The organism is Solwaraspora sp. WMMA2101 (assembly GCF_049179175.1).
GTDB lineage: Bacteria > Actinomycetota > Actinomycetes > Mycobacteriales > Micromonosporaceae > Micromonospora_E.
Map to the genome: position 1 here is coordinate 3,778,492 of NZ_JBMHMA010000006.1, position 57,671 is coordinate 3,836,162.

Consider the following 57,671-nt stretch of genomic DNA (forward strand, 5'->3'; position numbering starts at 1 on the left):
CCGACCAGTACCACTCGGAAAGCCCGGCCAAGCCGAGCAGCAGGCAACAGATGACGGCTGCGGTGGCGATCGCGACATCGAGGGCGGGCACCGGTCTGCGTCGTAACCCCACACGTCCAGGCTAGGCAACGCCTGTCGTTCACGGAAACCTGCCGCAAAGATCGATACCTGCGCCTGATACCAAGGTATCGGCTTTTTCCGGCAGACGGATTCCTTGGTGGGATGTGTCGGGATGCGCTGATTCCTACCGTGGGTACGGTGACGACGCATACGACATTTGCCGAGATGGTGAGCTGCCGCGAGGTCCGGAAGACCTACGGCACCGGTGCGGCAGCGGTGGTCGCGGTGGACGGCGTATCTGCGGATTTCCTGGCTGGGGAGTTCACCGCGATCATGGGCCCGTCCGGATCGGGCAAAACCACGTTGATGCACCTGATGGCCGGTCTGGACACCCCGACCCAGGGCACAGTGAGCCTGGCGGGAACGTCGCTGGCCGGCTTGAACGACCGCGCGTTGACTGACCTGCGCCGAGACCGGGTCGGCTTCATCTTCCAGGCGTTCAACCTGCTGCCGACGCTGACCGCCGAGCAGAACATCGTGCTGCCGTTGCGGCTGGCCGGGCGGCGTCCCGACCCGGACGAACTGCGCCGGGTCACAGGGGCGCTGCAGATCGGCGACCGGCTGGCACACCGGCCGGCCGAGCTATCCGGCGGCCAGCAGCAGCGGGTCGCGGTGGCCAGGGCGCTGCTGACCAGGCCCTCGGTTATCTTCGCCGACGAACCGACCGGCGCCCTGGACATCGCCACCGGGCGGGCCCTGCTGGGAACCCTGCGGGAGGCGGCCCGCCGGGAGGGACAGACGATCATCATGGTGACTCACGATCCGGGCGCGGCCACCTACGCCGACCGGGTCCTGGTAATGGCGGACGGTCGGATCCACGCCGAACTACGCAGCCCGACCCGGGAACAGATCCTGGTGGCGATGGCAGCGGTGGCGGTGTGACCATGATCTTCGCGTTTGCCTGGTCGCAGCTGCGGTCGTACCCGGCCCGCCTGCTCGCCATCGTCATGGCGGTGACCCTGGCTACCGGCTTCCTGACGGCGACCGCGACCTTCGCAGCGACCTCCAGCGAGGGACTACGCCGTACCGCCGCCGCACCCTTGACCACCGCCGACATAGTCTTGGAGGCCGACGACACGGTCAAGGACCCGGAGTGGTACCAGGCTGCAGCCTCCGTACCGGGGGTGCGCTCGGCCGACCCGCAGCACGCCCGTACGGTCACCGTCTTTGGTGGCTCCCGTCGCGGCGACGCCAACGTGCAGAGCATCGCTGCTACCGAACGGGTGCGCTGGTTCGCCTTGGACGGGGGGCAGTGGCCTAGCCGTTCCAACCAGGTGGTGGCCGACCAGCGGACCCTCGACGACCTCGGCGTGGAGGTCGGTGCCACCCTGACGTTCCGACAGGGCGACCTGGCACCGGTTCCGGTGACCGTGACCGGCGCGGCCGATCTGGGTTTCCAGCCGCTGACCGGTTCATCCTTCCGGTTTTACGCCCCGGCGTCGTTCTTCTCCGGGGACGTGCCGCCTGCCGCGCTGCTGACCGTCGCCGACCGGGCGCAGTTGGCCGCCACCCTCGACGCGCTCCGCGAAAGACTGGGCGACGGAATCACCGTCTCCGAGGCCTCGGTCGTCGCCGACCAGGCGGCTGCCCGCTTCGCCGGCGGCAACGGACAACTCGTCGTACTGATGCTGGCGTTCGCGGCGGTGGCGCTGCTGGCCGCCATGCTGGTCGTGGCCAACACCTTCCACGTGGTGATCGTCGCGCGGGTTCGGCAGATCGCGCTGCTGCGCCTGGTCGGCGGCCACCGGTCGCAGGCCAGGCGCATGGTACTGGCGGAGGCTGCGATCGTCGGTGGGATCGGCGGTCTGGCTGGTGCCGCTGTCGGGGTGGGTCTCGGCTACCTCGGCGCGACTACCCTGGACATCGCTGGTGGCGGCCTACGGGTCTCACCGACCGCCCTGGCCGGTTGCGTTGCCGTCGGAATGGTGGCCACGGTGGTGGCTGCCTGGACACCAGCCCGGCGGGCCACCCGGATCCCTCCCGTCCGGGCCCTGCAGACAGCTGAAGAGCCACCGGCCGGATCGGTCCGGATCGGTCGTCGTCTGGTCGTCGGCAGCATCATCACCGCCATCGGTGCGGTGGCGCTGGTCGTGGCCGCCGTCGGTGCCGCACTACCCCTGGCCCTGGTGGGCGGGCTGCTTCTGGCGACCGGCCTCCTGACGGGCCTGCCCTCACTGATCGGCCTGCTGCTGGCTCCGGTGGCCCGACTACTCGAACGCTTCGGGGTTGCCGCTGGTCTGGCCGGCACCAGTCTTAGCCAGAACGCCCGCCGCACTGCCTCGGCCGCGATGGTCGTGGTGGTCGGCGCCGCCCTGATCAGCAGCCTGGCGGTGGCCGCCACCACCGGACGTGCCACCGTGGCCGCGGACCTGGAGGCTCGGTACCCGATCGCGGCCAGCCTCCGCACCGACGGCTCGGCGATCAGCATCGACACAGTTGAGGCTCTGGCCCGGGTACCGCAGGTCACGACCACCGCGACGGTCGGCACCATCACCGCACGCTTCCCCGACGGTGGCAGGGCCACACCCCGGCTGCTCGCGGCCACACCCGAGAACCTCGCTCCCCAGGCCCGGCCAGAAGGGACCGTCCTGCTCCCCGCCACCTACCTCACCGCCCTCGGACTGGCCGAGGGTGAGCCCATCACCGTGGCGGTGGGCGAGCGGGAACTCCGGTTGACCGCCCACGCCTCCCGGCTGGCCGACACCACGGGACAACTCCTCGGTGTGGTCAACCCGGCGACCCTGGCCGCGCATCAGATCACGACGACCCCGACCGCAGTGTGGGCAGCGGCGGCGGTGGGCTTCGACCGGGACGCCCTGACCGCCGACGTCAACGCGGTGGCTGCGCGCGACCCCAGAGTCCAGGTCGGCGGCGGCGTCACCGAGGGCGGCGACATCGCCAACGTCCTGTCCATCCTGCTCGGTCTCTCCCTGGCGATGTTGCTGGTGACCGTCGTGATCGCCCTGCTGGGCATCGCGAACCTGCTCGGCCTGTCGGTCATCGAACGGGCCCGGGAGATGGCGCTGCTGCGGGCTCTCGGCACCCGCCGGGGGCGACTGAGGTCGATGCTCACGGCTGAGGCCGTCACCATCACCACCCTGGGCACCCTCATCGGAATCCTGATCGGGGTTCCCGTGGGCCTGGCCGGGGTCGCCGCAGCGGTGGGGCGCACCGCTGAGCCGGTGATCCGGCTGCCCTGGGGGCAACTCGTCCTAGTCCTCGTAGTTGCCATCCTGACCGGGGTGCTGGCGAGTGTGGCGCCGGCCCGCCGAGCGGCCAGGGTGGCACCCGCCGAGGGGCTGACTCGGTAGCAAAATGTGCAACTTCGCATGCTGAAAGTGAACTTATATTGACTTGATCAAATATGTCTATTACTGTCCTTGCTGTCAGGTTGTTCAGACTCGGCTTGGCGGGGGACGGTTCGTGACGGATGTGCTGGTGGTAGGCGACGAGACCCTGATCAGTGTCGGAATCAAGATGATTCTGGAGAGCGGCGGAGGACTCGATGTCGCCACCACTGAGTGGAAGGACGCCCGATCCGCTGTCGAGCAGCGCCGGCCGGCCGTGGTGCTGCTCGCCGGCTTGCGGGAACAAATCACTGTGCTCGACCAACTGCAGGCTCTGGGTGGAGTATCCGCCATCGCCGTCCTGACCACTCGGGCTGTGCCGGACCTTGTGCTCGATGCGTTACGAGGTGGGGCGTGCGGCTTTCTGCTGCGCGACACTCAACCTGAGCAGCTTGTCGCGGCAGTGCGGGCGCTTGCCCGGGGTAGCGTCGTGCTGGCGCCCGAGGCATCCTCGGTGGTGATGCATGCGGCCATCCGGCCTGAGGTCGTTCCCACTTACGGTTCACGAGCGGTCGAGCGGCTCAAACAGCTTTCTGACCGAGACCAGAGCATCCTGCGGTTACTCACTGCAGGACTCACCAACTCCGAGATTAGCAAACAAGTCTTTCTCAGCACGGCGACCGTGAAGGAGCACGTCAGCCTCATACTCGCAAAGTTGCACGTGAGAAACCGCGTACAGGCTGCGGTCCTGGCTTGCTCCGCTGGCCTTTGTGTCGACGAGGAGGTCTATTCACAGGCGATCCTGTAGAAGTGCAGCCCGATGGCACAGGAGATCGTTTCTGTGAAGGTCGCGAGCGGTCTGCGGTAGTCGGTGTGCAGGATTCTCCAGGTCTTCAGATTCGCGATGACCTGTTCGACGACCCAGCGGATCTTGTTGACCTGCCTGTTGTATTCCTTCTGCCACTCTGTGAGCTCGCCGCCCTTGGGCTTCTTGTACGGGGTGATCATGCCGTTGCCGACGTATCCCTTGTCGCCGATCCAGCCTGCAGGATTCAGGCTGACGAGAACACCGGTGTCGTTGATCGCGTACGAGTCGTGGTGGTTGCCGGTGACGGGATCGGAGACCCAGACGAGCGCGCCGTCGAGGGTGCAGGCGACCTGGACGCTCATGCCCGTGGTCTTGTGCTTGCCGGAGTACAGACAGCGGTCCGTGCGCCATGACCAGCAGGGGAACAGGGTGCCGTCGACGATGTACTGGACGGTCGGGTCGAGCTCGTCGGCGGTCGGCACGAACCCCGCCAGCACGCGGTCGAGGACCGGGGTGATGGCGGTGACCGCCCGTGAGATCGTCGACTGGGAGACGCCGTGCGCCTCGGCGATCTCCGCTTGGACGCGGTTGCGCCGCATGTAGGTCAACGTGACCACGAGGGCGCGGTAGAGGCCGAGGATCGGTGGCCACGGTTCCATGCCCAGGTTCCGGCATTCGGCGCGGACCAGCACGCAGAGGTCGCGGATCTGATCGGTCGTGAAGCCGGTGGTATGATACATGTTCGGCGGTCCGCTTTTCTTTGGTTGTTGTGTGGTAACTCCATCCTATGGGAGGGCGGGCCGTCTCATTTATCAGGGGGTCCACTGTGGGCTATCGAGGCCCTGCTGAATAAGCCTCGAGGATGGCCGTCGCTGCTGAACGACCCTGGATCTTGTAGAGAACTTCCCCGCTTGGAAGGATCGAGAGATGGCGGGAACGAAGCAGTAACCGCAGGCGTTGCAGGATCCGGCGGTGCGTCGACTGATGCTGTGGTCTGCGCATGCATTCCGCCATAGAAATATCGGATTACCCAAATGCGAATTACATCCTCTGTGCTCAAATCCAGCTCCGCGAGGTGGTTGGCGCCGGCAGCCGAGGTTTGCAGAACACTGCGGTTCACTGCCTGTTCTGATTATTCCACTGACAGTCGAAATTCCTCCGCAAGCAGCTCGTATGAGCGCTGCCGCGCCCCAAGGCCGGGGCAGTTCGTCGTCAGCATCACCTCATGGACGTCGTAGAGGGTCTGCAGCCTGCGGATCTCCTTCCCCACCACGGCGGGTGTGCCTGCGATCTGCAGGTACGGGCGGGATTCGCGCAGTCTGCGATCCTCGTCCGTGAGCTGGTAACGGCGGGCATCATCGAGATTCGGCGCGCCCCCTCGGTACTCGTCGGTGCGCTGAACTTGCGCCCTCCACCCCGTGGTGCACGACATCCAGAAGCAGGCCGCCAACTCCTCGGCCTCAGCATCCGAATCAGCGCATAGCACCCGTAGAGCCAACATCGCCTGTGGCTGTTCCAGCCACGCCGAGGGGCGGAATTTTTCCCGGTACACCGCGAGGGCCTCCGGGCATTCGGCGGGGGCGATGAACTGGGCGAGGCAGAAGGGTAGCCCGAGCATCCCAGCCATCTGGGCGCTGGATTTTCCAGAGCCGAGCATCCAAGGTATCGGCGGCGTTGGTATCTCGGGCGTCACAGACACCCTGGTGATCGTCCGGCCATCGCCAAGGAATCCGAGCAATCCTCCGATCTGCTGTAGAAAAGCCTCGTCAGTGCGGATCGCGTAGGGATTGAGTAGTTCCGCGAAGGCGGGCGGACCGCCGAGTCCACGCCCGAAACCGAGATCGATGCGTCCCGGGTGCAGAGCCGTGAGAACACGGAACGTTTCGGCCACCTTGAGGGGACTGTAATGAGGTAGCAGCACGCCGCCGCTGCCAACCCGAATCCGGCTGGTGACTGCAGCCGCCGCAGCCGCGACCACCTCGGGCGCGGCGCACGCATGTGCCGCACTGCCGTGGTGTTCGGCAATCCAGTACCGGTGGTAGCCGTGCGACTCGACGCTGTGGGCCAACGTGACGCAGTCGCGGACCGCCTCAGCCGGGCTGCCGTCACGGAACACCGGAACCTGATCCAACACGCTGAGCACGATGTCTCCCAAGGCTTCCTCCTCACGAGTGTTCACTCGATGAACGCTCAGATCAGCAGCTGCCGACCCGCGAACTCCCGGTAGAGCTCGTTGTTGGTGAGCAGGTCATCGTGTTGTCCGACGGCTGTGGCGCGGCCCTCGTCGATAACCACGATCCGGTCGGCGCGTACCACGGTGGCCAGCCGATGCGCGACGATCAGGACGGTGCGTCCGGCGGCGAGCGTTCCGAGACTGTCCTGCAGTAGCTGCTCGTTGCGGGCGTCCAGATGTGCGGTCGGTTCGTCGAAGAGCAGAACTGGCGACTTGGCGAGCAGCGCCCGGGCGACCGCCAACCGCTGCCGCTCCCCGCCGGAAAGCATGCCCCCACCCTCGCCGACCGGAGCTTGCAGGCCAGCTGGGTGCCGCGCGATCAGCAGGTCCAGGTTCACCGCTCGGGCAACTGCATCGATCTCGAGATCGGATGCTTCCTGAGCCGCAAGGGTGAGGTTGTCCCGGACGGAGCCGGCCAGCACCGGCGCCTCCTGCTCCACGTATCCGAGAAGGGCGCGTAACTCGTCCAAGGGGTACTCGCGGATGTCACGACCGTACAACCGGATCTCTCCCTTGGAGACCTCGTACAGGCGAGCGATCAATGCCAGGATGGTGGACTTGCCAGCTCCGGACGGTCCCACCAGGGCGGTGGTACTGCCTTCAGGAATCTGGAAGCTGACGTTACGCAGCACCACGTCGCCGTGATAGCCGAATGACACGTCATCGAACTCGATGGCGGGTACGGGGTGCCAGGTGGGGGAGATGGTCGACGACCGTGCCGGCATGACCTGTTTCTCGTCCGGCAAGGTGAGAATCTCCTGGATTCGGCTCAATGCGCCCCGCCCGCTCTGTATCGTGGTCACGGCGTCGGCGACTTGGGCTAGCGGCAGTGCGAGGACGAACAGGAACAACAGGAACGCCACCAAGTCCCCAAGTTGCATGGCACCCTGTGCAACCCGCAGACCGCCGAATCCGATCACGGCGACGAACGCACCCTGCAGGGCAAGCCGCACGATCGGGCCGATGTACGCGGAGACCTGCGCGAGCCGGACGCCTGCGCGTCGAGCCTGGTCGGCGCACTCGACCACTTTGGCGGTCTCAGAATCGGTGGCGCCTGCGATGCGGATCGTACGGACGGCACCGAGGGCGCGAGCCAACGCGGCGATCAGCCCCCCGACCGTCTCTTGGACGGTCCCACTCACGGCCGCCAGTCTCCGGCTGAGGAAGCGGACGCCCACCGCCCCCAGCAGCACCGGCAACAGGCTGACGCCGAGTAGTAGGGGGTCGATGATCGCCATTGCTATCAATGCTCCGGACACCAGGAGCAGTCCGCTGACCATATCGACCACACCGGAGGCGAACATCGAGCGGAGCAGCGGCGTGTCCGAGCCGACCCTGGCGATCAGGTCGCCGGACTCGCGCCCATCGTAAACACTGACCGGCAGCCGTAGCAGGTGCACGACGAGGGCGCGTCGCGCGGCGAACACCACCGCCTCCCCGGTGCACTGCAAAAGGAACTGCTGTGCGGCACCCACACCCGCTCCAGCGACCATCACGGCCAGCACCAACGTCGCAGCCGTCCCATAGGGCTCGCCCGACTCAAGAGCGGTCAGTACTCGACGTATGAGCAACGGTTGGCAGAGCTGTCCCGCGACCCCGACGAGCGCGAGCACCCCAGCTGCGATCAGCTTGCCCCGATGCGCGGACAGGCTACGCCGCAGCACGCTCGAACGACTCAGCACGTGCGTGGGCTGTCGGGCGTTTCCAGCCAGGCGATCGCAGGAACTTCGGCCGGGTACGCAAGTCGCAGCAGGCCCAGGCAAATGCCGGCGGCGCCCAACATCAGGCCCGGCATGTAGATGTCTCCGACCAGACCGCAACGCATTCCGTTCGTGGCGATGTCACCGACCACCGATGCGGTCAGTCGTTCGTACCTGCCCGGTGCCGGTAGGACCCGCTCTGCGAGATCGAACAGCGACAAGGCACCGAAGTCACCGTGGCAGACGCTGTGATTCAGACCGAAACCCTTGGCAGCCACCAGGCTCAGGGCTGCGTCGGCCTCCGCGATCAACCCGCTGTCACCCTGACGGTGGTCTCGGAGGATGAGAAGCCGAGACAGCCCGATGCCGGCACCACCGTGGCACCACAGGGCAGGGTAGGAGCCAGTACCCGCCATCTCCGGGCGCAGGTCGCGCCAGGCGCCATCGGCAGGCACGTACAGGGCGCGATCGAAATCGACCGCCCGGCTCGCCAGCTCGTGCAGCGACTGATCGTCAAACTCTGCGGCGAGCCGGTACAGCGGCCATGCGATACCGGCCGCGCCGTGTGAGAAGCCCCCCAGCAGCGGACCATCTGGGGTGGCTGGCCAGCCGGCTGCGCCGTTCACGTCGACCACGTTCGCCGCCAAGCGTTCAGCGCACACTGCCGCCACGTCCCGTACGCCGGGCATCTGATGTCGCCGGTGTAGATCCAGAGCGACCACTGCGCACCCGGCCAGTCCGGCGATGAGGTCGGGACACTCCTCGCGCGTGGCGCACTCGCGCCACCACGGGACCGCTTCGGAGATCGCCTCCCAGTACACCGGCTCGCCCGTCGCGTGTGCAACGTGGTCCAGGGCGTAGAGCAAGCCGGCGGTACCGCTGTAGGCACCGACCGTCTCGACGATACGATGCTCGGCGAGGTACCGCAGGTAGCCCACTACAGGGCGGGCGGCACGGTGCGCGATCTCCAGGTACCGGTCGTCACCGAACACTCGGGCCGCATATGCGTACATCACCGCGAGCCCCGCGATACCGTCGTACAGTCCAGTCGCCAACGGCTTGTAGCTGTAGGTTTCCTGCGTGATGCCCTCGATGCTGACGCCGATCCAGGATACGTCGTCGGTGCCGAGGATCGCCTCGTCCGCCAGCCGCCGCGCGATCCGGTTGGCGAGCACAGCGGGATCCGTCTCATGTCCACCAGGGCGGGCGACGGGCTGGCCGACGACCGGCCGCGGCCGCGGCAGGGTGCCCATCGAGTCCTCGATTATCCGGACCTGGGCAGCGCGGTGCGCCGGTCCGAACTCGGCCAGCCGCCCGGTCAACACCGAGATGGCTGAGGCACCGAAGTACCCCGGATGCAGCAGACGGGCTCCAGTGCGGATTTCGCGGCTCCCCGCGATGCTCTGGAAGCAGGGGATGTCACCGGCGAGCAGTTGACGTCGCTCGGATTCGATGATCGGGACAAGTTCCGGACGGGCGTCGGCGGCGGCCCACAGCTTGTCAAGCAGCCTGTCCCGGTCGTTGGCATCGCGCAGATAATCCGGGTGGAAGCTCTCCGTCAGGAAGAGGCTGTACCGCCGGGTCGGACGAGCCAGATGGCGTACCTCGACGTCCCGGAACCCGTGTAGCAGCCGGTCGAAGTCGGAGCGGTGCGCAACCATCAGGTCGTACGCCTCGGTGAAGCCGGCGACCACCTCGGAGGTATGCGTCCAGGGCTGCACCTCCCCGCCGGTGACAACTGGACGGTTCAATGCGCCGGCCATGACTGCCTCGACTGCTTCGATGCGGGCAACGTCGGTGTAGGCGTCCACCACGCGGGGAATCGGGCGCGGAGCGGCCTGCGGTTCCCCGCCTCCGATGGCGCTGACGTCGACACTGTGGCGTTGCCGGCCACCGAAAGCGCGGGCCGGAAGGATACCGACCGCCAGCACACTACGGTTGAGCACGTCCAGCGCGCGCCCGTACGCATCTTCGGCCGAGCGGCCGAGTTCACCGCACTGCAGTACGGTCTCCAGGTCAATGGGCGTGAACGACGAACCGGCAGCGATCACGTTCTCCATGTGCATGTCCACGCCGCCGAGCAGCAGCATCACCGCCAGCACGGAACCTGCTCGCCGGTAGAAGTCGGATAGTTCGTCGGCGTCGACGCAGGGCGCGTGCCGGACGAACTCACACCAGCCATGCCCGCCGCAGTCGAGCACCCGTGGAGCGGTCACCGGCACACTCAGTCCTTGCCGGTCCAGAGCGGCGACTGTCTCGGCGTACGCCTTCTCGGCTGCTACCGACCGCGGCTTGTAGATCAGATCGGTGCCGTCGGAGAAGGTCACCTGCGCCACTGACCGTCCACCATGGTGTGGATCTCCAAGGTCAAGCCGGAAGGCGCTCACGACGGTCGCTGACGGGGGTAACAGTCCAACGCGCCGCAGTTGATGCTCATCCCCGGCTAAGCGCTCGAACAGTTCTGCTGTGTAGTCGACCCAACGCCGGCCGGCTTCGATGAGACACCGACCGAGCACGGGATACTCGCCGAACAACGCACGAAGGTAATCTGGGTCGGTGAGCAGCCGCCTGTCGTAGTCGTCGTACCTCTCCTGCGGGGTGTCGCCCATGAGCTTGCCGTGCAAGCGAGCGACGTTGAGTTCCAACAGCATGGTTCGGGTTGCGATCGACAGTAACCGGTTGGCGAGTGCCTCAAGCAGTGAATTGCGTAAGCCGGCGATGGACGTTCGCTCCGCTAGGCGCTCCCGTAGTCGCGCCTCGTAGAAAGCGAGAAACGGATGAATCAGGCCGCTGAAAAGTAGCCGGTCGAACCCTTGGGACCACAATCTGGTGGGCAGTTTGAGAAAGGCTACCTCGCTGGCGTCCGTGTCGAGCACCACTGCGAGTTCGTTCGCCCAGTCGAGCAGATGGTCGGGTGGGTCGAAATCCTCCCCCGAGATCATTTTCCCAAATGCAGCACGACTTATCGCCAACTCGCGTAACCGGATGTCGAGAATGCGGTCATCGAGGAAGGCGGAATCTCGCCACGAACAAACAAGATCATCGTGTCCCGGTGTCGGCTGGTCGTTCGTCGATGCCGGACGTTCGTGCAGGTAGGCACTTCGTCGAATATTGAAGGGATCAAGTGCAAGGGCCGGTGACATTGCTGCTCCTGCGGGGAAGGGGAGGCCCGGGAGGGTGCGCTGCACGCTCCCGGGCCCGATGGCCGGTCCTCAGCAGGCGCAGATCAGCGTGCCGCACTCGATGGTCAGGGTGCAGACCCAGCCGCTGCTGGCGGCGTAGATGGTCCGATCCTCGCGGAGGTCCTCGAACGTCAGTTCGCCGAAGCCGCTGCCTGCCGGGTCGACGGTGTCCCCGTCCCGCAGATCAGCGTTCTTCCAGGCCTTTTCGATGGCAAGAGTGGACATCTCTTTCCTTCCTTCCTGTGAATCACCGGGCGATCGCCCAGGATCGACCAAATGCAGCCACGGCGCCATGGCCGCAATTCCGTCCAACCTGAATTGGTAACCCGTCGTCAATTGAAACGACGCCGATCGACGATTCGCTACCCGCCATGTGGGGGGTGGGTGGAGATGATCGGAGATGAAGAAACATCCAGCCGACGGTTGACCGAATCTTGAATCTCAAGATAGAAGGTGTCGGTAGCGCGTGGAAACTGGCTCCGGCAAACGTTCTCTGATTGATCTTGGTGGCGGTTCGCGCGGATCGCGTGGGCTGGTCGGAGCGCGTTCGTGGGGAGGGCCGAGGTTCGCGCGGCCATACATCTGTCGCTTGCTCGCCTTGGTGCGGTTGGTGGCGAACCAGCGCGGTGAACCCGCAGGCGGGGCCAACGACAGTGTCGAAGAGCGGCGGGGGCGCCAGCGAGATCAACGTCGCCAGGTGCTGCACCTGGCGACTCGGCTGGGCTGACGCCGAACGGTCAGGTGAGGCGGACGGACAGGCCCTTGCCGCCGAACTCCTGGCAGATGAACGACGGGGCGTCGGGGGTGCTGGACGCCGGGTCGTACCGGTAGCCGATGTCGTCGAACGCGCGCAGCTCGGCGACCGGGTCGGCGGTGTCGGCGATCCGGCGCGACACCAGCCACCGGGCGAACGCGCCCCGGGCGATCTTGGCGTGGACCACGACGAACTTCGGTTCGCCGGATGCCGGGTCGACGGTGCGGAACCGTGGGGTGACCACCCGGCCGGGGTCGACGTGCGGCAGGACGGCCTTGCTGTACTCGTTGGCGGCGAGGTTGACGATCCAACCGGTCGCCGGCAGCTGCGCGGCGATCGAGTCCGCCCAGTACCGGTACAGGTTGGCGTACGGCTCGGCGGGCAGGCGGTAACCCATTTCGAGGCGGTACGGGCAGACGCCGTCGAAGGGGCGCAGGATTCCGTACAGGCCGGAGAGGATGCGCAGGTGCGCGTCGGCGTGCGACCGGTCGGCCGGGCCGAACGTGTCGATCTGCAGCCCGCTGTAGATGTCACCGACGAACGTCGCCGCCGCGGGGCTCTGGTGCTGCGGCGTGGTGGTCCACTCGGCGTACTGCTGCCGGGTCCGCTGCGCCAGTTCGGTGGAGACGGCCATCATCCGGCGGAGCTGATCGGCCGAGAGGGTCCGCAGGTAGGTGATCAGCTCGGTGGACCGCGCCAGCAGCGCCGGTACGCCGGGCGTCGGGTGACCGTGGTCGCCCGTCGGTGGGCGCATCGTCTTGGAGCTGTGCATCAGGATGATCATGGGTCCGTCTCGCCGGGTCGTGGTGGCGCATCGCCGGCTGTGGCGCTGCCGTCGCCCCGATACAACCGCACGACCCGGACCTGTCGTCGGCCGGGGCCGGCGAGCTGCCCCGGCCCGCCGCCGGTCGCCCGGTCGCTCGTCGCCGGTCGCCCGGTCCGGCTGGTGCCGGCGTACTGTTCGCAAAACTTCCGGAAATGTGGTCGCCCGCAGCTCGCAATCCCGGTCCGTCGAGCCGGCCAGGCCGCAGCGGTACGGCGCCGTCTGGTGACCCACGTCGATGTGTCACCGATCGTGTACGCCAGGTCAGGTGCCATGTGAGGGCGACCGTGGTGAATGCGGGACGAGTCGGATCCCGACGGTTGCCAACCCCGGAACCTTCTGCAACTCTAGATGAATCTACATCGATGTTAGCGCTAACAATCCGTCCCGCTCCAACCAGTGCACATCCGTCCACCGCACCGGAGGATCAGTGAACCCTCACCACCGTCCGGCCCGGCGTCGATTCCGAACGCTCTGGGCCACAGGCGCCGCCATGCTCGTCGCGGTCCTCACCGTGACCCTGCTTCCCAACCTCGCCAACGCCGCCGAGTCCACGCTGGGGGCGGCCGCCGCCCAGTCGGGCCGGTACTTCGGCACCGCCGTCGCGGCGAACAAGCTCGGTGATTCGACGTACGTGAACATCCTGAACCGGGAGTTCAACAGCGTCACCGCCGAGAACGAGATGAAGCTCGACGCGACCGAGCCGCAGCAGAACCAGTTCAACTTCACCAACGGGGACCGGATCGTCAACCACGCGATCTCGCGGGGCATGGCGGTGCGCGGTCACACCCTGGCCTGGCACTCGCAGCAGCCGCCGTGGATGGAGCGGATGGAGGGCACCGCGCTGCGGCAGGCGATGCTCAACCACGTGACCCGGGTCGCGTCCTACTACCGGGGCAAGATCCACTCGTGGGACGTGGTGAACGAGGCGTTCGAGGACGGTAACTCGGGTGCCCGGCGTAACTCGAACCTGCAGCGTACGGGTAACGACTGGATCGAGGCGGCGTTCCGGGCCGCGCGGGCGGCCGACCCGGGGGCGAAGCTGTGTTACAACGACTACAACATCGACAACTGGTCGTGGGCGAAGACCCAGGCGGCGTACAACCTGGTGCGGGACTTCAAGCAGCGGGGTGTGCCGATCGACTGTGTGGGTCCGCAGTCGCACTTCAACTCGCAGTCGCCGTACCCGTCGAACTACCGGACGACGTTGTCGAGCTTCGCCGCGCTGGGTGTGGACGTGCAGATCACCGAGCTGGACATCGAGGGCTCGGGGCAGGCGCAGGCGAACGCGTTCCGGGGTGTGGTCAACGACTGTCTGGCGATCGCCCGGTGCACCGGGATCACGGTGTGGGGTATCCGGGACAGTGACTCGTGGCGGTCCTACGGCACGCCGCTGCTGTTCGACAACAACGGCAACAAGAAGCAGGCGTACGACGCGACTCTCTCCGCGCTGAACAGCGTCACTCCGGGCCCGAGCCCGACCACCCCGGGGCCCAACCCCACCACGCCACCACCGACGAACGGTCCGATCGACCCGAGCGCCTACTACGAGGTGTTGAACCGCAACAGCGGCAAGGCGCTGGACGTCTGCGGCGTGTCCACGGCGGACAACGCCTGTATCCAGCAGTACGCCAGATCGGGTGGGAACAACCAACAGTGGCAGTTCGTCGACTCCGGCGGCGGCTACTACCGGCTACGCGCTCGGCACTCCGGCAAGGTCCTCGACGTCTACAACTGGTCCACCGCCAACGGCGGCGCCGTCGTGCAGTACGACGACTGGGGCGGCACCAACCAGCAGTGGCAGTTGGTCCGGGTCGGTGGCAACCCGAACCCCAACCCGACGACCGCACCGCCGGCGACCACACCGCCGCCGGGTGGCACCTGCAACCTGCCGTCGACGTACCGCTGGTCGTCCACCGGCGCGCTGGCCCAGCCCCGCTCCGGCTGGGTGTCGTTGAAGGACTTCACCCACGCCCCGTACAACGGCCAGCACCTCGTCTACGGCACCACCCACGACTTCGGCACCAGCTGGGGCTCGATGAACTTCGGCCTGTTCTCCAACTGGAACCAGATGGGCTCCGCCAGCCAGAACGCCATGCCCTTCTCCGCTGTCGCACCGTCGCTGTTCTACTTCGCGCCCCGTAACGTCTGGGTGCTCGCCTACCAGTGGGGCGGCCCGGCGTTCTCCTACCGGACGTCGACCGACCCGACGAACGTGAACAGCTGGTCGGCGCACCAGACCCTGTTCACCGGCAGCATCTCCAACTCCGGCACCGGACCCATCGACCAGGCACTCATCGGCGACGACCAGAACATGTACCTCTTCTTCGCCGGCGACAACGGCCGCATCTACCGCGCCAGCATGCCCATCGGCAACTTCCCCGGCAGCTTCGGCTCCAACTACACCACCATCATGACCGACACCACCAACAACCTCTTCGAAGGCGTCCAGGTCTACAAACTCCAGGGCCAACAGCGCTACCTCATGATCGTCGAGGCCATCGGCTCCCAGGGCCGCTACTTCCGCTCCTTCACCGCCACCAACCTCGGCGGCACCTGGACCCCGAACGCCACCAGCGAATCCAACCCCTTCGCCGGAAAGGCCAACAGCGGCGCCACCTGGACCAACGACATCAGCCACGGCGAACTCATCCGCACCAACGCCGACCAGACCATGACCATCGACCCCTGCAACCTCCAGTTCCTCTACCAGGGCCGGGACCCGAACTCCGGCGGCGACTACGGACTCCTGCCGTACCGGCCGGGTGTGCTGACCCTGCAACGCTGAACCACCGGCACGGCCGCAACCACCGCACCACCTGACACCGTCTGCTCCGGCCCGGCACCCGTCCGGGTCGGAGCAGACCCACAGGTCCGCCCCCCACGGTCGGGTTTGCCGTCCCTGTCCGTGGGTACGCGCCGGGGATGCTGCCCCCGCGACCGGGCGGGTCCACCCTCCCGCCCGGGGCGGGCCGTACGGGAGGTGCCGGATGAGTCAACCCCGCGACCAGATGCAGGACCGTGGCTGGGATCCGATCGGCAATCTGCAGTCGCTCTGGTCGGAGCTGAACCGCGCCCTCGGCGGTGACGCGGGCCCGCCCGAGATGGAACTGCAGGACACCCACGACGGCTGGCGGGTGGTCGCCCGACTGGCCGGCGTCGCCCCGGAGGAGGTCGCCGTCGAGGTCGACGGCGCCGACCTGTGTGTGCGGGCGCGATCGGAGCAGGAAGTCAACATCGACAACGGGATGCCGGACACCGGTTCGACCGAGCGCGGCTTCGAGTACCGCCTGCGCCTGCCCAGCGGGGTCGACGTCCGACGGATGGACGCGGTGATGGACCACGGCCTGCTGACCGTCACGATGCCCCGGGCCGAGCCGGGCGGGCGCCGGTCGATCACCGTCGGTCGACCGCAGTACCAGCAGCCGACCGCCGGCTCGGCCGCCGCCCGGGCCAGTGGCGGCGCGAAGCAGGTGCGGATCGCCACCGACGCCGACGCGATCGGCGCCGCTGAAGCCGACGCGATCGCCGCCGACGAGGTCGACCCGGCCGCCGACCGGGAGATGCATCATCCGCACGTCGGCGAGGCGTCCATGCAGCGCCAGCAGGCCAGCACCGCCCGATGACCGACGCCGTGCCGCCCGGTCCGCACGCCGTGCCGCCCGGTCCGTCCGCAGCGCCGCTGCTACTGGAGCATCCCGGGCTGGTGCCCGACGTGCGGCGGATCGCCGTACTGCGGGCCAACGCGCTCGGTGACTTCATTTTCGCCGTACCGGCGTTGACCGCGTTGCGGGCGGCGTACCCGCAGGCGGAGCTGGTGCTGCTCGGTGCCCCGTGGCACGCCCGGTGGCTGGACGCCCGAGCGGTGGCCGACCGGCCCGGCCCGGTCGACCGGGTGCTGGTGGTGCCCGCCGCCGACGGGATCCGGGCCGCCACGACCGACGACGAGCCGACGACGATGGCGCAGTTCGTGCAGCGGGCCCGCCGCGAGCGGTTCGACCTGGCGGTGCAGCTGCACGGCGGCGGACGCAACAGCAACCCGCTGGTCACGGCGTTGGGCGCGCGGCTGACGGCCGGGTTGCGGGCGGTCGACGCCCCGCCGTTGGACCGCTGGATCCGCTACGTCTACTACCAGCCGGAGGTGTTCCGCTACCTGGAGGTGGCGGGGCTGCTCGGGGCCGCGCCGGTGACGATGCTGCCCCGGGTGCCGGTGACCGAGACCGACCGGGAAGAGGCCGACGAGGTTCTCGGGCCGGCCCGGCGGCCCCGGGTGGTGCTGCACCCGGGGGCGAGCGACCCCCGGCGGCGCTGGCCGGCCGAGCGGTTCGCGGCGGTCGCCGACATCTGCGTCGACCGGGGGTTCGAGGTGCTGGTGACCGGTACCGGGCCGGAACGGGCGGTGGTCGAGCAGGTCGCGGCGGCGGCGACCCGACCCGTGCGTACGGTGGTCGACGCGCTGAGCCTGGGCGGGCTGGCCGGGCTGCTCGCCGGCAGCGCCGTCCTGGTCGCCAACGACACCGGCCCGCTGCACCTGGCGGCGGCCGTCGGCACCCCGACGGTCGGCATCTACTGGATCGGCAACCTGCTCAACGGCGCCCCGCCGCTGCGTGGCCGACACCGGCCGCTGGCCGCGTTCACGATCCACTGTCCGGTGTGCGGGCAGGACGTCAGCCGGGTCGGTTTCCCGGCCCGGGGCGGCGGGCCGAGCTGCGGGCATCAGGAGTCGTTCGTCGTCGACGTGCCGGTGGCCGAGGTGCTGGAGGCGGTCGCCGAGTTAACCGGTGCCGACGGCGTGCACCCGGACCGGCTGCGGGAACAGGGCACGGACGTCGTCGGGCAGCGGTAGCTGCACCCGGTAGAGCAGCCCGGCCGGGCAGTGGCCGGCGACGCGGCCCAGCGCGGCGCGGATCTCCTCGCGTACCGCGTCGTCGTCGAGGTCGTAGGTCGCGGTGCGTCGCCGGACCCGGCGGACCAACTCGCCCTGGTCGCTCGGGTCGCTGCCCGGGTCGCCCCGGTCGTCAGGGCCGGCGTGGGCGTCGGGCCGGGCGGCGACCGCCAGCAGCGGCGGCAAGGCGTCGACCAGCAGCGCGGCCTCACCGGCGGGCAGGGTCTCGACGAGGGTACGCAGCACCGCCACGTCCCACTGCCAGATCGTGGTGGTCGGCCGGACCAGCCGTACCGTCATCGCTGTACCTCCTGGTGTCGTCGCTGCTGCCGCTCGTCGGCCTCGCCGGCGTCGCCGGCGTCGTCGAGCAGCAGTTGCCAGCACTCGACCCGCCGTTCGGTGACGGTCGTCGGCGATTCGAGGTGGTAGGCGCCGCTGGGCACGATGCCGGCGCCGCCGTAGCGGCGCAGCACCGCGAGCTGGGCGGCGACGTCCTCGCCCTGGTGGTCGGGGGGCATCTGCCGCCAGAAGTCGAAGCCGCCGGCGGCGACCAGCTTGGCCCGGTCGAACAGCACGCAGCCGCCGATCCAGGAGATCCGGTACGCCCGCCACTCGTCGGCGCGCAGCCGCAGCCGTTCGGTGACGTGCAGCAGGTTGGCGGCGGAGTGCAGCCGGGCCCGCTGCCACTGCGGGGTGCCGGGCAGGATCCGTTCCGGCTCCGGCCGGCCGTCCCACTCGACGTAGGCGTCGTGGTCCTGCGGCCGTACGTCGTCCAGGTACGACAATCCGTGTACGGCGTTGCCGACGAAGCCGCAGCGCAGCTCGCGCAGCGCGGTGACCAGCCGGTCCACGGTGCCGGGGGCCAGCCAGACGTCGTCGTCGAGCAGCAGCGTCAGCCGGGCGGTGGAGAGGCTGAGCAGGTACGCCCGGTGTTCGGCCAGCCCGCGTCGGGGCAGCCGGCGGGTGAGCAGCACCGGGTGACCGGTGTGCCGCAGCGCCCGGACCATGCTCGCGGGGGCGGGTTGCGCCCACGCCGGCCCATCGTCGGACTGGTCGCTGACCACGACGCCGAACTCCGCCGGCAGCTCCTGGGCGGCCAGCCCGGCGAGCGTGGTGGCGAGCTCGGCGGGTCGGTTGCGGGTCGGGATCAGTACGTCGAGCAGCCGGTTGCGGCGGAACTCTGCCGGGTCGCCGGGGGACAGCGGCCGGTTCATGCGCCGCCCCGTACGTCGACGTTCTCGGCTCGGATCTTGTCGATGATCGCCGAGGTGGAGCGGTCGGCGACGTAGCCGAGGATGTGCACCTCGCCGCCGAGCCGGCGGACCAGCGGCGCTTCGGGCACCATCTCCGGCGGGTAGTCGCCGCCCTTGACGTACACGTCGGGCCGGATTCGTTCGATCAGTGCCGCCGGTGAGTCCTCCTCGAAGGTCACGACGTGGTCGACGCAGGTCAGCGCGGTCAGGACGGCGACCCGGTCCTCGACCGGGTTGACCGGCCGGTCGGGCCCCTTCAGCCGGCGGACGCTGTCGTCGGAGTTGACGGCGACGATCAGCAGGTCGCCGAGGGCGGCGGCCTCGGCCAGGTAGGTGACGTGGCCGCGGTGCAGGACGTCGAAGCAGCCGTTGGTGAAGACGATCCGGGCGCCGGCGGCGCGGGCGGTGCGGACCTGGTCGACGAGGTCGGCCGGGGCGGTGCCGGCGTCGGTGAGGGTGGCGAGCAGGGTTTCCCGGTGGCAGACGCAGGTGCCGGTGTCGCGGACGGTGAGCGCGGCGGCGCGTTGGGCCAGTTCGGCGGCGGCCGGGCCGGCGGCACCGACGGCGACGGCGAGGGTGAGGGTGGCCAGGTAGGCGTCGCCGGCGCCGACGGCCCGGCTGGCCGGGACCGGCGTGGTCGGGCTGTGGTGCGCCGCGCCGTGGCCGTCGTCGACGACCGCGCCGTCGACGTCGAGGGTCACCGCGACCACCTCGGCGCCGGTGGCGGCCCGCAGCCGGGCCAGCAGCGACCGGGCCGCGTCGGCGCGGCGGCGGTCCGGTACGGCGTACCCGACGGCCAGGGCTGCCTCGGCGATGCTGGGGGTGATCACGGTGGGCCGCAGTCCGGCCCACTGGCGCAGGTCGTGGGCGTCGAGGGCGACGGTGCCGTACCAGTGCCGGTTGTCGATCAGCCAGCGCCGGACCGGCTCCGCCAGGCCGCCGAGTCCGTAGTCGCAGATGACCAGGTCGGGGCGGTCGGGTCCGGCCGGGCCGGTGGCGGGGCCGAGGCGGATCTGTTCGGTGCTGGCGGCGATCGCGGCGAGCAGCCGTTCGGTGGCGGCGGCGGGCCGCGTACCGCCCAGGTCGCCTTCGTCCTCGCGCAGCAGGATCTGGTCGGCGGCGATCAGCCGGCGTTTCACCGGGGTACGGGCTCCGGGTTGGGCGATCATCCGGTCCTGGACGCCGGCCTGGTGCAGGCAGCGGGCCACCTGGTCGCCGATCGGGTCGACGCCGATCGGGGCGACCAGCAGCGGCCGGGCACCGAGGGCGGCCAGGTTGACGGCGGTGTTGGCGGCGCCGCCGGCGGCGATCTGCCGGTGGTCGAGGGTGAGCACCGGGGCGGGTGCCTCCCGGCACAGCCGGGTGGAGGTGGCGAAGCGCCATTCGTCGAGCATCGCGTCGCCGACGACGAGGACGGGCCGGCCGGCCCAGCGGTCGACGATGCCGGCCAGCTGCCGTGGGTCGGTGGACGAGGGCCCCATGCGCTGCGGGTGCCCCGGTCGGTGCCGGCCAAACCTGCCCGGTGTTGTCCGGGATCACAGGAAATCGGCTCGCCATCCGCTGCCGACGTGACAGAATGCTTGTAGCAAGCAACTATCGGATGGGGTGCAGGTGGCGACGCAGGCCGACCCACTGAGCGGATCCGACGCCGAACTGATCGCCCTGGGCAAGCAGTTCGGCGTCTTCCACCGCGCGGTGCACATGTTCTACCAACGGTTGCGCTTCGACCCGCCGTTGGAGCGGGCGGCGTACACCCTGCTGGTGCGGGTCGCCGGTGACCGGCCGGCGCGACTCAGCGTGCTCGCCGAGGACATGGCGTTGGACCTGTCCACGGTCAGCCGCCAGGTGGCCGCCCTGGAGGCCGCCGGCCTGGCCACCCGTACCCCCGATCCGACCGACCGGCGGGCCAGCGTGATCGCCCCGACGGCGCTCGGCCAGGAGGTCTTCACCCGCAACCGGGCCGTCTGGGTGAACGCGATGCGCGAGTTGCTGGCCGACTGGACCCCGGACGAGATGAGCGAGTTCAAACACCTGCTCACCCGGCTGAACGAGACGATCAACGCCCGCTACGGGGGGACCGATCCGGCGGACCGGTGTCCGCGGGTGGAAGAGGAGAAGCCGTGACAACCACCGAGGACCGGGTCGCGCCCGCCCTCAACAACCGGCAGATCATGCTGCTGATGGGCAGCCTGATGACCGGCATGCTGCTGGCCGCGCTGGACCAGACCATCGTCGGCGTGGCGTTGCCGACGATCGTCGGCGAACTCGGCGGCATCAACCACTACTCGTGGGTGGTGACCGCGTACCTGCTGGCGTCGACGGCCTCCACCCCGCTGTACGGCAAGACCGCCGACCTGCTCGGCCGCCGCCCGGTGTTCCTGTTCTCCATCGGCACGTTCCTGCTGGGCTCGCTGCTGGCCGGCATGTCCCAGGACATGACCCAGCTGATCGTCACCCGGGGTATCCAGGGCATCGGCGCCGGCGGCCTGATGACGCTGGCGTTCACCATCATCTCCGACGTGGTCTCGCCCCGTGAGCGGGGCCGCTACCAGGGGCTGTTCGGTGCGGTGTTCGGCCTGTCGTCGGTGGCCGGCCCACTGGTCGGCGGCTACTTCGCCGAGACCAACTGGCGGTGGATCTTCTACATCAACGTGCCGTTGGCGATCGTCGCGATGGTGATCTGCTGGTACGTGATGCGGCTGATCCCGTTCAAGCGGCGCGACCACGCGATCGACTGGCTCGGCGCGACCCTGCTCGTCGCCGGGGTCAGCTCGATCCTGCTGGCGTTGAGCTGGGGCGGCGGCGAGTACCCGTGGAGCTCCCCGCTGATCATCGGGCTGTTCGTCGCCGGTGCCGTGCTCGCCGTCCTGTTCCTGATGCAGGAGTCCCGGGTCGCCGAGCCGATCCTGCCGCTGGGGCTGTTCCGGGAACGGACCGTCGCGCTGGCCACCGCCGCCGGCTTCGTGCTCGGCCTGGTGATGTTCGGCTCGATCATCTTCATCCCGCTGTACCTGCAGATCGTCAAGGGCGCCTCGCCGACCGCCAGCGGTCTGCTGATGCTGCCGATGATGGCGGGCATCATCGTCACCTCGGTGGTCGCGGGCCGGGCGATGACCCGGTACGGGCGCTACAAGTGGTTCCCGGTGGCCGGCTCGGTCTCGCTGGTCCTCGGCGGACTGCTGTTCACCCGGTTGGAGGTGGACACCTCACTGTGGCTGGCGTTCCTGATGATGGTGATCATCGGTGTCGGGCTGGGACTGTCGATGCAGTCGCTGGTGCTCGCCGTACAGAACGCGATCCCGCTGCGGGACCTGGGGGCCGGTACCTCGGCGGTGACCTTCTTCCGGTCGTTGGGCGGCTCGTTCGGCGTGGCGATCCTGGGCGCGGTGCTCAACGCCCGGTTGACCGGGGAGCTGGCCGACCGGATGCCGGGCGCGGTCGCCCAGCTGCCGCCGGAGCAGGCGGCGTCGGTGGCCGCTGCCGGCGGCACCGAGATCTCGATCGACCAGCCGTCGGCGATCCTGGCGCTGCCCGACCCGGTCCGGGAGGCCATCCAGTACGCCTTCGTCGAGTCGCTGCACACCGTGTTCCTGGTGACCGGGCTGGTCGGGCTGGTCGCGGTGCTGATCACCCTGGTGCTGCCGGACCGGGAGCTGCGCGGCGAGCTGGAGGAGTCGACGACCCCCGCCGACCTGGCCGGCTGACCTACTTGAGGACGAGCTGGCCGGAGTGTTCGAAGGCGGCCAGGTCGGTCAGGGTCTCGCCGACGGTGCCGGCCAGCGGCGTCGGCAGCGCGTCGGGGTCGAAGAAGCCGGCGTCGGTGGTCTCGTCGGTGCTGGTCAACAGCTCGCCGCTGAAACCGTCGACCCGGAAGCAGGTCACGAAGAGCTGGTACGTGTCGCCGAACATGTTGGTGAAGGTGTAGTCGACGCCGGTGTGCATGGCGAACGGGGTCACGCCGGCTGCCCGCAGCCCGGTCTCCTCGAAGACCTCGCGGGCGGCGCAGCCGGCGATCGACTCACCGAGCTCCATCGCACCGGCCGGCAGCGCCCACAGCCCGTTGTCGGAGCGCTGGATCAGCAGGACCCGGTCGTGGGCGTCGCGGACCACGCAGCGGGCGCCGACGAACATCAACGTACGGTCGCCGGCCAACGCCCGCAGCTGACCGAGGTACGACTCGGTCCAGGAGATACTCGTCACCGGTTCACCTTAGGCGGCGCGGGCCCACCTCTGCCGTCGCGCGGCCGAACCTGGCGGACACGTACTGCGGTGGACCGGAACCTGGCGGACACGTACTGCCGTAGACCAGTATTCCTGTGAGGAATAATTATTCCTCACAGGAATATCCGCTGAACGCGTACCTGTCTGCCGGACGGTGACCGTCCGTGACGTCACAGCCCCTGACGTCACAGCCCTGACGTCACCGGGCGGTCCGTCGGCCGCGCGGCCCGCTTCAGCGGCCGGTACGGGACCGGAACAGCCAGCCGGCGGCGAGCATCGACGCGGCGGCGATCCCCGCGCACCAGGCCAGCGCCGGTCCGACGCTGTCCGCGACCGGCTGGTCCAGCAGCAGCCCACGCAGGGTTTCGATGACCGGGGTGGCGGGTTGGTGTTCGGCGAAGCCGTGCAGCCAGCTCGGCATGGTGTCGATCGGGACGAAGGCGCTGCTCGGGTAGGGCAGGAACAGCACGAAGAAGGTGAAGCCGCTGGCTGCCTCGGCGGACCTGGCGAGCAGCCCGACGGCCGCGGACAGCCAGGAGAGGGCGACGATGAAGGCGAGCAGTACGCCGCCGGCGGCGAGCCACTGCACCGGTCCGGCGCTCGGCCGGAAACCGATCAGGTAGGCCACGGCGAGCACCAGGCCGGCGGAGGCGAGGTTGCGGGCGCTGCTGGCGGTGACGTGGCCGGCGAGGATCGCCGCGCCGGCCACGTCCATCGACCGGAACCGGTCGATGACCCCTTCGGCCATGTCGCTGGCCACCGCCACGGCGGTCATCGACGCGCCGTACGCGGCGCAGAGCAGGATCACGCCCGGCACGACGTAGGTGACGTACCGGGTGCCGGTCTGGATCGCGCCGCCGAACAGGTAGACGAACAGCAGCATCAGCATGACCGGCAGCATCAGGGCGGTGATCAGCCCGTCGACGTTGCGCAGGCTGATCCGCAGACTGCGCCGGGACATCACGGCGACGTCAGACATGGGCGGGCTCGCTTCCGGTGAGGGTGAGGAAGACGTCGTCGAGGCTGGCGGCGTGTACGGCGAAGCGGGCGACGACGTCGCGGCCGGGGTCGAGGTCGTCGAGCAGCGCCCGGACGTGTCCGGCGCTGCCATCGGTCGGCACGCTGACCAGCAGCCGGTCCGGGTCCACCGGCCCGGCCCGGTCGCCGGCCCGCAGGACGAGTTGCCCGAACGCGGCCCGGTCGGCGGCGGTCAGGTCGAGCCGCTGGCCGCCGACCCGCCGCTTCAGCTCGTCCGAGGTGCCCTCGGCGACGATCCGGCCGCCGTCCAGGACGCCGATCCGGTCGGCGAGCTGGTCGGCCTCCTCCAGGTACTGGGTGGTGAGCAGTACGGTGGCGCCGGCGGTGGCGAGTTCGCCGATCACCCGCCACAGGTCGGCGCGGCTGCGCGGGTCGAGGCCGGTGGTCGGCTCGTCGAGGAATATCACCGACGGTGACCCGACGAGTCCGGCGGCGAGGTCGAGCCGGCGCAGCATCCCGCCGGAGTAGGTGCCGACCCGGCGGTCGCCGGCGTCGACCAGGTCGAACCGGTCGATGAGTGCGGCGGCCCGGTGGCGGGCGTCGGTGCGGGACAGCCCGGCGAGGCGGCCCAGCATCCGCAGGTTCTCGACACCGGTCTGCAGGGTGTCGATGGCGGCGTGCTGCCCGGTGAGGCTGATCGTCCGCCGTACCGCCCGACGTTGCCGGACCACGTCGTGGCCGGCCACCCGGGCCTGACCGCCGTCCGGGCGCAGCAGGGTGGCCAGGATCCGTACGGTCGTGGTCTTGCCGGCACCGTTCGGCCCGAGCAGGGCGTAGATGCTGCCGGCGGGTACGGCGAGGTCGACGCCGGTCAGCACCGGCTGTCTGCCGTACGCCTTGGTGAGGGCGGTCGTGCGCACCGCCATGTCGTCGGCCATGTCATGCTCCCGAGGTCCGGAGAGGTTCTGCGTATGGCATACGCTAATGCGTACGTTATACGCAGTCAACCGGACGTGTCCTGTGGACAAAGGTGTGGAAAACCTGTGGGTACCTGTGGAAGGTGGCGGACTGATGACGGACACTCCGACCGGCCTGCCGGCGAGCATCGAGGTCGCCTGGGGTCTGCGGGACCGTGCGCAGAAGGGGCCCCGACCGGCGTTGACGTTGGCCCGGGTGGTGGCCGCCGGGGTCGCGGTGGCGCGTGCCGAGGGCATCGGCGCGGTGTCGATGAGCCGGGTCGCCAAGGAGCTCGGCGCGGCCACGATGTCGCTCTACCGCTACGTGTCGGCAAAGCACGAGTTGGTCGACCTGATGGTGGACGCCGTCTACGGTGATCCGCCGCCGATCGCGCCGGACGAGGACTGGCGGTCCGGCCTGGACCGCTGGGCCTGGGCGGTCGTGGAGATCTACCAGCGGGATCCGTGGACCGTGCAGGTCCCGGTGAGTGGCCCGCCGATCACGCCGAACGCGGTGGCCTGGGCGGACAACGCGCTCCAGCGGCTCGCCGGCACCGGCCTGGAGCCGGGAGAGAAACTCGCCGTGGTCCTGCTGGTCGCCAACCTGGTGCGGGGCGAGATGATCCTGGCGTTGCAGCTGGCCGAGGTCTCCCGGGGCCCCGCCGCCGGCAACATGGTCGACTATGGCGGCCGGTTGTCCCGCCTGATCGACGAGCGTCGGTTCCCGGCGATGAGCGAGGTCGTCGCCAGCGGGGTCTTCGACGGGCCGGGCGGCGAACACGACGAACTGCGGTTCGCCCTCGACCGCGTCCTGGACGGCATCGAGGTGCTGATCCACTCCCGTACCAGCTGAGGTCTGCTACTCTTTCACGTGTAAGAATGTTCTGACACGTGAAGGAGAGCGATGACATCGGCAGCGCCCTCCGGCGACGACCTGGTCGAGAAGCTGGCGGCGCTGGCCCACCCGCTACGGCTGCGGATCATCGGTCGGCTCGCCGCCGGCCGTGACTACGTCAGCCATCTCTCCCGGGAGATCGGCATCAGCCGGCCGCTGCTGCACATGCACCTGCAGCGGCTGGAGGCCGCCGGCCTGATCGTCGGCAGCCTCGAGCTCTCCGCCGACGGCAAGGCGATGAAGTACTACGAGGTCGTCGACGTCGACCTGCGGTTGACGCCGACGACCCTGGCCGCAGCCGCGGCGACCCTCACCGAACCGGACCCGTCCGCACCGGGTCCCGCGCGCAAGGAGAAATCCTGATGTACGTCCACGCGGCGCAGGCCGCCGAACCCACCACCTGGCCGGGCACCATTCTCGTCCTCGGGGTGCTCGCCCTCGGGGTCGTGCTGATCATCGCGGTCATGGCCACCCTGCACGAGTTCCGCAAGACCCGGGTCCTGGCCGGACAGGAGGAGACGATGCGCCAACTCGTCCAGCGCTACGAGCAGCTCGCCGCGAACTCCCTCGACGCCCAGCAGCGGGTGGCCGCCGACCTGGCCGAGCTGCGCTCCCGGACCAACACCATCGAGCAGATCCTGCGGACCGTCGAATGAGCACCGGGAGCAGCACCGAGGGCACGGACCAGCTTGCCGCCACGATGCGGGCTCTCACCCAGGACCGCTACGGGTCCGCCGAGGTGCTGTCCGTGCGACAGCTGCCGCGTCCGTCGATCACCGACTCCGAGCTGCTGGTACGGGTCCGGGCCGCCTCGATCAATGATGCCGACCTGCGGCTGATGACCGGTGAGCCGTACATCGGTCGACTGGCTCTGGGCCTGACCCGCCCGAAGTCGGCGGTCCGTGGTCGCGACGTCGCCGGGGAGGTGGTCGCGGTCGGCGCGGCGGTGACCGATTTCCGCCCCGGTGACGCCGTGTACGCCGAGATCGAGACCGGCAGCTTCGCCGAGTACGCCGCCGTACCCGCCGGTCGGGCCTGGCACCGGCCGGCCCACCTCACGGTCACGCAGGCGGCGACGGTGCCGTTGGCCGGGGTCACCGCCTGGCAGGGGTTGCACCGGCACGGCCGGCTCCAGCCCGGTCAACGGGTGCTGGTCAACGGTGCCTCCGGCGGTGTGGGCACGTTCGCCGTACTGTTGGCGACGGCGCTCGGCGCCGAGGTGACAGGCGTCTGCCGGACCCGCAACGTGGAGCTGGTGCGCGGGCTCGGCGCATCCGACGTGATCGACTACACCCGGCAGGACTTCACCCGCTCCGGCCGGCAGTGGGACCTGATCCTCGACGTGGCCGGCCGGCACCGGTTGGCAGACTGTCGTCGGGCGTTGACCCCGCGCGGGACATTGATCCTGTGCAGTGGTGCGGGCGGGCGGTGGCTCGGTCCGCTGCCCCGGCTGGCGCGGGCGCTCGCCTGGTCGCCGTTCGTCGGTCAACGACTGGCGGGCTACCTGGCCGTGGCGGACCAGCGGTCGCTGCGTGAGGTCACCGAGCTGATCGAGGCCCACCGGATCGTGCCGCCGGTGGAGCGGACGTTTCCCCTGGCCGACGCCGCCGAGGCGATGCGGGTCTTCGCTGCCGAGCATCCCCGCTCGAAGTACGTCATCGAGATGTGACTCGCGGCGCGTCGACGTCGGCAGCCACCGCCGACGATGCGGGAGACTGGTCGACGACGACACCCGGCAGGTGGGTCGTCGGCCGAGGTGGAGGTGGTGGCGTGCGGTCACGTCGGATGGTCCCGCTGGCGGTACTCCCCGCGCTGCTGGTCGCCGGGCTGCTGGTCGCCGGATGCGCGGCGACGTCCGACCCAGCGGCGGCACCGGCCGTCCGCGACGCGGCCCCGGAGTCGGTGTCGGAGTCCGTGGAGCCCCTGCGGGTCGAGGTGCTGGAGCGGTATCCGCACGACCCGGCGGCCTTCACCCAGGGGCTGGAGCTGCACGACGGCGACCTCTACGAGGGCACCGGCCAGTACGGCGAGTCCGAGCTGCGGGTCGTCGACCTCGACACCGGTGAGGTACGTCGGTCGGTCGACCTGCCGGTGGGTGACTTCGGTGAGGGCATCACGGTGGCAGGCTCGCGGGTCTGGCAGATCACCTGGCGGGAGGGGGTCGCCTACGAGCGGGATCCGGTGACCCTGGCCGAGCGGCGTCGGGTCGACTACGCCGGTGAGGGGTGGGGTATCTGCCACGACACCGCCGCCGACCGGCTGATCATGAGCGACGGCACCGACAAGCTGACCTTCCGGGATCCGGCGAGCTTCGCCGAGACCGGGTCGGTGTCGGTGACCCGGGCCGGTACGCCGTTGACGCAGATCAACGAGCTGGAGTGCGTCGACGGCGTGGTCTGGGCGAACGTCTGGCAGACCGACGAGATCGTCCGGATCGATCCGGGCTCCGGCGCGGTGACCGGGCAGGTGGATGCCACCGGGCTGCTCAGTGACGCCGAACGGGCCGGTGCGGACGTGCTCAACGGCATCGCCGCCGTGCCCGACTCCGACGAGTTCCTCATCACCGGCAAGTACTGGCCGACGCTGCTGCGGGTCCGGTTCGTCGCCGGTTGACGCACCTGGGCTTCTCGGTGGAGCCGCCGGTCAGCGTGCTGGTGGCCCGGCGACGGCGCGCAGCGCGATGTCGACGGACGCCTGCAGTTGCTCGCGGCTGGCACCGGCCGCCGCCTGCACGGCGTGGCCCTCGCTGAGCGCCATCACGAACCGGGCCAGCGCCCGGGCGTCCACACCCTCGGGCAGGTCGCCGTCCTCGGCCGCGCGGGACAGCCGTTGCGCGACGGCGGCTTCGGTGGCGGCCCGGCCGGCGGCCAGCATCTCGGTGATCCGGGTGTTCTCCGGCGAGCAGCTCAGGCCACCCTGGACGGAGAAACAGCCGGCCGGGTGGCTGTCGGCGGTGAGGCCGTCGGCGCTGGCGCGCAGGAACGCTTCTATCGCGGCGTACGCGGTGGGCTGGTCGAGCGCGGTGCGCACGGTGGCCAGCTGAGCTTCCTGGTAGCGGGCGAGGGTGCGCTGGAACAGCTGCTCCTTGCTGCCGAACGCGGCGTACAGGCTCGGCCGGTTGATGCCCATCGCGGCGGTGAGGGTGCTCAGCGAGGCGCCTTCGTAGCCGTACCGCCAGAACGCCTCCGTGGCCCGGTCGAGGACGGCCTCCTCGTCGAAGGCGCGCGGTCGGCCGGCGGGGTGCGTCCCAGTGCCCATGGCCCCACCCTACCGCTCGGTACAGATCGTGACCTGGCTCACCAACCGATCGGTACAGAATCTGCTACGGTTCCTCCCGACCGATCAGTACAAAAAGGCGGGGGACCGGCCCGCCACCGCTGGGAGGAGACAAATGTCAGTCGCACTGGTCACCGGCGCCAACAAGGGTCTGGGCTTCGAGACCGCCCGGCAGCTTCTCGAGTTGGGCCACACCGTCTACCTGGGCGCCCGCGACGTCGAGCGGGGCGAGCAGGCCGCCGCGACGCTGGGTGCGCGGTTCGTGCAACTCGACGTCACCGACGACGCATCGGTCCGCGAAGCCCTGGCGGTGGTCGCCACGGCCGAGGGCCGCCTCGACATTCTGGTGAACAACGCGGGCGTCCTCGGACTCGACGCCGTCGACGGGCCGGCGGCCCTGCGGGTGTTCGACACCAACGTGGTCGGAATCTACCGCGTCACCGAGGCGGCGCTGCCGCTGCTGCGCAAGTCCGAGAACGCCACGGTGGTCACGGTGTCGAGCAGCATGGGTTCCTTCTGGGCGGTGACCAATCCGCAGCGTCCGGAGTTCGGTATCCCGGCGGCGCTGTACGCGGCGTCCAAGGCGGCGGCCACCATGCTCACCGTTCAGTACGCCAAGGCCGAGCCGGGCGTCAGGTTCAACGCGGTCGAGCCCGGCTTCACCGCCACCGACATGACGGCCGCCATGCCCGGCGGACGGCCGGCGGCGGACAGTGCCCGGGTCATCGTGCACTGGGCCACCCTCGACGCCGACGGTCCCACCGGGACCTTCCACGACGAGTCCGGTCCGTTGAGCTGGTAATGAGCAGGAGAGAGACAGTGGCTGACCGACCGCGGACGCAGACGGTGGGAGCGACGATCGGGATCATCGGTGCCGGGGAGGTCGGCAGCCAGATCGCGCGGGCGGCGGTGTCGGTCGGCTACCGGGTCGTCATCGCCAACTCCCGGGGCCCGCGACGCTGGCGGGCCTCGTCGCCGAACTCGGCCCGATGGCGCGTGCGGCGTCCGCCGCGCAGGCCGCAGCCGCCGGCGACTTCGCCGTCGTGGCGGTGCCGCTCAAGGTCGTCAACGACATGCCGGTCGAGGAACTCGCGGGCAAGATCGTGCTGGACACCAACAACTACATGGTCTGGCGCGACGGCAACATTCCGGTCCTCGACTCCGGCGAGAAGACGGTCCACGAACTCCGTCAGGAGCAGCTCCCGACGTCCAAGGTCGCCAAGGCGTTCACCCACATCCAGGCTCCCCGGCTGCTCGCCGCCGGCCGGCCGTCGGGCGCCCCCGACCGGCTGGCGCTGTCGGTGTCGAGCGATTTCCCGGAGGCCGTGGCGCTGGTGACCCGGCTGTACGACCAGTTCGGGTTCGACACCGTCGACAACAGCCCGCTGGCCGAGTCCTGGCGCAGTGGTCCGGGCCAACCCGCCTGGCTCCGGCACGCGCAGCAGAACCGGGACGAGTTGATCGTCAACCTGCGGAACGCGCGGCGTGTGATCCCCGGCTGACCTGCGTACCCCTGGGTTGACCTGCGGTTCGACCATGCTAGCTTGCCGACATGAAAACCGTTACCGTTTCCGCTGGCCTGGCGGTGGTGCTGGCGGTCGGCCTGGCCGGCTGCGCCACCGACAGCCCCACCGACAGCGCCGGCACCGCCACCACCCCGGCGGCCGACGCCGTCGAGATCACCAACTGCGGCACCACGCTGACCGTCGCCGCACCGCCGCGCCGGGCCCTCGCCATGGAGCAGAACGCCACCGAGATCCTGCTCAGCCTCGGCCTGGCCGACAGCATGATCGGCACCAGCTACCAGACCGACCCGGTGCTGCCCGAACTCGCCGACGACTACGCAGCCGTACCGGTCCTCGCCGACCTCTACCCCAACCGCGAAGCCGTCCTCGACGCCGCACCCGACTTCGTCTACTCCACCTTCACCTCCGCGTACGGCCCGGAGGCCGCCGGCCCGCGCGCCGACCTGGCCGCCCTCGACGTGCCCGCCTACCTGTCCCGCTTCGCCTGCGAGGACCCCGCCACCGGCGAGACCACGGTCGACTTCGACGGCATCTTCGCCGAGATCACCGAGATCGCCACCATCTTCGGCGTCACCGAGCGGGGTGAGGCACTCGTCGCCGACCAGCGCGGCCGGCTCGACGCCGCCATCGCGGAAGCCACCGCACCGGCCGACACCAGCCTGCTCTGGTACTACTCCGGCACCGCCACCCCGTACGTCGCCGGCTCCGGCGGCCTGCCCGACGCGATCAGCACCCAGCTCGGCGTCACCAACGCCTACGGTGACGCCGAACAGACCTGGCCGGCCGGCAGCTGGGAGGAGATCGCCGCCCGCAACCCCGACGTCATCGTCCTGGCCGACCTGACCCGGGGTGGTGACGGCGACAGCGCCCAGGCGAAGATCGACTACCTGCGGAGCAACCCGACCACCGCCGAACTCGACGCCGTCAAGGCCGGCCGGTTCATCACCGTCTCCGGATCGTCGATGGACCCGTCCGTACGCAGCGTCACCGCCGTCGAAGCGGTCGCCGCCGGCCTCGCCCAGCTCACCGACTCCTGAGGAAGCAACCCGATGACCGACCTGATGACCGACCAGCTCACCCCGGCCGACGCCCGTCGACTGCTCGACCTGTGGGACACCCAACAGGAGGCGTACGTCGCCCACCGGGAGAACCGATTCCAGGCGATGCGCGACGTGCTGCGCCTGCACCTCGGCGACCGGCCGGCGACCGTACTCGACCTGGCCTGCGGACCCGGCGCCCTCACCGACCGGGTGCTCACCGAACTGCCCGCCGCCCGCTGCGTCGCCGTCGACTACGACCCGATGCTGCTGCGCATCGCCGCCGCCGCGCTCACCGACCACGGCGACCGCGCCGACGTACGCGACCTCGACCTGGTCGCCGACGACTGGGCCGACCGGCTCGGCGTCGACACCGTCGACGCGGTGGTCAGCTCCACCGCCCTGCACTGGCTCTCCCCGGCGCAACTGCTCGCCGTCTACACCGCCGCCGCCCGGCTGCTGCGCCCCGGCGGAATCCTGCTCAACGCCGACCACCTGCGGTACGGCCCCGACGCCCCGACCCGCCAGGCCGTCGCCCAGCGCCACGACGAGCAGACCCAGCTTGCCGGCTTCGCCGCCGGAGCGCTGCGCTACGACACCTGGCACACCGAGGCGGCGCAGGTCCCCGCACTCGCCGCGCTGACCGCCGAGCGGCAGCGGCGCTTCGCCGACCGGCCGCGGCAGCCCGACGCCCCGCTGGAGTTCCACCTCGCCGCGCTGCGTACCGCCGGATTCGCCGAGGTCGGCACCGTCTGGCAGTACCTCGACGACTACGTGGTCTTCGCCCGCCGATGACCATCGCGCCGCCACGGGTGAGTCGTCCCCGGGTGCTGGCGGCACGGGGTGCCCGCACCCGGTGGCCGGTGCTGGCGCTGGCCCTCATCGCGTTGACGCTCAGTGTCGCCGGTGCCACCACGATCGGCACCGCCGACCTGACCGTCGCCGACGTGTTCCGCACCCACGCCGCCCACCTCGGACTCCCGGTCACCCCGCTGCCGCCGCTGGCCGACAGCATCGTGTGGAACCTGCGTACCCCCAGGGTCCTGCTCGCCGGCCTGGTCGGCGGCGGCCTCGCGGTCTGCGGCGCGGTCCTGCAGGCGTTGACCCGCAACCCGCTGGCCGACCCGTACCTGCTGGGCATCTCCGCCGGGGCGTCGACCGGCGCGGTGTCGGTGCTGGTCTTCGGCCTCGGCGTCGGCACCGCCGCGCTCACCGGCGGCGCGTTCGTCGGCGCCGTCGCCGCGTTCGCCGCCGCCCTGGCCATGGCCGGCCGGCGCTGGACCGAACCGTCCCGGATCCTGCTCGCCGGGGTCGCCGTCGGCCAACTCTTCGCCGCCGTCACCAGCCTGATCGTCGTCTCGGCCGCCTCACCGCAGCAGACCCGGGGCGTCACCTTCTGGCTGCTCGGTTCGCTGACCATGGCCAGCTGGCCGTCGGTGGCGCTGGCCGCCGCGGTCACCGCCGTCGCGGTCGGAATCTGCTGGGCCGCCACCCCGGCGCTCGACGCGTTCACCTACGGCACCGACGTCGCCCAGTCCCTCGGCTTCGCCCCGGCGAAGGTCCGGGCGGCCCTGTTCACCACCACGGCGCTGCTGGCGGCGGTCCTCGTCGCGGCCAGCGGCGCGATCGGCTTCGTCGGGTTGACCGTGCCGCACGCCGCCCGGTTCCTGGTCGGCTCCCGGCACCGGATCCTGCTGCCCACCTGCGCGATCATCGGCGCCACCTTCCTGATCTGGGCCGACACCGCCGCCCGGACCGTCTTCGCGCCGCAGGAGGTGCCCGTCGGGGTGGTCACCGCCCTGCTCGGGGTGCCGGCGTTCGCGCTGCTCATCCGCCGTCGGCAGGCGCCGGCATGAGACTGCGCGCCGAGCAGATCAGCTGGGCGGTACGCGGTACGCCGCTGCTCGCCGACGTCACCCTCGACGCCGCCCCCGGCACCCTCGTCGGGCTGCTCGGCCCGAACGGCTCCGGCAAGTCCAGCCTGCTGCGGGTGCTCGCCGGGCTGCAGCGGCCGGACACCGGGCGGGTGCTGCTCGACGGCGTCGACGCGACGACCGTCCCACGCCGGGCGCTGGCCCGTACGTTGGCCCTGGTCAGTCAGCACACGGCGGCCGACGTGGACATGTCGGTACGCGACGTACTGCTGCTGGCCCGGATCCCGCACCGGCCGCTGCTCGCCGCGACCACGGCCGCCGAGGTCGCCGCCGCCGAGCAGGCCCTGGCCGATGCCGGACTGCCCGGCTTCGCCGACCGCCGCTGGTCGTCGCTGTCCGGCGGGGAACGCCAGCGGGTCGACATCACCCGGGCCCTGCTGCAGCAACCTCGGCTGCTGCTGCTCGACGAACCCACCAACCACCTGGACATCCGCCACCAGCTGGAGCTGCTGCACCGGCTGGCGGCCGAACCGACGACCGTGATAGCGGCCCTGCACGACATCAACCTGGCAGCCCGGTTCTGCGATCAGATCGTGCTGTTGCACGCTGGCCGGGTGGTGGCCGCCGGCCCACCGGCGCAGGTGCTGACACCGGCCCGGATCGCTGAGGTCTACGACGTACACGCCCAGGTCGACGACGACCCGGACGGCCGCCCGTACGTCCACCTGCGACACATCATCCAGGGGTGATGCCGCCGCCCCGGCCGGCCGGGGCGGTCCCGCTACGATGCCGCGAGGTCGGCCCGCGCCGCTGGGCCGTGCTGTCCGCTGGGCCGTGCTTGCGGTGTGACCGTTGTTGCCGGCGTCGCCGTCGATTCTGAAGGAGCCACCTGTGCCCACCCGTCCGCTGATCGTCCGCACCGACGACCTGGAGTTCGAGCCGTGCGTGGTGCGCACCGACTTCTCCGACGAGGCGGCCTGGCAGCAGGTGCTGCGCCGGTGCAACGACAACCCGGACTTCCCCACCGGCATCAACCCGGCGGCCATCGTCGACGACCCTGCCTTCGACGGCGCCACGATCGAGGAGATCCGGGCGGCGGTCGCGGCCGACGAGGGCCTGCCGGTCTTCTTTGTCGCCGACGCCGTGACCATGCGTGGTGAGCAGCCGCTGCTCGCCGTCCAGGTCGACGACGATGACGACGAGCTCGATGATGACGATGACGACGAGCTCGACGACGACGAGGATTATGACGACGACGCAGTGGAGTCGTCCGCAGGTCAGCCGTTCCGCCTGCTTCCGGAGCAGGTCCTCAGCGTGCACGGCAACCTGGCACTGGCCAACATGGACTTCGACGAGTTCGGCCCCGGCGCTGCCGACCCGACCACGTACATCCACCGTGGATTCTAGTGACCCAGTGTTGCGCTGACCTGCAACGTCGTTCACATGTTCATTGACAGTCAAGTATCCGCCCCGTAGCGTCACAGTCCACTCAGCTTCAAGGTCTCGCACGGGGGAGGACCGAATGGCAGTGGGTCGATGGCGCGCGTCCAGGCACGCACCACGGCGGACCGCGGTCATCACCGCGGTGGCGGTGCTGCTGGCCGTGACCGCCACAGTCTCCGTCGAGGATCCGGGGCGGTTCGACGCGCTGGCCGCCGCCGACCACACCGAGGAAGGCCGGGCCCTGCTGGCCGCCCGCGACAGCGGTGAACCGGTCCGCGTCGACGGCCAGACCACCGAGACCACCGAGGTCTGGGCCCGACCGGACGGACAACTGGAGGCCCGGATCTCCGCCGACGTTGTCCGGGTCCGCCGGGACGACGGCTGGGTGCCCGTCGACCTGCGCCTGCGGCGGGCCACCGACGGCACGGTCACCCCCGCCGCGCACCCGAACGACCTGCGGATCTCCGGTGCCCGCCCGGCCGGCACCCACGTACTGGCCGCCGTCGGCCACGGTGCCGCCCGGGTCGCGATGAGCTGGACCGGCGTCCTGCCGGAGCCGCAGCTGGATGGGGCCGTCGCCACCTACCGGGACGTGCTGCCGGACGTCGACCTGGTGGTGCGGGCCACCCGGATCGGCTTCGAACAACTGCTCGTGGTCGCCGACCGGGCAGCGGCCGACCGGGTCCGCGACGTCAGCCTCGCCCTCACCGGACCGGGCATCGCCGGGCACACCCACGACGAACTCGGCGGCGTCACCCTCACCGGTGCCGACGGCGTGACCCTGGCCACCGTACCGGCCCCGGCGATGTGGGACGCCCAGACGACCCCGGCCGGTACGCCGGCCCGTACCGCCCCGATCGACACCACCGTCACCGCCCGCCCCGACGGCGTCGACCTGCGGTTGCGGCCCGACACCGACTGGCTGGACGCACCCGACACCGTCTACCCGGTGACTCTCGACCCGACGGTCAACCCGCTGTCGACCACCTTCGACGGGTACGTGCAGGAGGGCGTCACCACCGACCGGAGCGGCACCACCGACCTGCAGATCGGGCTGCTCGCCACCAGCCCGCCGACGATCACCCGGTCGTTCGTCACGTGGAACGCGGCGGTGCTCGCCGGGAAGCAGATCAACTCGGCGACCGTCTACTTCTGGAACTGGTGGTCGCACTCCTGCACGCCGAAGGCCTGGGAGGTCTGGTCCACCGGTGCGGCCAGCACCGCGACCCGCTGGACGAACCAGCCGCAGTGGCTGCACCACGAGGCGACCTCCACGATGACCAAGGGCTACAACGCCAGCTGCGACGACGGCTGGTTGACGATCAGCGGCACCGCGTTCTTCCAACGGGCGGCGACCGCGGGGGCGAGCCAGGCCCACATGGGCATCCGAGCCACCGACGAAACCGACGTCGCCACCTTCAAGCAGTTCCGCTCCCGGGAGCACACGACCTCCGCCCATGTGCCGTACGCGTCGGTCACCTACAACGCGTGGCCGACGGTGACTGCCCGGTCGACGGTGCCGGTTACCGCCTGCGTCACCGGTTCGGGCCGACCGCTGGTCGACACGCTCACCCCGCAGCTGCGGGCCAGCGTCGCCGACGGCGACGGTACGGCGATGTCGGTCGAGTTCGAATGGTGGATGGTCGGTGCCTCGGCCCGTCTCGGCGGCCAGACCGTCGCCAACGTCGCCTCCGGCGCGACGGCGAGCGTCACCGTACCCGCCGGGGCGTTCCTCGACGGCGGCCGATACCAGTGGCGGGTGCGCGCCAACGACGGAGTCGCCGGTAGCGCCGTCTGGTCCAGCTTCTGCGAGATGACCGTCTACGTGACCGCGCCACCGGTCGACGGCTGCGTCGGCGGGGCCGCCAACGACTACAACGGTGACGGCGTGTCGGACGTTGCGATCGCCGACCCGGAAGCGACCGTCGCCGGGCAGGCCAAGGCCGGCCAGGTGCACGTGCGATACGCCGGCACCGGCACCGTCGACACCTTGCACGAGAACAATGCCCAGGTGGCCGGTGCAGCCGAGGCCGGCGACCAGTTCGGTACGGCGTTGGCCAGCTACGACGTCAACCATGACGGCTGCACCGACCTGGCGGTCGGGGTGCCGTACGAGGATCTGGACGGCAAGGCCGACGTGGGAGTCGTCTACGTACTGCTCGGTTCGCCGACCGGGCTCGCGACCGGGCCGGCGTCGCTGGTCTACCACCAGAGCCAGGCGGCGTTCCCGGAGACCGCCGAGGCCGGCGACTGGTTCGGCTTCTCCCTCGCGGCCGGGCACACCGCCGCCGGTGCGGCGTACCTGCTGATCGGCGCACCCGGCGAGGACGTCGGCACCGCCGTGGACACCGGCGTCGTGCACTACCTGCGCGGCACCGCGAACATCCTGCTCAGCCAGGGCGGCGGCGGCATCGTCGGGGACCTGGAGAACGACGACATGACCGGGTACGCCGTCGCCGCCTCACCACACCATCTGGCGGTCGGCGCCCCGGGCGAGGCGATCGGCACCGAGGTGTTCGCCGGCGGCGTCAACGTCTTCAGCCACCAGTTCACCTCGGGCCGGCCGACGCTGGTCGCCGTACTCGACCAGAACCGGGCCAACGTCTGGGGCACCTCGACCGCCAACGACACCTTCGGCAAGTCACTGTCGATGGTGGAGTACCGGGCGGTCGGGGCTCCGGCCGGCGGCACCGACTCGTTCCTTGCCGTCGGCGTGCCCGGCAAGGAGTACGGCGCGGCCGGCATCGCCGACACCGGCGTCGTCCAACGGTTCCACATCACCGACAGCGGGTTCACCGAGCTGCCGGTGCTGGCCCAGCACATCGTCGGCATCCCCAGCGGCGACGAGGAGGGCGACTACTTCGGCGAACGGGTCCACCTGGTCAACCTCGCCCCCGGATCGGCCGCGACCGCGCAGAACCTGCTGCTCGCCGTCGGTGCCCCCGGCGAGGACACCGGCCCGGCCGCCGACGCCGGCGTGGTGCGGGTGTTCGGCGCGGCGGCGGACCCGGTCAGCGGCTACGCCACGGTCGAGCGTGGTGCCACCGCCCTGCCCGGTACGCCGGTCGCCCAGGAACTCATCGGGGTGTCGATCTCCGGCAGCCCGACGCACCTGCACGTGGCCAGCCCGTACTCCGACCGGGCGGTCTACGCGATCGAGTGGTCGACGCTGGCCGCCGGGTCGGCGACCCCGCAGCACGTGTGGCGGGCCGGCGAGGGCGGTTTCCCGGCCGCAGCGGTCGCCTTCGGCGCGGCGGCGAACTGATGGTCGGCAACGGACGAAACGGCAGCACGGGGGAGGGCAGTGACGTGATCGGTGGCAGACGGACGATGCGTCGGCGGCGCGGGCTCGGGTTCGGCCTCGGACTGGCCGGGTTGCTGGCCGGGTACGCGGTCGTGACCGGACCGGCGGTGGCCGCCCCGGACCAGGCGCGGCAGCAGACCGAGCCGGCCCCGGCGACCGACGCTGCGGCAGCGGAGACAGCCGAATCGGTGCACGTGGCGGCGACGGACGGCACGGAACCGGTGCGGCAGACCGAGGCCGAGGCGGTCGCCCACGCGGTCGACACCGGCGAGCGTGTCGAGATCGGCGCATTTCAGGGCGAGTCGAGCCAGACGTTTGCCAACCCGGACGGCACGCTCACCTCGGTGCAGCACGCCCAACCGTTCCGGGTGGTCCGGGACGGGCGTTGGGTGCCGACCGACCCGAACCTGGTCGCCGCCGCCGACGGCAGCATCGTCCCCCGGGCCGCCGCGCTCGGCATCCGGCTCTCCGGCGGCGACGTCGCCAGCGGCGACGAGACCCCGCTGGTACGGGTGGACCGCGCCGGCCGCAGCCTGGCCCTCGACTGGCCGGGCCCGCTACCGGCGCCGACCGTCGACGGCGACCAGGTCACCTACCCGGAGGTGCTGCCCGGCGTCGACCTGGTGGTCGACGTCGGCGTGACCGGGTTCTCACACGTCCTGGTGGTCAAGACTCCCGAGGCGGCCCAGCAGTCGGAGCTGGCTGAGCTGCAGTTCGACCTGGCCACGACCGGGTTGACCGTGCAGGACAGTGCCGACGGTGGGCTCGCCGCCGTCGACACGACGTCCGGTGCGCCGGTGCTGGAGGCCGCCGCCCCGGTGATGTGGGACTCGGGCGAGCCGGGCGCGGCACCGCAGGGCCGGGCCGCCACCGACGCCACGGCACCCGACGCGGCCGCCGTCGTCAGCGACCCGGCCGAGGCCGCGCCACCCGGCGCCAGCCTCGCCCCGGTGGACTGGCGGATCGACGGTGACCAGCTGACTCTGGTGCCGGACCAGGCGATGCTCACCGACCCGGCGACCCGCTGGCCGGTCTACATCGACCCGATCTGGCAGGACACCCGCAACAGTGCCTGGGCGATGGTCGCCAGCGGATACCCCAACCAGGAGTACTGGAAGTTCTCCGGCACCGAGGGCGTCGGCGACTGCCCGGTGAGCTCCGGGCAGTGCAACGACGTCGGGGTCAAGCGGATCTACTACGCGTTGCCGACGCCGTACTCGGGGCGGACCATCCTGAGCGCCGAGTTCCGGGTCACGATGACCCACACGTACAACTCGACTGCCAAGAACGTCTCGCTGTACCGTGCCGGCTCGGGGATCAGCTCCGGCACGAACTGGAACAACAAGCCGGCGCTGAGCGTGCTGCAGCAGACGAAGGCACCGACCGCGAAGCAGAGCTCCTGCACGTCGACCAACCAGAACGTCGGTTTCACCGCCACGGCGGCGGTGCGGGAAGCCGTGACGAGGGGCTGGTCGACGACCACGTTCGGACTCGCCGCCACCAACGAGAGCGACCAGACGGCGTTCAAGCGGTTCTGCGGAAACGCGATCCTGTCGGTGCACTACAACCGGACGCCGACCCAGCCGAAGCGGGCGGACCTGACCATGTCGCCGGGTGGGGTCTGCGTCACCGGCACCAACCGCCCGTACGTCGACACCCCGCCGACGCTGTTCATGGTGCTGCGCGACCCGGACCACAGCTCGGCGCACACCGAGCAGGTCCGTGGCGAGATCCTCTACTACTGGTACGACGCGGCCGGCACCCGGGTGAACCGCTACTTCACCACCGGGTGGAAGGCCAGCGGATCCCGCTTCCAGTACACCCTGCCGTCGAACATCCCGCAGAACACCCCGATCACCTGGGAGGTGCGCACCGGCGACTCGCACGCCTGGAGCAAGTGGAGCTGGGAGGCGGACGCGCACGCGAACTGCCAGTTCGTCTACGACTCCACCGCGCCGGCCGCGCCGGACATCGACTCGCCGGAGTACCTGCCGCTCGACGCCGGTGAGCACACCAGCGCCTGCGTCGAGGACGATCAGCACCGGGGCGGGGTCGGCATCTACGGCACCTTCACCTTCGACTCGGCCTCCACCGACACCGTCCGCTACCTGTACGGGTTCAACACCAACCCGTTGCCGGACAATGTCCTGGTGCCGAGCACCCCCGGCGGGCCGGTGTCGCTGCGCTGGATGCCGGTCGACGACGGCCCGAACCTCGTGACGGTGCAGGCGGTCGACCAGTCCGGCCTGCGGTCGGCGATTGCCTCGTGCCTGTTCTTCCTCCCGACCCGGCTGGCCGTCGGCGAGTGGGGGCTCGGCGAGACGGTCGGTGCCGCGACTGCCGAGGACGCCCGGGGCAACCACCCGGCGACCGCCGGAGCCGGGGTGACGTTCGGGGTGTCCGGGCCGGGCTGCGGCGACTCAGGCCCCCAGTGCCAGTTCGACCGGGCCATCCGGTTCACCGGTGACGCCGCCGACAGCTACCTGGCGACTACCAGTTCGGCGCTGGTCGACACGTCGACCGGGTTCGGAGCCAGCGCCTGGGTGCGGCTCACCGACGACACCGCCGACCGGGTCGCGATCAGTCAGGACGGCAGTGGCGAGCCCGGTTTCACCCTCGGCTTCGATGCTGGCACCGGCAAGTGGGAATTCGCGATCCCGTCGACGGACGTGCTGTCGCTGGGCGGCTGGTCGGTGACCAGCACCGCCCCGGCGATCCGCAACGAGTGGACGCACCTGGCGGCGGCGTACGATCCGCACCTGAAGACGATGACTCTGTACGTCAACGGGGACGTCCAACCGACGGCGCAGCGCCGGTCGGCCTGGAAGTCCCGGGGCGCGGTGCAGATCGGTCGGGCGTACGCCCGCAGCGGACACACCGCAGGCTGGGCCGGTGAACTGGCCGACATCGCCGTCTTCGACCGGGTGCTCGTACCCCGCGAGGTGAGCGTGCTGTCCACCCTGCGGCCGATCCGCCTCGGCTACTGGCCGCTGGACGACGTCTCCGACGACCGCAGCCCCGCCTACGACGAGGACGGCCAGGAGCTGCTGCTGGAAGGCGATGCACACCTCTACGCACCGGATGTCGACGCGGATCCGTTCGCCGAGCCGCCACTGGTCGGCGGCGGACATCTGGTGCTCGACGGGGTCGACGACCGGGCCCGCACCGACGCGCCGGTGGCGGTGACCGACGGCAGCTTCACCGTCGCCGCCCGGGTCCGACTGCCCAGCCCGACCTGCGGCGACCGGGACCAGGCAGTGCTCTCCCAGGCCGGCGTCGCGGCGAGCGGATTCGTGATCCGCTGCGGCAGCACCAACCGCTGGGAGCTGGTGCTGTCGCACAGCGATAACAACGACCCACAGACCACCCTGGTCTTCGATGGTGAACAGTTGCCGAGCGCCGACCAGTCCGGCCAGCACCTGGCGGTGGTCTACGACGCGTTCCGCAACGAGGTGCGGCTGTACGTCAACGGCATCGTCACCGCGACCGGGACCACGACGTACACCGCAGGTTGGCGGGCGAACGGGCCGCTGCAGGTGGGCCGAGCCCTGCACAACGGCACCTTCGGGCAGTACCTCGGCGGTGTCGTCGACGAGGTACGCGTCTACACCGGAGTCGCCGACGATACGACCATCCAACGGATGGCTGGCCGTAGTCCCGATCCGTACGTGTGATGCGCCGATTTCCCGCCTGCTTCGCCTTCTTCCCCCCTGGAGTGGTGATGAGTTCCCGGATTCTGGTTGCGACCCCGGCCCGCCGTCGACGGCTGACCGCCGGTGTCACCTGGGCAACGGCGGTCGTCGTCGCCGCCGGCCTGCTCCAGGGGGTGGACAGCCCGGCCCGGGCCGAGCCGTCCTCCGGGGCACCGCCCGTCCAGCAGCAGGACGAGCCGGCCCCGGACCGCCCGGCGGCTCCGGTGCCGCCCCGCGAGCCGAACCCGGTGGTGCAGGAGGCGCTGCGTACCGCACCGGAGGTTGCCTGGCCGGCGGCCGGGACGGTGGAGGTACCGGTGACGCCGGTGGCCAGCCCGGCAGGTGCCGCGGGCCGGGCGGCCGGCACCGCACCGCCGAACAAGGTGCGGGTGCAGACCCTCGACCGCGCGGTGTCGACGAAAGCGAAGGTCGACGGACCGGTCACCCGGATCGGACGGGCCGCCGGCGAGACCGGTGCCGGCACCGTCCGGTTGGCGTTGAGCTACGCCGGGATCGCCGACGCGTACGGCGGAGACTTCGGTGCCCGGTTGCGGCTGGTCCGGTTGCCCGAGTGCGCCTTGACCACGCCGGACGCGCCGACGTGCGCGCCGGAGCCGGTGCCGGCGGTCAACAACGCGGAAGCGGACACCCTCACCGCCACGATCGATGTCGGTGCCGGCACGGCGTTGTTCGCGATGGTCGCCTCGGAGGCTTCCGCGCAGGGCAGTTTCGGCGCGACCGAGTTCGCGCCGTCGTCGAAGTGGAACGTGTCGCCGTCGTCGGGTGCGTTCAACTGGTCGTACCCGATGCGGGTGCCGCCGGTGCCGGGCGGGCTGGCCCCGTCGGTGGTGCTCGGCTACAACTCGCAGGCCACCGACGGGCGGACCGCAACCACCAACAACCAGGGCTCCTGGCTGGGCGAGGGCTTCAGCTACGAGCCCGGGTACGTGGAACGCCGCTACAACACCTGCCTCGACGACGGCCGCGACGGCATGGGCGACCTGTGCTGGGCGTTCGACAACGCCGTCCTGATGCTCAACGGCCGGTCCAGCACCCTGGTGCGTACCGGAGACACCTGGCGGTTCGCCAACGACGACGGGTCGAAGATCGAACGGTCCGACGGCCCGGTCGACGGTGCCGTCAACGGTGACAACGATGGTGAGTTCTGGAAGGTCACCACGATCGACGGCACCGAGCACTACTTCGGGCTCAACCGGCTGTACGGCTGGGCGTCCGGCAACGCGGAGACCAACTCGGTGTGGACGGTGCCGGTCTTCGGCGACGACGTCAACGAACCGTGTTACAACGCCACCCTGGCGAACGCCTGGTGCCACCAGGCGTGGCGATGGAACCTCGACTACGTCAAGGACCGGCACGGCAACGTCACCTCGTACTTCTACGAGCGGGAGACGAACCACTACGCCCTGCGGGCGCAGACCAGCGTCAACGGCACCGCGTACCACCGGGGTGGCTGGCTCAAGCGGATCGACTACGGCCAGCGGCACAACGCCGTCTACTCCAGCCCGGCGGCGGCCCGGGTGGCCTTCACCGACGCCGAACGGTGCATCCCGGATGGCAGCATCACCTGCGCACCGGGCCAGCTCAACAACACCACCGCGAACGCCTGGCCGGACGTGCCGTGGGACCGCAACTGCGCCGCAGGCACCAACTGCACGGTCAGCCAGTCGTCGCCCAGCTTCTGGACCCGTAAGCGGGTCAGCCAGATCACCACCGAGATCCGTACCGCCAGTGGTTGGACGCCGGTCGACTCGTGGAACCTGACCCACCTGTTCACCAACAACTCCGACGGCAGCCGCTCACTGTGGCTGCACAAGATCGACCACCAGGGCCGGTACGGTGGCGGCACGCCGTTGACCGTGCCATCGGTCGAGCTTGGCGCACTGCAACTGGCCAACCGGATCGACATCCCCAACGACAACATCGCCCCGCTGATCCGGCCCCGACTCATCACCGTCTACACCGACTCCGGCGGTCAGGTCGACGTCACGTACGAAACCCCGGACTGCTCGGCGAACTCGTTGCCGACCGCCGGCAACAGCACCCGCCGCTGCTATCCGGTTAAGTGGTCGCCCGGCGGCGAGGCGAACCCGATCACCGACTGGTTCCACAAATATGTCGTCAAGTCGGTGAGCGAATCCGACCGGACGAACGTCGAGCCCGGCACCGCCCTGGCTCCGGACATGGTGACCAGCTACGAGTACCTGGGTGACGCGGCCTGGCGGCACTCCGATCCGGACGGCATCGGTGACACCAAGTTCCTCACCTGGAACCAGTGGCGCGGCTACGAGAAGGTCCGGGTCCGCCGCGGCAACGGTGTCACCTTCACCACCCGCACCGAGCACACCTACCTGCGCGGCATGCACGGCGACAAGCACCCGGCCGGTGGCACCCGCACGGTCACCCGTACCGATTCGGTCGGCACCTCCTACACCGACCACGACGAACTCGCCGGCTTCGAGATCGAGACCGCCGTCTACGACGGCTCCCAGGTCAGCAGCAAGTCGGTGACCAGCCCGTGGCGGTACGAGACCGCCAGTCACACCCGGCCGGGCGGCACCGACCGGGCGTTCTTCGTCAAACCGCAGGTCAGCCGAGGCTTCACGGCCCTGGCCGCCGGCGGTTGGCGGGAAACCAAATCGGTCACCACCTACGACCCGGCGTCGGGCAGCTACACCGACCCGGTCGGCCGGGTCACCCAGGTCGAGGATCTCGGCGACGTCAGCACGCCCGCCGACGACCGGTGCACCCGGACCACCTACGCCGACAACCACAACCTGCGGCTGCGGACCCTGGTCGCCCGGGAGGAGACCGGCTCGGTCGCCTGCTCGGTCGCCAACCCGAACCGAGCCACCCAACTGCTGACCGACAACCGGACCTCGTACGACGGCCAGGTGTACGGGGCAACGCCGACCAAGGGCAACGCCACCCGGATCGAGAAGCTCGGCAGCCACACCGGCTCCGCCGCCAGCTATGTCACCGTCGGCGAAGGCACCTTCGACGATTACGGTCGGCCGCTGACGGCCCAGGACGGCTCCGGCGCGGTCACCAACATCGCCTACACCGAGACCAACGGGTTGACCACCCGCAAGATGGAGACCGGGCCGCAGATCCGGGTCGGCACCGCCGACACCCGGTTCATCGCGACCACCGACTACCACCCAGCGTGGGGGCAGCCGGTCACCCAGATCGACTGGAACGGCAAGCGCACCGACGTCGAGTACGACAAGCTCGGTCGTGCCGTCCGGGTCTGGCTGCCACACCGTCCAAGAACGACTTACCCGAATAGCCCACGCATTCAATACACCTACCGGAACCAGGACAACGCGCCGGTCTCGGTGAAGACCGAGCGGCGTGACAACGCCGGAAACTGGGTGACTCCCGAGTACACCATCTACGACGGATTCCTTCGCCCCCGACAGATCCAGGTCCCTGGACCGGACGGTGGACGGCTCGTCTCGGAGACCTTCTACACCGCCACCGGCAAGGTGGCGAAGTTCAACGACAAGTTCCACGCCGCCGGTGCCCCGTCAGCAACACTGTTGAAGACGGTCAACGGCGACGTCGACCTGCAGACGGTGTACGAGTACGACGACCTCGACCGAGTCGAGCACACCATCACTCAGGTCGCCGGCCAGGAGAAGTGGCGGACCGTCACCACGTACGGCGGGGACCGGGTGCATGTCGACCCGCCGACGGGCGGTACCCCGACCACCACCATCACCGACGCCCGTGGGCAGGTCGTCGAGCTACAGCAGTACCACGGTGCCGGGCCGAGTGGCAGCTCAGACCGCACCACTTACACCTACACCCCGGCCGGCCAGCAGGCCAGCGTTACCGACCCGGCCGGCAACGTGTGGACCTACGAGTACGACCAGCGGGGCCGCAAGATCGAAGCGGTCGACCCGGACAGCGGGACCAGCACCTTCACCTACAACGACTACGACCAGCTGACCTCGACCACGGACGGCCGTGGTGTCACACTGAGCCACACCTACGATGTGCTCGGCCGCAAGACCGGCACCTACCAGGGCTCGGTCGAGACTGGCACCAAGCTGGCCGAATGGGCATACGACTCCGTCGCGAAGGGACAGCTCTACGTCGCCACCCGCATCGTCGCTGGCGGACACAAGTACCACACAATCTACCTCAGCCGAGACGATTTCTACCGCGTAAAGCAGGTAAACTACTCTATTCCAGCTGCCGACACGCATTCCGACCTGGGTGGCACGGTTTCCTTTACCACTGAATACAATCCTGATGGCACCGTCGCAACTACGGGATTCCCAGAAAAAGGTGGACTTCCCGGCGAAAGTATCACCTACAACTACGACAATCTGCAGAGACTTACGCAGGTCGTCGGATACCAGGCGTATCTGGGCGGTGCCGATTACGCTCCGACCGGTGAGCTGCTGCGCGCGCGGGTCAGCGCTGGTAGCCGCCTGGTCTGGGGCGCTTACGAGTACGAGAAGGGCACTAAACGGCTTACCCGCTCGACTCTGAGCCGACAGGCGTTCCCGGGCGACAACCCAGCAACGCCGACCAGCGACATCGACCAGCACTACGAGTACGACGCTGCCGGTAACGTGCTGTCGATCGCCGATCGGCCGGGCTCCGGTGTGCGGGACATCCAGTGTTTCCAGTACGACTACCTGCGGCGGATGACGCGGGCGTGGAGCACGGCGACGACCGCGAGTGATCCGTGTGCGGGTGGTCCGGGCACCAGTGGGGTGGGCGGTCCGGCGCCGTACCACCATTCGTACGAGTACGACCTGGCCGGTAACCGGTTGAGCGAGACGATCCACGCCGCTGGCGGGGCGGACGAGGTGGAGCGGACGTATTCGTATCCGCAGCCGGGTCAGGCGCAGCCGCACACGTTGTCGCAGGTGGTCGAGGAGACCTCGGCCGGTGACCGGTTGTACTCGTACGAGTACGACGCGGCGGGCAATACGACGAAGCGGGTCCGGGTCGGTGAGGAGCAGGACCTGGTCTGGAACGCCGAGGGCCGGCTGGAGTCGGTGACCGAGGACGGGAAGACCACCAGTTTCGTGTACGACGCCGATGGCGGTCGGTTGGTCCGGAAGGATCCGGATTCGATCACGGTGTATCTGCCGAACATGGAGTTGAAGCTGAACCGCTCCAATTCGGTGGTCGATGGAACGCGGTACTACCCGGTCGGTGGTCAGCTGACCGTGGTGCGGACGGTCGCTGGTGTGCAGGTGCAGGCGGCGGATCATCACGGGTCCGGGCAGGCTGCGGTGGACGGGGCGACGGGGCAGATCAGGCATCGTCGGATGGCGCCGTTCGGCACTGCGCGGGGTATCCAGCCGGGGACCGGTCAGTGGTTGGGTGAGAAGGGCTTCGTTGGTGGTACGGAGGATGTGTCGACGGGGTTGACGCATCTGGGTGCGCGGGAGTATGACCCGCAGACTGGTCGGTTCATTTCGGTGGATCCGATTATTGATGTGGGTGATCCACAGCAGATGCACGGGTACGCGTATGGGAACAATTCGCCGGTGTCGTTTACGGATCCGGATGGTTTGCGGCCGTTGGCGACGGGTGGTGGTGCGGAGGAGGACGCGTACTGGCAGTCGCGTGGTGAGCAGTTGGTGTACTCGATGTCGTCGAACCGGTGGACGGTGGTGCCGCGGCCGTCGCGGCCGCCGGTGCCGCCGGAGGTGGTGCAGGCGCGTCGGGATGTGGAGGAGGCGAAGCAGGTCGTTGTCGCGGTGGCGAAGGAGCTCGGCCAGATTTTGATGGACGAGTTGGGGATCACCGATGCGGTGGATTGTTTCATCAACGGTGACCTGGGTGCTTGTGCGATGACGGCGTTGAACGTGGTGTTGACGGCGGTGGGTGGTGCGGCGGGGAAGTTGTTGGCGCGGTATGGGTTGAAGCCGTGGAAGTTGAAGGAGCTCGGGGACCGGTTGTGGAACCTGGGCGGGAAGCTCAAGGACGCGGTCGGTACGTTTTTCTCCAGCCGGAGGAAGCTGGACGGTGCTGAGGCGGCGGCGCCTGGTTGCAACAGTTTCGTGCCGGGCACGTTGGTGTTGCTGGCTGATGGTTCGTCGAAGCCGATCGAGGATCTCGAGGTCGGGGATCTGGTGGTGGCGTCTGATCCGGAGTCTGGTGAGACGGCGGCGAAGGCGGTGGTCGCCACGATCGTCGGGCACGGGGTCAAGGATCTTGTCGAGATCACGGTCGACACCGACGGTGACCGGGGGGACGCCGAGGGGGTGCTGGTCGCGACCGACGGTCATCCGTTCTGGGTGCCGGAGGTGGGCGAGTGGCTCGACGCCGCCGAGTTGGCGGCCGGGCAGTGGCTGCGAACCTCCGCCGGTACGTGGGTCCAGGTCACCGCCGTACGTCAGTGGTCCGAGACCCGTACGGTCCACAACCTCACCATCGACGACATCCACACCTATCATGTACTCACCGGTGAGACTCCGGTCCTCGTCCACAATACAAGTGTCGGGGCCTGCCCAGTGAATGGGCTGCCTCACGGTGCAATGGGTGAGGCCGCGAGTTACCGTAGGATGTTGGCGGATGGATTCACGAACATTGAGAGCCAAGTTCGGTTCTTGAATGGGAACGGCGATGTCTTTATCGCCGACTTCGTTGGCAAAGACAAGAGTGGGGCATGGGTTGCTGTGGAGGCCAAGACGGGTCGAGGCGCTACAATTAGTCCGGCACAGCAGACCGGCTATCCTGAGCTGGAGTCGACTGGTGCGGTTGTAGATACGACTAAATTGTCGGCGCACGGCATACCCAAGGGGGCAAGGGTGACAATGGGTGTCCAGTTTGATATCTGGAAGTGTCCTGCATGCGGATCCTAGTGGAAGCGTTTAAGCGTGGCGTCGGCCAAATGCTCGCTCAATCGGGCTGGGTCGAGGCATCTTTCGGCGACGAAGAGTATATTGTTTTTGAGATGCGGAAGTGCGGTGGTCTGAGCTTCCTGGTAGGGTTCGATCTTTCAGTTAGAGAATATGGCCTTTCCTTAAATCCTTCTGTTGGAATCCGCCATGACCAAATTTCACCCCTAATCGGTGAGCTCTACGGACTTTCTGACGGCGGCTGGCTCGTTGGCGCAACCCTGGCCGACCTATTCGATGCAGAAGGGCGCGAAGGAGGCCTGCTTCCGCGCTGGGTTGTGCTTCCCGGCGACAGAATCGACATGGTTGTCGACTTGGTCAAGTCGGATCTGGATGCGCATGCGGTTCCTTACCTGGAGGCATACGAAGATATTCGCGATGTCGCTCGTGAGATTCGGACAAAGAAGGCGAGCACACATTTTGACTTAGGTCGCTTGGCCGTCATAGATGCCGAGTGTGGTGATCTGAGATCGGCGTCGGAGGATGTTCGAAAACTCGAAAGTCTTATTCGCAAGGAGCCGCCTTTCGTTGTTGAGCAAATTGAAACCTTCATAAATAATTTTAGAATGCGGTATGGGTGCTAATTTGTCCAAGTGGTATTCATTTGAAGTTGGTGATCCGGAACTTGGGTCTATTGGTGCCGAGGAGGCCCTGGCTTCGGATTCCAGATCGCAGACTTGATTGAAGCTAGCGCTATGACGTCGAGATCGTAGCCGTCCTGGTGGAGTGCGACGGCACAACTCATTCGTAGAATTGCATTATTCCTTGTGGTCGGTTGGTCCGGAAGGATTCAGATTCGATCACGGTGGAGCAATGGGATGATGAACTCCGAGAGCTCTTGGATTAAGAATGACTGAACGTGTCGACTCGGGGGAGAAGAGGTTTCGGGTCGCATTTGACCTCCCACCTGAGGATGGCTCATGGGCTCCGTTCAAGACCGAGCGGCTGTGGGCTGCAAAAACCCAGGTCAAGCTCCATCTTCGGGTCCAGAACACTCCCTTCTACATTCGGGGTATCTCGTATGGGGACATCATTCTCGTGCGTCCAGACGGCGAGCGTCGGGAGATCGTTTTCGATAAGCTGGTCGAGGAATCTGGTAACTCGACAGTGCGCTTGCTGTTCAAAGGAAGCGGAGGGAAAGCTGCAGGCTGAACGATTGCTGACTGAGTTTGAATGTCCATGGGAGATCGGTGCTAAAGACTACGTCGCCGTAGACATCGCTCCGACGATCGACTATTCGATTCTTAGGCCAAGACTGATCCGGCTGAAGGATGAGGGCTTGATTGGTGTCCAAGAAAGCTCCATCTCAACACTTCATCAGGCACAGCTCCCCGCGTTCCCTTAGTTGGCGGAAGGTCGTGAGGAAATACCATTCAGTTCATGGCGTTTGGGCTGTCAGCGTAGGTGTGCTTGGTCGGGTAGGCTGTCATGCCGCTGTAGGTGAAGATGTCGGTCGAAGTAGCCGTAGCAGTTATCTATTGACAGTGATGCGATCGTTTCGTAGGGTAGCGATCCACTCGACTTCGAGGTCTGGCACGGGGGAGGACCGAATGACAGTAGACCCTTGCGCGCCCGCGCGCGGGCTGCAGCAGCTGGCGGTGCTGATCGCGATGGTGCTCGGCGTCCACGCCGTCGCCGCAGCTCCGGCGGTGGCCGGCCCGACCGGGCACGACACTGCGACGTCGAGCAACGTCGCCGCGCCGATCGCGCCGGACATCGACTCGCCGGAGTACCTGCCGCTCGACGCCGACGAGCACACCAGCGCCTGCGCCCAGGACTTCGAGCATCGCGGGGCGATCGGCGTCTACGGCACCTTCACCTTCCACTCGCCGTCCCCTCAGGTCGTCAAGTACCTGTACGGCTTCGGTACCACCCCGTTGCCGGACAACGTCCTGGTGCCGGCGAGCGTTGGCGCGCCAGTGTCGGTGCGCTGGATGCCGGACGGTGACGGGCCGAACCTCGTCACCGTGCAGGCGGTCGACGCCGACGGGTGGCGTTCGCCGATCGCATCCTGCCTGTTCTCCGTACCGACCCGGCTCGCCGCCGGCGAGTGGCCGCTCGACGACCCGGCCGGTGCCACGTCGGCGGCGGCCGCGCGCGGCACCCACCCGGCGGCTGCCGGCAGCGGCGTCACGTTCGGCGTACCCGGGTCGGAGTGCGCCGACCTGGGCGCGCAGTGCCAGCTCGGCCGGGCGGCCCGGCTCACCGGCGACGCGGCCACCAGCTATCTGGCGACCAGCAGTTCCGGCCTGATCGACACGTCGACCGGGTTCGGTGCCAGCGTCTGGGTGCGGCTGACCGCGACTCGGTCGACCGGGTCGCGGTCAGTCAGGACGGCTCCGATGCTCCCGGCTTCACCCTCGGCTTCGACGCCGACAGCGGCCGCTGGGCGTTCGAGATCGCCGCATCGGACTCGCCCGCACCGTCGGTGTGGTCGGTGACCAGCACCGCGCCGGTCGTACTCGGCGAGTGGACCCACCTGGCTGCCGCGTACGACCCGGAGCTGACGACGATGACGTTGTACGTCCACGGTGACGAACAGCCGGTGGCGCTGCGTCAGTCGGTGTGGGCGTCGCAGGGCGCGGTGCAGATCGGTCGCGCTGTCACCGGCAGCGGCTACACAGCAGGCTGGGCCGGGGACCTCGCCGACGTCGCGGTCTTCGATCGCGTACTGGTCTCCCACGAGGTGCGGGAGCTGTCGGCCCGGCCGCCGACCTCGCTCGGCTACTGGCCGTTGGACGAGGCCACCGACGGCAACAGCCCGGAATACGGCGTCGGTGTGGACCTGCGGTTGCACGGCGACTCGCACCTGTACGCCCCGGACCTGGACGAGGACCCGTTCGCTGAGTCTCCGCTGGTCGGCGACGGGCATCTGGTGCTCGACGGAGTCGACGACTGGGCCGAGACCGACGGGCCGATCGCGGTGACCGATCGCAGCTTCACCATCGGTGTACGGGTGCGGCTGACCGTACCGGGCTGCGGTGCCACCGACCAGGCGGTGCTGTCCCAGGCCGGCGTCACCGCCAGCGGCTTCGTCATCCGCTGCAGCGCCGCGTCGAACCGGTGGGAGCTGGTCCTGCCACATCAGGACACCATCGACCCGGCGACGACAGTCGTGCACGACGACTGGACGTACCCGGCAGCGGATTCCGTCGGGCAGCACCTGGCGGTGGTCTACGACTCGGTGCGCCACGAGGTGCGGCTCTACGTCGACGGTCAGCTCTCCGCGACGGGCACTGCTGCGTACACGGCCGGTTGGCGGGCGGACGGCGGCCTGCAGGTGGGCCGGGCGTTGCACAACGGGAGCTTCGGCCAGTACCTCACGGGCGTCGTCGACGAGGTCCGGGTGTATGCGGGGGCCGCCGACGAGATGATGATCGCCGAGATGGCAGGGATGGCGGGTGGCCCGATCGGGTGACCGTTCGCTGAGCGCGGCCTGCGTACCCGGGACAGGGCGCGGGCCGCGCTCAGTGCACGGGGCGGTCCGCGCTCAGTGCACGGGGCGGTCCGCGCTCAGTGCTCAGTGCACAGCGCGGGCCGCGCTCAGCGCAGGCAGGAGTCGTCGGGGTCGATGGTGGTGGTGATGCGTCGGCCGATGTCGCGCAACTGCCGGGACTGGGCCTTGGTGATCGGGTCGAAGACGAGGCGGCGTACCTCGGCGACGTGTCCGGGCGCGGTGGCGACCAGCTTGTCCCACCCGGCGTCGGTGAGCGTCGCGAGGGTGTAGCGGCCGTCGGTCGGGTCCGGTGCGCGGCTGACCCAGCCGCGTTTCTCCAGCCGGGTGACGACCTGTGACAGCCGGGACAGCGATCCGTCGGCGATCATGGCGAGCCGGCTCATCCGCATGGTGCGCTCGGGTGTCTCGGACAGCGCGGCCATCACCTGGTACTCGAAGTGGCTGATCCCGGCGTCGCGCTGCAGTTGCCGGTCGAGGGCGCCCGGCAGCCTGGCCAGTACGCCGACGAGGGCGAACCAGGTCTCCAGTTCCTCCTTGTCGAGCCAGTGCGGCTGCTCGGTCGGGGTGGCCATGTCGTCGAGTCTAGCTTCAAGCGTCAAGTGATCACGAGAGCTGCGTCACTTGACGCTTGAAGTCATTGCGGGCTAGCCTCGCTTCAAGCTTAAAGTGTGACGACATCGGAGACAGATATGAACATCGTTCTGTGGGTGCTCGCCGGCCTGCTCGCCGCAGCGTTCCTCGGCGCCGGGCTGATGAAGGTCAGCCAGCCGAGGGAGAAACTCGTCGAGAAGGGCATGGGCTTCGCCGCCGACTTCCCCCTGGGCCTGGTACGGACCATCGGCGCACTGGAGATCCTCGCCGCGATCGGCCTGATCCTGCCGGCGGTCACCGGCATCGCCCCGATCTTCGTCCCGCTGGCCGCTCTCGGCCTGGTCGCGATGATGATCGGCGCCGCGATCGTGCACATCCAGCGCAAGGAGTATCCGGCGATCGTGCCCAACCTGGTCCTCCTGGCCATGGCCGCCGTCGTCGCCTGGGGCCGCTTCGGCCCGTACGCCTTCTGACCCGCCACCTACCTGGGGAGACCTGACCATGCCTGACCTGTTCGAGCCGGTGAACATCGGCAAGTGGACGCTGCCCAACCGGATCGTCATGGCACCGATGACCCGGACCCGGGCCACACCGGACGGGCTGCCGAACGAGCACGCCGCCACCTACTACCAGCAGCGGGCCACCGCCGGGCTGATCATCACCGAGGGGGTGCAGCCCAGCGCCGTCGGGCAGGGCTACCCGAACACCCCCGGCCTGCACACGCCCGAGCAGGTCGACGGTTGGCGGAAGGTCGCCGACGCCGTACACGCCGCCGGTGGGCTGATCGTCGCCCAGTTGATGCACGCCGGCCGGATCGCCCACCCGGACAACAAGCACGGGCAGGAGACGGTAGCGCCGAGCGCCGTCGCCGCCGAGGGCACCATGACCACGGCGAGCGGCAAACAGCCGTACCCGATGCCTCGGGCCCTGACCACCGACGAGCTGCCACAGGTGGTCGACGAGTTCCGCCGGGCGGCGCGGGCGGCCGTCGACGCCGGCCTCGACGGGGTCGAGCTGCACGGCGCCAACGGCTACCTGCTGCACCAGTTTCTCGCCCCGACGACCAACCAGCGCACCGACGGCTACGGCGGTTCGCCGGCCGCGCGGGCCCGGTTCGTCGTCGAGGCGGTGACCGCCGCCGCCCAGGAGATCGGCCCGGAGCGGGTCGGCCTGCGGATCTCCCCGGCCAACGGGGCCAACGGCCTGGTCGAGGACGACCCGGCCGAGACCGCCGCCACCTACCGGGCGCTGGTCGACGCGCTCGCCCCGCTCGGCCTGGCGTTCCTGCACCTGTCGATCGACCCGGCCGACCCGCTGCTGGCGGACCTGTCGGCCCGTTTCGGCGGCCCGGTCGTCGTCAACACCGGGTTCGCGTCGGTCACCGACCGGGACACCGCGCAGACCCTGGTACGCAGCGGAAAAGCGGCGGCGGTCGCGGTCGGTCGACCGTTCATCGCCAACCCTGACCTGGTACGCCGGTGGCGCGAGTCGGCTCCGCTCAACGAGGTCGACCAGTCGACGGTGTACGGCGGCGGCGCACACGGCTACACCGACTACCCGACGCTGGACTGACATAGCCGCGCGCCTGACGGCGGCTCGGCGGAGGCTCGACGCGGCCCGCCGCCGGCCCGCCGTCAGGCGCGCATGCCGGCCCGCATTCCTGGTCTCAGACCGCCGGGGCGACGGTGACCTGGGCGCTTCCGGACAGGCAGGAGGTGTCGGGGGTCGCGGTGATCCGGGCCGTTGCTCCTTCGCTGCCGGCGGCGGCGGTGACGGTGACCTGGCGTTCCCGGGTGCCGGCCGGCAGAACCAGCGGCGACACGGTGATCCGGGGGTCACCGGTGACGGTCAGGGTCAACCCGGCGGTGTCGGTGCAGGCGGCCAGCGTGAAGATCATGGTCGTCGTACCGCCGGCCGGCACCTGCACCTGTGACGGGCAGGCGACCACCATCAGCGCCGGCGGCAGGGCGGCCGGGGTGAAGCCGACCTTCGGCGAGTCGGCGGTCGCCGCCGGAGCGACGGTGACGACCCGGGCGAAGGCGGTGTGCCGGGGGACGGTCGTCGAGCCGCCGCGCAGCGCCGGGTGGTCCGGTGGGACGTCGACGCTGTACGGGGCGGCGCTGTCGCTGCCGACCAGGATGTCGTTGATGTAGAACTCGACCCGCGCGATGGTCCCCACGTTGGTGGTGGCGTCGGCGGTCATCTGGATCGCGCAGACTCCGACGGGGTAGCTGCCGTCGCGCGGGCTGGTCAGGGTCACCTGGGGTGCCGGCTCCGGCCCGGTGCCGTCACACGGGTCGCCGTTGATGGTGCATCCCGGGTCCTGCGGCCGGCCGCCGGTCCAGGCGCCGACGTACCCGATCTCGACCGACCGGCCGGCGGCGATGACGTTGTTCCACGTCGTCGGGGTGGCGGTGAGGGTCCTGCCCTCCAGTGTCCAGTTGGCGTTCCAGCCCTGCTGGACCGTTTCGCCGGCCGGCAGGGTCAGCACCAGCTTCCAGCCGGTGACCGCCGTGGCGCAGTTGTTGGTGATGGTGATGTCGCGAAAGACACCGCCACTGTCCGGGCCGTTGTTCCAGTAGCTGCTCTCGATTGTCACGGTCAGGCATCCGGCGCTGGTGGTGGCGTCGCCGGTCGTGCCGGTCGCGTGCGCCGGGACGCTGGCGGTCGCCGTACCGCTGGCGGCCAGGACCACGGCGGCGGCGACGCCGGCTGCGGTCCGCCACCACGAGGTCTGTCGGGAGCTGTGGGGCACTTCATCGGTACGGGAGTGCGTCGGTGGGGTGGACGACAACGACATGGGGCTGGTCTCCTTCGATCCCAGGTACCCGTGCCGACCCGGCGGGCCGGCAGGACGGACGGTCCCACAGCTGTCCGCCGGCCCAGGCCACTGTAGGCACTCCCATCGTGGCATCAGTAACTGTCGATACACAATGGGTGCGCCGTCAGCGCGCCCTGCGCCCACGGCACGCCAAGATCGCGACGATCTTGCGCTTATCGTTGACCGAATCCGACAAATCCTCGCGATGAATGCAAGATCGTCGAGGCGGAGTGCGTCAGCCTGGACCCGCGACGTATCCAGGTCAGCGCTGCCCGACTGCATGTGGTGCCAGGATCACTGGGCGTGCAGAAGTGGGGCGGTTGGGCGGCTGGAAGCGCGGCAGGTTTCTCAATGGATGTCGCGGCATGGTGATCGGATGCGCGTGGGCTGACGAGCCTTCGGCGTGTCTAGTCGATGAGGCGCAGTGGATCACCGGGTTCGATCAGGCTTGGCTACCGGTGACTGGATAGGTTCCTGATCCCGGTGGTGCTGTCTGCTGTGGATGCTGGTAGGTTGACCAGCCATGCCCGCCGATCCGCCGCCGTCGTATGACGAGTTGTTGGCGTTGAACGCCGGGCTGGCCGCACGGCTGGAGCAGGCGCTGACGCGGATCGCTGAGCTTGAGGCCCGGTTGAAGCAGTCGTCGAGCAACTCGTCGAAACCGCCGTCGAGCGACGGGCTGGCCAAACCGGCGCCGAAGTCGCTGCGGGGCCGTTCGGGTCGCCGGCCGGGCCGCCCGGCCGGGGGCGAGGGCACCACCCTGTCCCAGGTGGCCGATCCGGACGTGGTCGTCCGGCACGTGCCGGACATCTGTGGCGGCTGCGGTGACGGCCTGACCGACCCCGCCGAGGTGACGGTCACCCGCCGGCAGGTGTTCGACATCCCCCAGCCCCGGGTCGTGGTGACCGAGCACCAGATCGTCACCGTCGCCTGCCCGTGCGGGCACCACACCACCGCCGCGACACCCGCCGGGGCCACCGCGCCCGCCGTCTACGGACCACGGATCGCCGCGATCGGCGTCTACCTGCTCCACGGACAGTTCCTGTCCATCGGCCGCACCGCCGACGCGATCCGTGACCTGTTCGGCCTGCCCGTCGCGCCAGCCACCATCACCGCCTGGGTCACCCGCACCGCCCTCGGCGTCATCGACACGGTGCTCCCCGTCATCCGTGACCGCGTCCGCCACGCGCCGGTCGCGCACTTCGACGAGACCGGCATGCGCGTCGACGGCCGCCTCGCCTGGCTGCACTCCGCCTCCACACCCACCGACGTGTTCCTCACCGTGCACCGCCGGCGCGGCACCGCCGGAATGGACGACGCCGGCGTGCTACCCGGATACACCGGCGTCGCCGTGCACGACGCGTGGGCCCCGTACGACACCTACACCGACGCGGTCCACGCCCTGTGCAACGCCCACGTCCTACGCGAACTGGTCTACGTGGTCGACACCGCCACCGGGCAGGTCGCCGACCTCGCCGGCCAGGCCATCGACGCCCTGCGGCACCTGAACCGCCTGACGGTCACGGCCCGCGCCGACGGCGGTGAACCCGACCCGGCCGACCTCGCCGAACAGACCCACCTGCTGCGCTCGGCCGTCGTGCTCGGCGCCGCAGCCACCGCCACCCGCACCGACAAGCTGCACCGCAAGTACCACGCCCTGTTCGT

44 protein-coding genes and 1 pseudogene (2 of these 45 only partly in view) are annotated in these 57,671 nt (G+C 69.4%); 29 read left to right on the forward strand and 16 right to left on the reverse strand.

Features of this window, described 5'->3' with window-relative positions:
* Positions 1-112: the start of a sensor histidine kinase gene (locus ACN28F_RS18125; protein ID WP_421358803.1), read on the reverse strand. Its footprint begins 1,016 nt before the window's first position; only the first 112 of its 1,128 coding nucleotides appear in the window; it begins with the start codon at positions 110-112; the stop codon falls past the left edge of the window.
* 110 nt (positions 113-222) lie between these two features.
* On the opposite strand from ACN28F_RS18125, the gene ACN28F_RS18130 reads away from it, so the two are divergent.
* From ACN28F_RS18130 to ACN28F_RS18140, 3 genes are all read left to right on the forward strand, one after another.
* On the forward strand, positions 223-1,002 hold the full coding sequence (locus ACN28F_RS18130) for an ABC transporter ATP-binding protein (RefSeq protein WP_421358805.1): 780 nt from the start codon (positions 223-225) through the stop codon (positions 1,000-1,002).
* Entirely contained in the window at positions 999-3,431 is a 2,433-nt protein-coding gene (locus ACN28F_RS18135) for an ABC transporter permease (RefSeq protein WP_353850505.1), read from the forward strand. The genes ACN28F_RS18130 and ACN28F_RS18135 overlap by 4 nt, the downstream gene beginning before the upstream one ends.
* A gap of 112 nt (positions 3,432-3,543) precedes the next feature.
* Positions 3,544-4,215: a LuxR C-terminal-related transcriptional regulator gene (locus tag ACN28F_RS18140; RefSeq protein WP_421358807.1), complete on the forward strand. Its 672-nt coding sequence runs from the start codon at positions 3,544-3,546 to the stop codon at positions 4,213-4,215.
* On the opposite strand, the gene ACN28F_RS18145 is transcribed toward ACN28F_RS18140, so the two are convergent.
* From ACN28F_RS18145 to ACN28F_RS18170, 6 genes are all read right to left on the reverse strand, one after another.
* Positions 4,194-4,955: a transposase family protein gene (locus ACN28F_RS18145; protein WP_289205445.1), complete on the reverse strand. Its 762-nt coding sequence runs from the start codon at positions 4,953-4,955 to the stop codon at positions 4,194-4,196. The genes ACN28F_RS18140 and ACN28F_RS18145 overlap by 22 nt on opposite strands.
* A gap of 392 nt (positions 4,956-5,347) precedes the next feature.
* Positions 5,348-6,394, reverse strand: coding sequence for an MsnO8 family LLM class oxidoreductase (locus ACN28F_RS18150; protein ID WP_289209110.1), 1,047 nt, complete (start codon positions 6,392-6,394; stop codon positions 5,348-5,350).
* Between the two features lie 11 nt (positions 6,395-6,405).
* Positions 6,406-8,130, reverse strand: coding sequence for an ABC transporter ATP-binding protein (locus tag ACN28F_RS18155; RefSeq protein ID WP_289209111.1), 1,725 nt, complete (start codon positions 8,128-8,130; stop codon positions 6,406-6,408).
* Positions 8,124-11,291, reverse strand: a complete 3,168-nt coding sequence (locus ACN28F_RS18160) for a type 2 lanthipeptide synthetase LanM family protein (RefSeq protein ID WP_289209112.1) — start codon at positions 11,289-11,291, stop codon at positions 8,124-8,126. The genes ACN28F_RS18155 and ACN28F_RS18160 overlap by 7 nt, the downstream gene beginning before the upstream one ends.
* A 69-nt stretch (positions 11,292-11,360) precedes the next feature.
* A complete protein-coding gene (locus ACN28F_RS18165; protein ID WP_421358810.1) occupies positions 11,361-11,555 on the reverse strand; it encodes a hypothetical protein in 195 nt (64 codons plus the stop codon).
* A gap of 512 nt (positions 11,556-12,067) precedes the next feature.
* Positions 12,068-12,868, reverse strand: a complete 801-nt coding sequence (locus ACN28F_RS18170; protein WP_421358812.1) for a YaaA family protein — start codon at positions 12,866-12,868, stop codon at positions 12,068-12,070.
* 532 nt (positions 12,869-13,400) lie between these two features.
* On the opposite strand from ACN28F_RS18170, the gene ACN28F_RS18175 reads away from it, so the two are divergent.
* From ACN28F_RS18175 to ACN28F_RS18185, 3 genes are all read left to right on the forward strand, one after another.
* Positions 13,401-15,695 (forward strand): non-reducing end alpha-L-arabinofuranosidase family hydrolase, encoded by a 2,295-nt coding sequence (locus tag ACN28F_RS18175; protein ID WP_421358814.1) that lies wholly within the window; start codon positions 13,401-13,403, stop codon positions 15,693-15,695.
* A 202-nt stretch (positions 15,696-15,897) separates the two neighbouring features.
* Entirely contained in the window at positions 15,898-16,533 is a 636-nt protein-coding gene (locus ACN28F_RS18180; RefSeq protein WP_289209116.1) for an Hsp20/alpha crystallin family protein, read from the forward strand.
* Positions 16,530-17,753, forward strand: a complete 1,224-nt coding sequence (locus tag ACN28F_RS18185) for a glycosyltransferase family 9 protein (RefSeq protein ID WP_421358817.1) — start codon at positions 16,530-16,532, stop codon at positions 17,751-17,753. Before ACN28F_RS18180 ends, ACN28F_RS18185 begins: the two co-directional genes overlap by 4 nt.
* On the opposite strand, the gene ACN28F_RS18190 is transcribed toward ACN28F_RS18185, so the two are convergent.
* Genes ACN28F_RS18190 through rfaE2 form a run of 3 tightly spaced genes read right to left on the reverse strand, consistent with a single transcriptional unit; the run spans position 17,682 to position 20,526 of the window.
* Positions 17,682-18,092, reverse strand: a complete 411-nt coding sequence (locus ACN28F_RS18190) for a DUF2267 domain-containing protein (RefSeq protein ID WP_289209118.1) — start codon at positions 18,090-18,092, stop codon at positions 17,682-17,684. The genes ACN28F_RS18185 and ACN28F_RS18190 overlap by 72 nt on opposite strands.
* Positions 18,089-19,006 carry a glycosyltransferase family A protein gene (locus ACN28F_RS18195; RefSeq protein ID WP_289209119.1) on the reverse strand — a complete coding sequence of 306 codons (918 nt, stop codon included), beginning with the start codon at positions 19,004-19,006 and terminating at the stop codon, positions 18,089-18,091. The genes ACN28F_RS18190 and ACN28F_RS18195 overlap by 4 nt, the downstream gene beginning before the upstream one ends.
* Positions 19,003-20,526, reverse strand: a complete 1,524-nt coding sequence (gene rfaE2, locus ACN28F_RS18200) for a D-glycero-beta-D-manno-heptose 1-phosphate adenylyltransferase (RefSeq protein WP_421358819.1) — start codon at positions 20,524-20,526, stop codon at positions 19,003-19,005. The genes ACN28F_RS18195 and rfaE2 overlap by 4 nt, the downstream gene beginning before the upstream one ends.
* Positions 20,527-20,656: 130 nt before the next feature.
* Between rfaE2 and ACN28F_RS18205 the strand changes: the two genes are divergently transcribed.
* Positions 20,657-21,169 carry a MarR family winged helix-turn-helix transcriptional regulator gene (locus tag ACN28F_RS18205; protein WP_289209121.1) on the forward strand — a complete coding sequence of 171 codons (513 nt, stop codon included), beginning with the start codon at positions 20,657-20,659 and terminating at the stop codon, positions 21,167-21,169.
* Positions 21,166-22,749: an MDR family MFS transporter gene (locus ACN28F_RS18210; RefSeq protein WP_289209122.1), complete on the forward strand. Its 1,584-nt coding sequence runs from the start codon at positions 21,166-21,168 to the stop codon at positions 22,747-22,749. Before ACN28F_RS18205 ends, ACN28F_RS18210 begins: the two co-directional genes overlap by 4 nt.
* Position 22,750: 1 nt before the next feature.
* Here ACN28F_RS18210 and ACN28F_RS18215 read toward each other — a convergent pair whose 3' ends face one another.
* The 3 genes from ACN28F_RS18215 to ACN28F_RS18225 all read right to left on the reverse strand — a co-directional run bounded on the left by ACN28F_RS18215 (position 22,751) and on the right by ACN28F_RS18225 (position 25,182).
* Complete coding sequence (locus ACN28F_RS18215) at positions 22,751-23,176, reverse strand: NUDIX domain-containing protein (protein ID WP_289210806.1); 426 nt, start codon at positions 23,174-23,176, stop codon at positions 22,751-22,753.
* 322 nt (positions 23,177-23,498) lie between these two features.
* Positions 23,499-24,245 carry an ABC transporter permease gene (locus tag ACN28F_RS18220; RefSeq protein WP_421358822.1) on the reverse strand — a complete coding sequence of 249 codons (747 nt, stop codon included), beginning with the start codon at positions 24,243-24,245 and terminating at the stop codon, positions 23,499-23,501.
* Entirely contained in the window at positions 24,238-25,182 is a 945-nt protein-coding gene (locus ACN28F_RS18225) for an ATP-binding cassette domain-containing protein (protein ID WP_421358824.1), read from the reverse strand. The genes ACN28F_RS18220 and ACN28F_RS18225 overlap by 8 nt, the downstream gene beginning before the upstream one ends.
* Before the next feature lie 133 nt (positions 25,183-25,315).
* Here ACN28F_RS18225 and ACN28F_RS18230 point away from each other — a divergent pair, with 133 nt between their 5' ends.
* The 5 genes from ACN28F_RS18230 to ACN28F_RS18250 all read left to right on the forward strand — a co-directional run bounded on the left by ACN28F_RS18230 (position 25,316) and on the right by ACN28F_RS18250 (position 28,708).
* A complete protein-coding gene (locus ACN28F_RS18230; protein WP_289209125.1) occupies positions 25,316-26,053 on the forward strand; it encodes a TetR/AcrR family transcriptional regulator C-terminal domain-containing protein in 738 nt (245 codons plus the stop codon).
* 51 nt (positions 26,054-26,104) lie between these two features.
* Positions 26,105-26,458, forward strand: a complete 354-nt coding sequence (locus tag ACN28F_RS18235) for an ArsR/SmtB family transcription factor (protein WP_289209126.1) — start codon at positions 26,105-26,107, stop codon at positions 26,456-26,458.
* Positions 26,458-26,751, forward strand: coding sequence for a hypothetical protein (locus tag ACN28F_RS18240; RefSeq protein ID WP_289209127.1), 294 nt, complete (start codon positions 26,458-26,460; stop codon positions 26,749-26,751). The genes ACN28F_RS18235 and ACN28F_RS18240 overlap by 1 nt, the downstream gene beginning before the upstream one ends.
* Before the next feature lie 44 nt (positions 26,752-26,795).
* Complete coding sequence (locus ACN28F_RS18245; protein WP_421361442.1) at positions 26,796-27,764, forward strand: NAD(P)-dependent alcohol dehydrogenase; 969 nt, start codon at positions 26,796-26,798, stop codon at positions 27,762-27,764.
* Positions 27,765-27,865: 101 nt separating this feature from the next.
* On the forward strand, positions 27,866-28,708 hold the full coding sequence (locus ACN28F_RS18250) for a glutaminyl-peptide cyclotransferase (protein ID WP_421358826.1): 843 nt from the start codon (positions 27,866-27,868) through the stop codon (positions 28,706-28,708).
* Positions 28,709-28,738: 30 nt separating this feature from the next.
* Here the strand turns inward: ACN28F_RS18250 and ACN28F_RS18255 are convergent, their stop codons facing one another.
* Positions 28,739-29,353, reverse strand: a complete 615-nt coding sequence (locus tag ACN28F_RS18255; RefSeq protein WP_421358828.1) for a TetR/AcrR family transcriptional regulator — start codon at positions 29,351-29,353, stop codon at positions 28,739-28,741.
* A gap of 133 nt (positions 29,354-29,486) precedes the next feature.
* Here ACN28F_RS18255 and ACN28F_RS18260 point away from each other — a divergent pair, with 133 nt between their 5' ends.
* The 13 genes and pseudogenes from ACN28F_RS18260 to ACN28F_RS18320 all read left to right on the forward strand — a co-directional run bounded on the left by ACN28F_RS18260 (position 29,487) and on the right by ACN28F_RS18320 (position 52,555).
* Positions 29,487-30,173, forward strand: a complete 687-nt coding sequence (locus tag ACN28F_RS18260; RefSeq protein ID WP_421358829.1) for an SDR family NAD(P)-dependent oxidoreductase — start codon at positions 29,487-29,489, stop codon at positions 30,171-30,173.
* Positions 30,173-30,873 (forward strand): annotated as a pseudogene (locus ACN28F_RS18265) (NADPH-dependent F420 reductase). The gene ACN28F_RS18260 and the pseudogene ACN28F_RS18265 overlap by 1 nt, the downstream one beginning before the upstream one ends.
* A gap of 50 nt (positions 30,874-30,923) precedes the next feature.
* Positions 30,924-31,934, forward strand: coding sequence for an ABC transporter substrate-binding protein (locus tag ACN28F_RS18270; protein ID WP_421358831.1), 1,011 nt, complete (start codon positions 30,924-30,926; stop codon positions 31,932-31,934).
* Between the two features lie 12 nt (positions 31,935-31,946).
* A complete protein-coding gene (locus tag ACN28F_RS18275; RefSeq protein WP_421358833.1) occupies positions 31,947-32,729 on the forward strand; it encodes a class I SAM-dependent methyltransferase in 783 nt (260 codons plus the stop codon).
* Between the two features lie 17 nt (positions 32,730-32,746).
* Entirely contained in the window at positions 32,747-33,790 is a 1,044-nt protein-coding gene (locus tag ACN28F_RS18280; protein ID WP_421358835.1) for a FecCD family ABC transporter permease, read from the forward strand.
* Positions 33,787-34,557 (forward strand): ABC transporter ATP-binding protein, encoded by a 771-nt coding sequence (locus ACN28F_RS18285; RefSeq protein WP_421358837.1) that lies wholly within the window; start codon positions 33,787-33,789, stop codon positions 34,555-34,557. Before ACN28F_RS18280 ends, ACN28F_RS18285 begins: the two co-directional genes overlap by 4 nt.
* A gap of 142 nt (positions 34,558-34,699) precedes the next feature.
* Positions 34,700-35,215, forward strand: coding sequence for a DUF6924 domain-containing protein (locus ACN28F_RS18290; RefSeq protein ID WP_289209136.1), 516 nt, complete (start codon positions 34,700-34,702; stop codon positions 35,213-35,215).
* A gap of 115 nt (positions 35,216-35,330) precedes the next feature.
* The gene (locus ACN28F_RS18295) at positions 35,331-38,516 is read left to right on the forward strand and encodes a hypothetical protein (RefSeq protein ID WP_421358839.1); all 3,186 of its coding nucleotides are present in this window, start codon (positions 35,331-35,333) and stop codon (positions 38,514-38,516) included.
* A gap of 44 nt (positions 38,517-38,560) precedes the next feature.
* Complete coding sequence (locus tag ACN28F_RS18300) at positions 38,561-42,229, forward strand: LamG-like jellyroll fold domain-containing protein (protein ID WP_421358841.1); 3,669 nt, start codon at positions 38,561-38,563, stop codon at positions 42,227-42,229.
* A gap of 47 nt (positions 42,230-42,276) precedes the next feature.
* Entirely contained in the window at positions 42,277-49,101 is a 6,825-nt protein-coding gene (locus ACN28F_RS18305) for a polymorphic toxin-type HINT domain-containing protein (protein ID WP_421358843.1), read from the forward strand.
* Positions 49,089-49,721, forward strand: coding sequence for a hypothetical protein (locus ACN28F_RS18310; RefSeq protein ID WP_289209144.1), 633 nt, complete (start codon positions 49,089-49,091; stop codon positions 49,719-49,721). The genes ACN28F_RS18305 and ACN28F_RS18310 overlap by 13 nt, the downstream gene beginning before the upstream one ends.
* A gap of 265 nt (positions 49,722-49,986) precedes the next feature.
* A complete protein-coding gene (locus tag ACN28F_RS18315) occupies positions 49,987-50,289 on the forward strand; it encodes a DUF4265 domain-containing protein (protein ID WP_289209145.1) in 303 nt (100 codons plus the stop codon).
* A 1,024-nt stretch (positions 50,290-51,313) separates the two neighbouring features.
* Positions 51,314-52,555 carry a LamG domain-containing protein gene (locus ACN28F_RS18320; protein ID WP_289209146.1) on the forward strand — a complete coding sequence of 414 codons (1,242 nt, stop codon included), beginning with the start codon at positions 51,314-51,316 and terminating at the stop codon, positions 52,553-52,555.
* A gap of 125 nt (positions 52,556-52,680) precedes the next feature.
* Here the strand turns inward: ACN28F_RS18320 and ACN28F_RS18325 are convergent, their stop codons facing one another.
* The gene (locus ACN28F_RS18325; protein ID WP_282224202.1) at positions 52,681-53,166 is read right to left on the reverse strand and encodes a MarR family winged helix-turn-helix transcriptional regulator; all 486 of its coding nucleotides are present in this window, start codon (positions 53,164-53,166) and stop codon (positions 52,681-52,683) included.
* A gap of 117 nt (positions 53,167-53,283) precedes the next feature.
* Between ACN28F_RS18325 and ACN28F_RS18330 the strand changes: the two genes are divergently transcribed.
* Both ACN28F_RS18330 and ACN28F_RS18335 read left to right on the forward strand, forming a co-directional pair.
* On the forward strand, positions 53,284-53,658 hold the full coding sequence (locus ACN28F_RS18330; protein WP_289209147.1) for a DoxX family protein: 375 nt from the start codon (positions 53,284-53,286) through the stop codon (positions 53,656-53,658).
* A gap of 28 nt (positions 53,659-53,686) precedes the next feature.
* Positions 53,687-54,757, forward strand: coding sequence for an alkene reductase (locus ACN28F_RS18335; protein ID WP_421358846.1), 1,071 nt, complete (start codon positions 53,687-53,689; stop codon positions 54,755-54,757).
* Positions 54,758-54,851: 94 nt separating this feature from the next.
* On the opposite strand, the gene ACN28F_RS18340 is transcribed toward ACN28F_RS18335, so the two are convergent.
* Positions 54,852-55,985 (reverse strand): cellulose binding domain-containing protein, encoded by a 1,134-nt coding sequence (locus ACN28F_RS18340; protein ID WP_421358848.1) that lies wholly within the window; start codon positions 55,983-55,985, stop codon positions 54,852-54,854.
* A gap of 544 nt (positions 55,986-56,529) precedes the next feature.
* Between ACN28F_RS18340 and tnpC the strand changes: the two genes are divergently transcribed.
* Positions 56,530-57,671, forward strand: the 5' portion of a protein-coding gene (gene tnpC, locus ACN28F_RS18345) for an IS66 family transposase (RefSeq protein ID WP_421358849.1). It continues 262 nt past the right edge of the window; 1,142 of the gene's 1,404 nt are visible here — the first part of the coding sequence; it begins with the start codon at positions 56,530-56,532; its stop codon lies beyond the right edge, outside the window.

What these genes read in the sequence shown, in the direction of transcription:
- ACN28F_RS18130 (WP_421358805.1), top strand. Translation starts at nt 223, where the DNA reads ATGTGTCGGGATGCGCTGATTCCTACCGTGGGTACGGTGACGACGCAT.
- ACN28F_RS18145 (WP_289205445.1), bottom strand. Translation starts at nt 4,955, where the DNA reads ATGTATCATACCACCGGCTTCACGACCGATCAGATCCGCGACCTCTGC.
- ACN28F_RS18160 (WP_289209112.1), bottom strand. Translation starts at nt 11,291, where the DNA reads ATGTCACCGGCCCTTGCACTTGATCCCTTCAATATTCGACGAAGTGCC.
- ACN28F_RS18165 (WP_421358810.1), bottom strand. Translation starts at nt 11,555, where the DNA reads ATGTCCACTCTTGCCATCGAAAAGGCCTGGAAGAACGCTGATCTGCGG.
- ACN28F_RS18170 (WP_421358812.1), bottom strand. Translation starts at nt 12,868, where the DNA reads ATGATCATCCTGATGCACAGCTCCAAGACGATGCGCCCACCGACGGGC.
- ACN28F_RS18175 (WP_421358814.1), top strand. Translation starts at nt 13,401, where the DNA reads ATGCTCGTCGCGGTCCTCACCGTGACCCTGCTTCCCAACCTCGCCAAC.
- ACN28F_RS18180 (WP_289209116.1), top strand. Translation starts at nt 15,898, where the DNA reads ATGAGTCAACCCCGCGACCAGATGCAGGACCGTGGCTGGGATCCGATC.
- ACN28F_RS18185 (WP_421358817.1), top strand. Translation starts at nt 16,530, where the DNA reads ATGACCGACGCCGTGCCGCCCGGTCCGCACGCCGTGCCGCCCGGTCCG.
- ACN28F_RS18190 (WP_289209118.1), bottom strand. Translation starts at nt 18,092, where the DNA reads ATGACGGTACGGCTGGTCCGGCCGACCACCACGATCTGGCAGTGGGAC.
- ACN28F_RS18195 (WP_289209119.1), bottom strand. Translation starts at nt 19,006, where the DNA reads ATGAACCGGCCGCTGTCCCCCGGCGACCCGGCAGAGTTCCGCCGCAAC.
- rfaE2 (WP_421358819.1), bottom strand. Translation starts at nt 20,526, where the DNA reads ATGGGGCCCTCGTCCACCGACCCACGGCAGCTGGCCGGCATCGTCGAC.
- ACN28F_RS18215 (WP_289210806.1), bottom strand. Translation starts at nt 23,176, where the DNA reads ATGTTCGTCGGCGCCCGCTGCGTGGTCCGCGACGCCCACGACCGGGTC.
- ACN28F_RS18220 (WP_421358822.1), bottom strand. Translation starts at nt 24,245, where the DNA reads ATGTCTGACGTCGCCGTGATGTCCCGGCGCAGTCTGCGGATCAGCCTG.
- ACN28F_RS18225 (WP_421358824.1), bottom strand. Translation starts at nt 25,182, where the DNA reads ATGGCCGACGACATGGCGGTGCGCACGACCGCCCTCACCAAGGCGTAC.
- ACN28F_RS18230 (WP_289209125.1), top strand. Translation starts at nt 25,316, where the DNA reads ATGACGGACACTCCGACCGGCCTGCCGGCGAGCATCGAGGTCGCCTGG.
- ACN28F_RS18235 (WP_289209126.1), top strand. Translation starts at nt 26,105, where the DNA reads ATGACATCGGCAGCGCCCTCCGGCGACGACCTGGTCGAGAAGCTGGCG.
- ACN28F_RS18240 (WP_289209127.1), top strand. Translation starts at nt 26,458, where the DNA reads ATGTACGTCCACGCGGCGCAGGCCGCCGAACCCACCACCTGGCCGGGC.
- ACN28F_RS18245 (WP_421361442.1), top strand. Translation starts at nt 26,796, where the DNA reads ATGCGGGCTCTCACCCAGGACCGCTACGGGTCCGCCGAGGTGCTGTCC.
- ACN28F_RS18255 (WP_421358828.1), bottom strand. Translation starts at nt 29,353, where the DNA reads ATGGGCACTGGGACGCACCCCGCCGGCCGACCGCGCGCCTTCGACGAG.
- ACN28F_RS18260 (WP_421358829.1), top strand. Translation starts at nt 29,487, where the DNA reads ATGTCAGTCGCACTGGTCACCGGCGCCAACAAGGGTCTGGGCTTCGAG.
- ACN28F_RS18270 (WP_421358831.1), top strand. Translation starts at nt 30,924, where the DNA reads ATGAAAACCGTTACCGTTTCCGCTGGCCTGGCGGTGGTGCTGGCGGTC.
- ACN28F_RS18275 (WP_421358833.1), top strand. Translation starts at nt 31,947, where the DNA reads ATGACCGACCTGATGACCGACCAGCTCACCCCGGCCGACGCCCGTCGA.
- ACN28F_RS18285 (WP_421358837.1), top strand. Translation starts at nt 33,787, where the DNA reads ATGAGACTGCGCGCCGAGCAGATCAGCTGGGCGGTACGCGGTACGCCG.
- ACN28F_RS18295 (WP_421358839.1), top strand. Translation starts at nt 35,331, where the DNA reads ATGGCAGTGGGTCGATGGCGCGCGTCCAGGCACGCACCACGGCGGACC.
- ACN28F_RS18305 (WP_421358843.1), top strand. Translation starts at nt 42,277, where the DNA reads ATGAGTTCCCGGATTCTGGTTGCGACCCCGGCCCGCCGTCGACGGCTG.
- ACN28F_RS18310 (WP_289209144.1), top strand. Translation starts at nt 49,089, where the DNA reads ATGCGGATCCTAGTGGAAGCGTTTAAGCGTGGCGTCGGCCAAATGCTC.
- ACN28F_RS18315 (WP_289209145.1), top strand. Translation starts at nt 49,987, where the DNA reads ATGACTGAACGTGTCGACTCGGGGGAGAAGAGGTTTCGGGTCGCATTT.
- ACN28F_RS18325 (WP_282224202.1), bottom strand. Translation starts at nt 53,166, where the DNA reads ATGGCCACCCCGACCGAGCAGCCGCACTGGCTCGACAAGGAGGAACTG.
- ACN28F_RS18330 (WP_289209147.1), top strand. Translation starts at nt 53,284, where the DNA reads ATGAACATCGTTCTGTGGGTGCTCGCCGGCCTGCTCGCCGCAGCGTTC.
- ACN28F_RS18335 (WP_421358846.1), top strand. Translation starts at nt 53,687, where the DNA reads ATGCCTGACCTGTTCGAGCCGGTGAACATCGGCAAGTGGACGCTGCCC.
- ACN28F_RS18340 (WP_421358848.1), bottom strand. Translation starts at nt 55,985, where the DNA reads ATGTCGTTGTCGTCCACCCCACCGACGCACTCCCGTACCGATGAAGTG.